Below are 56,599 nucleotides of genomic sequence, written 5' to 3' on the forward strand. Positions count from 1 at the left end.
AGCGCCAGATGTACGGAAGAGCAAAACTCGATCTCCTGCAGGCGCGGTTGATCGGTGCGTCGTAGACCTGCACAGCAGCAAATGTGCGTCAGAGCCAATATTCCACGCCGAAACACAGGCTGTCGTCATCGACCTGTTCTCGCGCCGTGTCGTTGGCTGGTCAATGAGCGCCAACATGACGGCCCAGCTCGTCACAGATGCGCTGATCATGGCCATCTGGCGCAGAGGCAAGCCAGATGCGCTTCTCCACCATTCGGACCAGGGTAGCCAGTACACCAGCGAGCAGTTCCAGCGTCTCATGGCCGATCACGGCATCACATGCTCGATGAGCCGATCCGGCAACGTTTGGGACAATGCCGCGATGGAAAGCTGCTTCTCATCACTCAAAACGGAAAGGACAGCTCGCAAGGTCTATAGGACCAGGGATGATGCTAAGGCAGACGTGTTCGACTACGTTGAACGCTTCTACAATCCGAAGCGACGGCATTCGATACTGGGCTATCTCAGCCCGATGGAATTTGAAATCAAGGTAGGATTAGCCTAACTCGGTGTCCGAAAAACCGGCAGCAGGCCAATGAGACGCGCGGATCTCTCCGATGCTCTTGGTCAACGAACCAACGCACAATCTTGCGAAGAAGGCCCTTGGTCCGATTTCGTCATAACGAAACGGCAGAGCCAAGCCCGATCTGGATGCGTGCAAGTGGTGCCGTCAGCTTCCAGACGATGCGCCCCTCCGTGAAAGTCCATTTCGCTTGACCGGACAGAGCGGACGGCACCAGCCGCGATAGAACGAGAGCGCCAAAGCCTTCCTCCTGTGCGAGTATATCAGCATAAGCAACCGCGGGCTCGGACCAGAGGAGTTCGAAAGTGTCCCCGTTGTCGCCGTGCGTCAGGCCCCACGTCACGGAAATGCCGCCGTTATCGGTCACGCCGAAGCGCATCGCATTCATGATCAGTTCGTGGAAGGCCATACCGAGATTGAGGACGGCATTGGCGTCGAGTATCAACTTCGGGCCGAGGGCCTGGACTGGTTGGAAAACTTCAAATGGCTGGAGTTGATGCGAGACGAGATCAGCAAGGCTGACGCCGGCCCATTCGACCTGCGACAGAAGATCGTGAGAATGAGAGAGCGCCATGACCCGTTCGCGAACCCGCTTCTCGAATTCCTCGATTGAGCGGGAGCGTGTCGCCGTTTGCCTGATAACGGCAAGCACGACAGCATACTGATTTTTGACGCGATGATTGATTTCCCGCATCAAAAGGCGAAGCCGGCGATCGCTTTCGCGTGTCTCCGAGATATCCCGGGCGATGCTCGATGCACCAATGAGTCTACCGGCCCCGCTTTTGATTGGAGAAATAGTGATCGAAATCGGGACAATCTGCCCGTCTCGATGGCGTCGGGTCGTCTGGAACGGCTCGATCCGCTCCCCCAGCTTCAGCCGGCGCAGGATATCCGCCTCCTCATCCCGTTTGTCGTCGGGGATGATAAGATAGATCGGCTGTCCGACCACCTCAGTCTCCGGATAGCCGAACATGCGTTCGGCCGCCTTGTTCCAGCTGACGATCGTGCCTGAAAGATCTTTACTGATGATCGCGTCGAAAGAAGACTCGACGATGGCTGCGAGGCGTTCTGCGCTGTGTTCATCCATGCCCGACTGCTCGGCTTTCACTGTGACGTTGGAGTGATTTAGGCAGGTGCCTGACAGATCAACCTCCCAAACCATCAAAAAGTTTGAGCGAGGCGCGCCTGAGATGCAGACGAGCGCTTCGATCAGCGTCTACTGCTGTCAGGCACCGTCGTAGGTAAAAGACGTCAACAGTGTCGTCACGAAAATGCTGGCCCGTTCCTTGACCAGCATTTCCGTCCATTCGCTGGTGCCGCGAAGCCTCAAGTCGGTCTGGATGCTGTCGACAGCCGCTTCTTCGATCCGCTTGATATGGGCGCTGAAGGCCTCTTCGCCAGCGCCATGGTACATGTCACGAATGACCATGCGCAGGATTTCCTGGATCGCTATCTGCCAGGCGGTATTGATTGCCTGCAGCTCGTTCGTGTCCGGTGCCATCAAAGGCTCCCAAGGAATGAGTAAGTTCGAGCGCGACTTTATATCACGCCCTAATCTGTTCCACGGCCGCATCTCCGAGAAGATGGGCACTTGGATTTTAAGCCTGCCGGGCTTTGCGGGCAGCGTAGCGCCTGTCGCGTTCAGCCTTGCGGGCGGCCTCGTCTTCGATGACGCGCGATATCCGGGCATTTTCCGCCGACCGTCGCGCCTCGATCTCGGCTGTCGCTGCTGCCGCGATGGCTGCCTGCTCTTGGGCAGCAAGAGTGTCAAGGCGGGTACGCTCCTCGACTTTCAGTCGTTCCCGTTCCGCACGGCGCGCTTCTCGGGCTTCAACAAGTGAGATGCGTTCCGCCTGTCTTGCGGCTTGGGATGGCTCTGCCGCGGTCTTTGCTGCGCGGTAGGCTGTGAGAAGAGCTGCCTTTGCGTCCGCAGCAGCGGAGCGTCGGTCGGTGAGTTCGTTGTCTCTGGCGTGTTTCAAATTTTTATCCTGATGTGGGTATTCGGGATGATCAGCTGGCCTTGGATCGTTTGGCGAGCAGCGCCGATGTTGCGGAGATCCGGTCGGCTTGCTCCTTGGCCAGCCGCGCTTCGCGCAGCCTGACAGTTTTGGCATCACGTGCCTGGGCCACGGATTGGAGCTCTTCCGCCGCATTGTTCTTGGCAAAGAACTCAGTCTGGAGATTGCCGAAAGCCGCCTCGGCCTGCCGGCGGGATTTACTGTATGTCTCTGTCATGAATTTCCTCGATGTTGGCCATGAGGCCAAAACGAAAAAGGCCAGGCGTAATGCCTGGCCCCACACTGATAATCGCTCCCGGCAGTGCCAGTACATCCGTGGTCAAAGGGAAGCGGATATCCTTAGGCAGCCTGAAGATTGGTGGCCGACATCTTGCCCGACTTCATGTCGCGCTCGAGTTCAAAGCCGATTTTCTGGCCTTCGATGAGTTCGCGCATTCCGGCGCGCTCAACGGCAGAAATGTGAACGAAGGCGTCAGCGCCGCCGTTGTCAGGCTGGATAAAACCGAAGCCCTTGGTGGAATTGAACCATTTTACTGTGCCAGTGGTCATGATGAACCCTTTCAAAGCATAGAGTGAGGAATTGCGGAGCGGATGCCACGCAGGTAAAAACCGACTATTTTTGAAAGAGAAGTTCGCTTAGAGCACGGTGCCAATCGCGCGGTGAACAAAGCTCGGCAAGCAAAAGATCGATGTCGTATCAATAGGGGAACAAACGCGCCGCGTCAACGATTAGTTTTGAAATACTTTTACTTACATTCTTTAGTTGCATTCATTCTGGCACAACCAAGCATGCTGACAACGGACGAGCTTGTCGGATTGCATGCCGACAAGCGCTGAGACCCGTTCCGAGGCTGCACCACAATACCCGCATTCATCTTTCCTGCACGTTTGGCAAGTCCGACAAATCAAATTGCCCCGGGAACAAAACTTTGCGCATCGAGATTGATCATCACGGCAACCGACAGCGCGGCGACCGTAGCGATCATGAACGCCCCGATGAAGGTAATCGTCGCTTTGATTGCGCTGATCTCCAGATCTCGCGTGAACCAGCGGATCTGCGCCTGTGCGTACCACACCAAGGCGACTGCGACAGCGATAACGCCGGGCAGAATTCCCATTTCCAGTGGCATGCTGAAGAAATCAATGCCGAGCAGAAAGGGGAACGCGAAGGGTGCTGCCACATAGCACTGGCTGAAGAACGGCGGTCGAAGCGTGTCTCGGGTAATTCCGACCTGCTTCCATCGAAGCAACGTGACCGACATCGAAAGCGGGTAGACGCCAAAGATCACCCCTCTTGCGATGAGAAGGTTTGATCCGGACCCGAGCTGCCTGGCAGCCTCGGCGGGATCAAAGACTGATGGAAGCAATCCGGACAGGCCCTGGGAAAGCAGAAGCGTGATCAGCAGGAACAGTGGCGGGCTCAGAGTATCTTCGTACTTGTCTTCCGGCCTGTCGGCGAGTTAGGTATCGGCGTAGCGCATCATGTTGAGTGGCCTTGAGACCGAGCGCCACATGGTTATCGGATAAAACAGCAGCCAGGACACCAGCTCGTTGAGCAGTTCTTCGAGCGACTTCGGCATTTTCATGAAGTCCAATTCATCGCCCCGTGGTTTTCATCCGCGCATTACTTTTACTACCAGTATGGGCGGCCAACGTCACGGCGCCGCAAGCAAGTCCCACCACAAGGTCGTTTTCAGGCTCGGGAGCGCTCGCTGCACCTATACTTCTTCCGCTTCGCCGGCGCCGCTGCGTGCCGGGTTTCCTTCTGCAAACCGATATGCCCCGGTACTGGCTAGGGCATCAGCGAGTTTCGCGGCGTTGTAGGGTTTCGCCAACACGATTGCACCTGCCTCACGACGGACCGCAGACGGGTCCCCGGTGGCGAATATGATCGTCGTTGACGGGTTAAGAGCCCTGGCCTCAGCCGCCAGCTCTAATCCTGATGCGCCCGGGAGATTGAGGTCGGTCATGAGGATATCGACTGGCATCGTCTGCAGCGCCGCCTTGGCTTCCTCCGCGCTTCCCGCTTCCACGACAATCAGTCCGGCATCCTGCAGCATCTCGGCGGTATTGATGCGGATGAGCACATCGTCCTCGACCAGCAATACCGTCACGCGTCCGACTTTTTCCGCAGTCGCCGCCGCTGCGCTCTCGGCGGACATCACCGGCGTGTTCAGCTTTGGCAGTGCTTCTGGTGGGAGGATCGTTGACTTTGGATTTTCGCGCTGAGCTTGATTGGCCAGAACATGCCGGAATTTTCGAGCCAGCGCCTCACGGGTATAGGGCTTCGACAACAGCTCGACCCCTGCATCCAGCCTGCCTCCGTGAACGATCGAGTTCTCGGTGTAGCCAGACGTAAACAGCACGGCGATGTTCGGCAGCCGTTCTTTCGCCTTGCGGGCAAGTTCGGGGCTCTTCAGCGTACCTGGCATCACGACGTCGGTGAACAGGATATCGATCGGAATGCCGCTGTCGATCACCGTCAGCGCGCTCGATGCATCGACCGCCTTCAGCGTGCGATATCCAAGGTCGCTCAGCATCGCAATGACGGTTTCGCGGACTTGCGCGTCATCCTCTACGACGAGAACAGTTTCCGTGCCCCCGACGATCGGCCCATTGTCGACGGTAACCTCGATATCTTCCGCTTCCATTGCGCGCGGCAGATAGAGCTTGATCGTCGTGCCGTGGCCGACTTCCGAGTAAATTTTCACATGGCCGCCCGACTGTTTGACAAAGCCGTAAACCATTGACAGCCCAAGACCGGAGCCCTTGCCTTCCGCCTTCGTGGAAAAGAATGGCTCAAACACCTTATCGATGATCTCCGGCGTCATGCCGGAACCGGTATCGGTCACCGCCATCATCACGTATTGACCGGAGGTGACCTCGTCATGTGTGCGCGCATAGGTATCGTCGAGATGCGCGTTTGACAGCTCGATGGTGAGCTTGCCTCGCCCTTCCATGGCATCGCGTGCGTTGATCGCGAGGTTAAGGAGAGCATTTTCGATCTGTGTAGGATCGATGAAGGTATTCCAAAGTCCTCCTCCAACAACCGTCTCGACCTCGATGGCTTCACCGATCGCGCGGCGGATCATGTCATCCATGTCACGGACGAAACGGCTGATATTGACAACTTTGGGTTCGAGTGCTTGGCGTCGCCCGAAGGCAAGCAGTTGGCTGGCGAGTTTTGAACCTCGCGAGACGCCGGCCATGGCGTTCGCGATTTTAGCCTCGGCGCGTTGGTTCCCGGCGACCTCCTTCGATAGGAGTTGCAGATTGCCGCTGACCACCTGGAGTAGGTTGTTAAAGTCATGCGCGACGCCGCCGGTCAGTTTCCCGACTGTTTCCATCTTTTGAGCTTGCGCCAGCTTCACTTCCGCCTGGCGGCGCTCGGCGATTTCGGAGATCACCCGCGCCTCAAGATTTTCATTCAGCTGCTTGAGCTGCTCTTCGGCCCGCTCCCGGTGACGAACCTGGCGCGCAAGCGCTTCCGCTTGATCGCGCAACGCCGCCTCGGCTGCACGCTGGTGCGTAATGTCAGTATGCACGCCCACCCATTCGACGATATCGCCCTTGGAACTGATGATCGGCAATGCGCGGATAGCGAACTGGCGCCAGGCGCCATCGTGTCGGCGGACGCGGTGCTCATGCAGATACATGGATTTGGCTTCGACAGCCGCGTTCCAGGTCGCGACTGAGGCATCCATGTCATCCGGATGCACGGCTAGCGCCCAACCGAAACCTTGATATTGATCGAACGTCTGACCGGTGAGTGCTGCCCAGCCCGGCTGCTCGCCGACCATTCTGCCATCCGCGCTGTTCGTCCAGAGAACGCCATGCACCGCGTTCATAGCCGTGCGAAAGCGGCTATTGCTCATTTCGAGCTCGGCTTCGCGCACAGCACGATCTTCGATATCTATGCCAAGGATGTAGACGCCCGGGACTGATCCGTCCGCTTCGACATGCGGTACGTAACGAATTTCGAGACGACGCGGCGCGCCGCCCTTCACCGGCATGTCGGCCTCGCCTGTCACGACTTCACCAGCCAATGCGCGATCAATGTCAGGCCGCCGGTTTTCGTATGGCCCCTGACCAATTACTGCGGCGATGTGTTTACCGATCATGTCATCCGCCTTCATCCCGAACCACGCCTCGTAGGCATGATTTGCGAAGCGATAAACATGCTGACGGTCGACATATGATATCAGCATCGGCACAGCATCGGTCACGCGGCGGAGTTGGCCTTCGCTGTCATTGACCCGCTTTTCCATCGCGACGCGGTCGCTGTTGTCGACGACCGTGCACATCACGCCGCCGATTTTACCGTCGGCCTCATAAACAGGCGTGTAGAAGAGATCGAAGATAAATTCCTCGGACCGCCCATCTCGGATGAGCATCATGCTTTGATCGTGATAGGAACGCAGCTCGCCGCGAAGGCCGGCCTCGATCATTTCGCGGTTCCAGTCCCAGATTTCTGACCAGACTTCCGCGACATTGCTGCCGAGAGCATCAGGATGTTTTTCTCCCGCGATCCTGGCGTAGGTGTCGTTGTACACCATTACATGGCCGGGTCCCCACATCAGCACTTTCGCAACCGGCGAATTGACGATGTTGGCAACCGTGGTGCGGAGCTCGACGGACCAGCCGCTCGTTGGCCCAAGCGCAGTCTTCGACCAGTCCTTTTCGCGGATGATCTTTCCGCATGCCCCGCCTCCGATTGGCCATGCTGCTGTAAGTGGTGCCGCAGGTTTGGCACCGTCGCGAAGCAAGCGCAGCCCTGATCGAACGACCTCACTGGCATTGCCGTAGTCACCTGACGACAGGCATTCGGAAATGAACCCCTCAAGCTCCGGGGTCAGCGAGAAATTGCGTGTGAGACGTTTGGCCATGACTGGCTCGTCTCATGGAACTTTGCGTGTGTCAATGTGTGGCACGCTGCACTATTTCAATAGCGCTTTATCTGTTCAAAAACTGCTCGCTCGACCGGCGCCGGTACATCGTTAAAAAGACGTGAGCCATAGGGCGCTGATGAAAGTGACGCTACCGATCGTAACTGTGATGGTCGCCACTGGATTTTCCAGGATAGAGGCATAGCTATGTCAAATGACATAACAGCTCGCGCTATATCTCGGGAGCATCCTCTAAAGAAGCGAGCAGCAAATGCCCACGGAGCCTGTAGTCGTGCTCGTTGTCGAGGACGAGCCCCTTCTTCGGTTGTCGATCTCCGCAGAGTTGGAGGATGAGGGGTTTGTTGTGTTGGAGGCAGGCTCCGCCGACGATGCGATAAGAATCATTGAACAACATCCTGAAGTTTCGCTCGTATTCACAGACGTGGATATGCCGGGCATGATGGACGGCATTCGGCTCGCCGGCTTCGTTCGAGACCGCTGGCCGCCGATAAAGATCATCGTGACATCCGGTCACCGCTTCCCGGGAGCAGAGACGCTTCCAAAAGGCTCGCCCTTTATGCCCAAGCCCTATATATCCGATGAAGTGGTAACGATGATCCGCACGATGTTGGCAGTCTGAACGCATCTGGGTGCCACTGTTTTCAGCCGGTCGGCGCCGAAGACATTGCCAGAAGTGACATCGCTCGATAAGGCCCAACGGAGCGTCAAAGTTCGGGAGCAAGGTTCCCCGTGGACCCGTAGGCCCAGTGAGGACTACCTGCTCTCGTGGAGCCAGCTTTCGGCACGCCACGGACGAGATAGCCTGTCGACGACAAATCGGCGAAACGTCTCCGGACCAAAGCGGTCATTTGACTCGGATGCACCCTCGATTGCCGGATTTGAGACTGTCTCGGCTTACATCGAGAGCACCCAAACGATGGGTTGCTCCCCAGCATTCCGCTCAATAATGAGATCGGCGATCAAGTTCTTTTAACGCCGCTTGCACCTCGTCGATCGAAACCGGACTGGGCGTTCCCGGCAGCTGCCGCAGGGACGGTTGCGAATCCACCGCGTAAAGGTCGGATGCCCAGGCCGCTAGGATTGCCCGGCGATCATCGATCGAAAGGGATGCCGCGCGCACGACATCGATCGGCCGGCAAAGCTGATGGGTTGGAATCAGAACCGCTGGTCCCATGGCCATTGCGTCGTTGGCAGCCCGTTGAAGTTCGCTGTGCATGGCCACCTCCTCACCTGATATGCGGATCCCGATCCCGCCTCAGGCGCGAAGCGGCAATGGCACTCGTTTCCGGCGCTAGCAAATCGTGTTTCTCGGCAAATGCCGCAAACAGCCCACGGGCCGTCTCGGCCTCGATCTCGCCACGCAGCGCCGCGCCGCAGGCTTTCAAGGCGACGGCGTGGGCATGGTCCCTCAACCTCGCTGGCCATTCGCAAAGATGACGATACGCATCCGTTGCGCTTCGTACCTCGGCCGGAAAGCCCAGACCGACAAGGATGGTGACTGGTTCTCTAAACATATCGGGTTTCATCGCTGTCTCCTTCCCAACCCGGAATGCTGACGGGCGCCACGGGAATGGCGCCCCTGACTCACTGGATGAACTTAACGATCAAGCCGCCTTCTGTGCTTCAATCTGAGCCGGAGCGGCCGACGTTAAGGCAGGCGTGCTCTGGATGGAAATCTTCCGCGGCTTCAGGGCTTCCGGGATTTCACGAACAAGCTCGATGGACAGGAGACCCTTGCTCAAATCCGCGCCGTCCACCCGCACATGGTCGGCAAGCTCGAACCGGTGCTCGAACGGGCGTCCGGCGATGCCGCGATGCAGATAGCCCTCAGTATTGGCCTCCTGCTTTTTGCCGGTGACAGTTAGCAGGTTGGACTGGAAGGTGATATCGAGATCATCCCGTTCAAACCCTGCGACCGCAATCGAGATCCGGTAGCTGTCGTCGCCCGTTTTGATGATGTCATAGGGCGGCCAATCGCTGATCGAGCGGGCGCGCTGGGCGTTTTCGAGAAGATTGAAGACGCGATCGAAGCCAACGCTCGAACGGTATAGCGGTGCATAGTCGTAAGATGTTGCCATAGCCATATCCTCCTTGAAGCAACATGGGTACAGAAGCGCCGAAAGACGGTGCTTCCAGCGAGGCCAGCTCTGTCTTCAGCAGCTGGCGGCAAACGATTTGGTTTTCGAGAATTTCGGTTTCAAGATCCGTGGCGCGAAAAAATTCGTCCCCCGTTAGATCAGATGATTTTCAACTTCATCCGCTCGCATCATTGCCGGCGAAATGCATTTCCTTATCCACGCGCTGACAAGTCCGCCTCATCGCCCCTCAATGGACGGATCGACTTATAACCCGATGGGGATAGGCAGCCTTGAACTGAGCCATCATGGCGCTCGCCTGCTGCAGCACACGTTCGGTCTTTTCGGGATTGTCGCGAGCAAGTTCGTCTGCATTGACCCGCATGGCTTCTGCCATGCTGGCGGACATCATTGCGAACTTGCCTTCTCCGTAAACCAGCGCTTCTTTTGAGGCGGTCTCAAGCCACCTGGCAAAATCGACGATGATCTCTTCGCGTTCATCGATGCCAACATTCTTGATGATGCTGATATTCGCTTCCATGCAGGTGTCACTCCATACACAATCGACGCACACCGAGTTCCACGTCTCGGGCGGTCGATGAGCTGGGAAGCGGAAAAATCAAATTCAAGAGCTTAGTGAAGCTTGAACTCGCCCTCGACCCGGCGCCATTCGTTCGGACCGATCAGCCGCTGGTGGCTGTAGCGGACGGAGTGGAGAGGCCCGTCTAGCTTCGCCTGCCAGAAGTCCAGGAACCTGTGCATCTCCGGAAAATCAGGTGCGAGATCGTAGTCCTGCCAGACGTAGGTCTGCAGGACCGATTCAAAATCGGGAATGCGGTAGAGGATATGCGCCGTGGTCAGTCCATAGCCATTGAGCTGACGCTCGAAATCCGACGAGAATTGCATGCTTCATCTCCGTTTCATGACATTGCGAAGGTGACGTAAAATTTTGCAGTGATCAATGGTTTTCTGAATTCGCAGAGCTGTTTATTGTTCCTTTTCAGCACGTTAGCAGCCATATGGATCGAGTGCTAATTTTTCCTATTCACCCTCTTGAAATCGAAAAATCTCGAAAATAAATTTTGCCTGCGAACGCTCGGATGAGGTTCGCACCCGTCCGGATTGGTCACCCGGTCCGGTAGGGGATTTTGCGTCATCTTTTTTGTCCAATGGAGGAAAACATGTCGTTCCGACCGCTTCATGATCGCATTCTTGTTCGCCGGGTCGAATCCGAAGAAAAGACCAAGGGTGGGATCATTATCCCCGACACTGCCAAGGAAAAGCCGCAGGAAGGCGAAGTTGTCGCCGTCGGGCCTGGTGCGCGCAACGAGGCTGGCCAGACCCAGGCGCTCGACGTCAAGGCTGGCGACCGCATTCTGTTCGGCAAATGGTCCGGCACCGAAATCAAGATCAACGGCGAAGACCTGCTGATCATGAAGGAAAGCGACGTCTTGGGCGTTATCGAAGCTCAGGCCGAGCAGAAGCGGGCAGCGTAATCACGCATTACCGCCCATCAGTCAAAAAGCTGCCTATTGAAGGAGTGAACAAATGGCTGCGAAAGAAGTCAAATTCAACACCGATGCACGCGAACGCATGTTGCGTGGTGTCGATATCCTTGCCAACGCCGTGAAGGTCACGCTTGGCCCAAAAGGCCGCAACGTTGTCATCGACAAGTCCTACGGCGCGCCGCGCATTACCAAGGACGGTGTTTCAGTCGCCAAGGAAATCGAACTGGAAGACAAGTTCGAGAACATGGGCGCCCAGATGCTGCGCGAAGTGGCATCGAAGACCAACGATCTTGCCGGCGACGGTACCACCACCGCAACTGTTCTCGCCCAGGCGATCGTCAAGGAAGGGGCCAAGGCGGTTGCTTCCGGCATGAACCCGATGGACTTGAAGCGCGGTATCGATCTTGCCGTCGACGCGGTCGTGAAGGAACTGAAGACCAACGCTCGCAAGATTACAAGCAATGCCGAAATTGCTCAGGTGGGCACAGTGTCTGCCAATGGCGACGAGGAGATCGGCAAGTATCTCGCCGAAGCAATGGAAAAGGTCGGCAACGAAGGCGTAATCACCGTCGAGGAAGCCAAGACCGCCGACACCGAGCTCGAAGTCGTCGAAGGCATGCAGTTCGACCGCGGCTATCTCAGCCCCTACTTTGTAACCAATCAGGACAAGATGCGCGTCGAGTTCGAGGACCCCTATATCCTCATCCACGAGAAGAAACTGTCGAACCTTCAGGCGATGCTTCCGGTTCTGGAAGCCGTGGTCCAGTCGGGTAAGCCGCTTCTGATCATCGCAGAGGATGTCGAAGGCGAAGCGCTCGCAACGCTCGTCGTCAACAAGCTCCGGGGCGGCCTGAAGATTGCTGCCGTCAAGGCGCCGGGCTTCGGCGACCGCCGCAAGGCAATGCTCGAAGACATCGCCATCCTCACGGGTGGAACGGTCATCTCCGACGACGTCGGCATCAAGCTCGAGAACGTGACCCTCAACATGCTCGGTCGTGCCAAGAAGGTGGCGATCGAGAAGGAAAACACCACCATCATCGATGGCATTGGTTCCAAGGGCGAGATTGACGGACGCGTCGCTCAAATACGGGCGCAGATCGAGGAGACGACGTCCGACTACGATCGCGAGAAGCTGCAGGAGCGCCTTGCGAAGCTCGCTGGCGGCGTTGCCGTCATCCGCGTTGGTGGCTCGACGGAAGTCGAGGTCAAGGAAAAGAAGGATCGCGTGGACGATGCCTTGCATGCAACCCGCGCGGCCGTGGAAGAAGGTATCCTGCCGGGCGGCGGCGTGGCCCTGTTGCGTGCCGTGAAGGCACTCGACAATCTCGCAACCGCCAACCAGGACCAGAAGGTCGGCATCGAGATCGTGCGCCGCGCGATCGAGGCACCGGTGCGCCAGATCGCCGAAAATGCTGGCGCCGAAGGCTCCGTCATCGTCGGCAAGCTCCGCGAGGAGACCGACTTCTCTTTCGGCTGGAACGCCCAGACCGGCGAGTATGGCGATCTCTACGCGCAAGGCGTCATCGATCCGGCCAAGGTTGTGCGTACGGCACTCCAGGATGCGGCATCTGTCGCTGGCCTGCTCGTGACCACTGAAGCAATGATCGCTGAAAAGCCCAAGAAGGATGCCGCTCCGGCGATCCCGGCCGGCGCTGGCATGGACTTCTAAGCTGAGATATGGCCCGCCGCCTCTGCGCGGTGGGCCATCTTGGAACTACGAGAATGGCAGTTCCTATTTCGAGAGAAGATGCGCGCCTATGTGCCGCCGTTGTTAAGGAAGTCGCGTCTGCGAAGGGCATCGACCGTGACCCAGCAGCAATTGGGAAGCTGACGACCACCGTAGCAAGGCTCTTCAACAGAGGATTGCGTGAACGGGATAAACTAGTTTCGGCGGCTATGGACGAAGACAAAGCCCTCTGAATACACTTCCAGGCCGGCAGTTTCCCTGCCGGCCTGGTTTATTGGTTTTGAATGCCATTGGGCAGTCTGGAACTTTCCGTCTTCACGCGATGCTTTTCGTCACTCGCCTTTTAGGCCGCCATGCTCGCCAGAACCGCCGATGTCAGATATCGACCGGAGTTTTTGCTCTTAGCCGCCTACGATTTCGAAGTCTCGGTTGGCAGGAACCTGCTCGGACGCGGTACCATCACCAACTGGACCTTTCCCTTGCCTCCATAACGACCGCCGCGTTGACGCCAAACGAAATTACTAGTCCGAGGTTGTTATCGTAACCCGTTCAGAAGTCAGGATCGGGATTTAACATCGGGTAACGCGCCCCAGCGATCATCGCGACTGCAATCGTAAATATCACGGCTTGCCGAGTGCTGAGCGTCCAGCAGACGATGGTGACAGTAGCGAGATAAAGGGTCGCTATGGAATGCTGTTGCTGATAGGTGCCGACGTCAAGCAGCAAGGCAATGCGCGCTTTTCTAGATTTTCTGAGATCCTCGCACTCAGATCTAAGCTCTTGAAAGGATACGAACCTACAGCCCCTCAATTATCTTGACCGCGAAAAGGCGATATTTGCTGTTTTCCAGCGGCTTGCAGACTCCAGTCCTCGTCTGTGGTCATCCGCCATCGCGCGGCCACGCTTGGCTGACTTCCGGCGGCGGAAATTGGTTGAAAATAGCGATACTCTCCCGCCGCATGATATACTTTCGATTGCATATGTCCTTGCTACTGGTAAGACTTACACCTTATCCAAGCTACCATCTTGCTTCGAGAACAAGGCTGAAATGCAGGCAACTCTGATGTCGTTACAGAATGCGGTGAAAGACCTGCCATCAGCAAGAATCATTCTGGCAAGCGATTTCGAGAACGGGCCAAAAATCGACCCTCTCAAGATCATCCAGATTTATGAAGCCAGCGAATGGGAAACGTTCATTGACGAATGGGTCCATTCGCTCAAAACCACGTATGTCAGCGTTATGCGACCGACCGGTGCGGGAGATAAAGGCATCGATATTGCTGGGTTCTGTGACGCCGACCAGCTGCTCGGTGTCTGGGACAATCACCAGTGCAAGCACTACACGTCACCCTTGAGTTTCGGCGTAGTCGCGCCTGAAATCGGGAAGATGCTCTGGTACTCTTTCTCACAAGAATACAAAGCTCCAAGGGCATGTCGGTTCATCGCGCCGAAAGGCGCTTCGACATCGTTGTCGCTCTTGCTCTCGAATGCGGACAAACTGAAAGCGAGGGTGATTGCGGAGTGGGACAAAACCATCTCCGGAAAAATCACCTCGACCGGGCCCGTCACCCTGGAGGGAAAATTCCTCGACTACGTCGGGGATTTCGATTTTCGGATCTTTTCGGCCGAGCAGCCCCGAACGATCATCGAAGCCCATTCTAGAACGCCCTATCACATCGGCCGCTTCGGTGGCGGATTGCCCTCCCGTCCGAGGCCCGACGCTGTCCCTGTCGAGATCGGAGAGACGGAGGCGACCTATACAAGCAAGTTGCTCGATGCCTATGCAGAGCACAAAGGCGAGACAATCGTTGCGGTCTCGCATCTCGATAAATGGGCAAGTTTGAAATCCCATTTTCATCGATCTCGTGAGGCCTTTTATCATGCGGAGTCCCTGCGGGTCTTCGTGCGCGAGAAAGTGGAGCCTGGTACGTTTGAGGGGTTGCAAAACGAGATACTGGACGGGGTGCTGGACACTCACGACGGAGAACACGCGGACGGATATGCGCGCGTCGTCGCCGTAACCGAGAAAGCGCAGTCCTTAGTTCTTGACGCTCATCCTCTGAACAGAAGCGCTTTTCCCACCGACCGCCGGGGAATTTGTCATCAGCTTGCGAACGATGGGAAGCTGACATGGCGCCGTTAAAGCCTACGGTCTCGGCTTTCAACGGGTCGCTCGAAACGGGCGTGAGGGCCGTCTTCGTTCTGCATGCGCATTTCCCCCGGGCGGTAGATCTGAACCGGCTGACCGCCATGGATTATCTTGTCGTGCGAACGAGTGTCCTCGACGGACCAGCGGACCTGCATCCCCCGACGCCGATCATGTCACCCGTCACGCAGGTCCGAAGAAAGTCTGTTCAATCTGCCGTGGCGCTGATGATGTCCCGAGGGCTAGTCGAGCAGGTTATCGATGAAAGCGGGATCCTGTTCCAGGCTGGAGACAATGCGGAGTTTTTTGTCACCGCGCTTCAAACGCCATATCTCCGACAATTGTACGAGCGCGCCGAATGGCTCGCAGGTTACTTCCAGAACTGCGATGATGAAGCTTTTGACGATCTGATGCGCAATCTTCTCACCAACTGGGTCTCTGAATTTCAAGACGAAGCATCCGGACCGACATAATGACATATTCAGGCTTCCAGATCCGTCACCTTTGCTTTCACGGCTCGGGAAAAGAACCGGCGGTCGTTTCGTTTCAGTCCGGCCTTAATGTCGTCTATGGGGCTTCCGACACAGGGAAGTCCTATATTGTCGAAGCGATAGATTTTATGCTCGGCGGCAAGGCCCCTCTTCCCGATATCCCGCAGGCGAACGGCTATGATCGCGTACTGCTCGCGATTGCTTTCGACGACGGATCGGAAACGACGTTGCTTCGAAGCATGGCCGGTGGACAGTTCCAGGCCTTCGAGGGTCTGCATACGTCGATCCCGGATGCTGAGGGGACTCCCCTTGGTGAAATTCACAACGAGCGCGATGAAACGAACCTCTCGTCGTTTCTTCTTTCCAAGATCGGCCTTTCAAACAAGCGGATCAAAAAGAATGCTAAGGATGAAACGCAGGCGCTGAGCTTCCGAAACATTGCGCGGCTGGCGATCGTCAACGAGGAGGAGATCATCCAGAAGCGTTCGCCCCTGTCCGATGGGAACTATACGGCGAATACGGCAAATACGTCCGTCTTCACGATGTTGTTGACCGGCGTTGATGACACAGCGCTCCTGTCACGCAAAAGCACGTCCGCCGAAGACCAGAAGCGACTGGCCCAAATCGATCTTCTCGATCAGCTGATCGCGGATGCTCAAAAACGTATCACGACAATATCCGGCTCACGCGACGAACTGTCTGATCAGGAGGAGCGGCTTACGAGAGCGATGGACAATCGCGCCGAACAGCTCGCCTTCACCGAGGAAAAATTCAAGGCGATCTCCTCCAGAAGGCGGGCCATCATCCAAAAGCTCGAGATTACCAACGATCGATACACGGAAATTGCCACTCTGCTTGACCGCTTCAATCTTCTACGGGAGCACTACATTTCGGACTATGAGCGCCTCTTAGGTATCCGCGAGGCGGGTAGCTTTTTTTCGGTTCTCCAACAGGAGGTCTGCCCCACATGCGGTGCTTCGCCCGACCATCACGATCCCAGTGCGGTCTGCCACGGCGATGTAGCGGTGACCGTCGCAGCAGCCGAGGCGGAGATGCAAAAAATCGAATCGCGGCAATCCGAGCTGACGACTACAATTGCCGCGTTGAACGCGGAGGCGCAATCAATTCGGAAATCGCTTCCCCATATGAGGAATTCACTGAGCGAACTCTCAATTGAGATCGAGACCGTTGTATCACCTGACCTTAGAAGACAACGCGCAACATACAAGGAGCTCGCGGACAAGGGCGCGAACGTACGCGAAGCGCTCGGTCTATTTAGCAATCTGAATGATCTCACAACTCGCAAGGCCAACCTGGAACGGCAGAACGAAGGGGGGACAGGCGATGCCACGTCCAACAATCGCCTGACAAATACCGTGGCGGCCCCGTTCGCGGAACGTGTTGAAAGCGTGCTCCGGCAATGGGGTTTCCCTGCGGTCGAGCATGTGCACTTCGACACAACCGCCAAAGATCTTGTGGTGTCCGGGAAAGCGAGAACGTCCTACGGAAAAGGGCTCAGGGCCATTACGCAGTCGGCGTTCACGATTTCTCTTATGCAATATTGCGCCGACAATGATCTGCCTCACCCCGGGATCGTTGTGCTTGACTCTCCTCTGCTATCTTACCGCGAGCCCGACGGTGCAGAGGATGATCTCAGCGACACTAATCTAAATGGGAACTTTTACAGATACCTTCTCGGCCTCGACAGGGACCGACAAGCCATCATCGTTGAGAACATGGATCCGCCGTCCGATGTCGAACTCGGCAATCGGGTCATTCATTTCTCCGGAATGGCTGACGAAGGCCGCTTCGGCCTTTTTCCTCTCTAGCCGGGCCGCCGCAGGCGCCGGCTCGCCATATGGTCATTGGTGGTACAGCTTATCCTCAAGATGATCATCACGATGCGATAGTTCGTAATGCGGCGAAATCAATCGTGTTCCCGCGCCTTAAGGGATCATAGGAGACCTTTGGCACGCAAGTCGGCCGCGAAGGAGATAAGCGGCATTACGAGAGTTAGCGGCTTGTCCTTCAAAGGTTCGGCACCATAGGAAGCGTACCAGTTGGCGGCTCGCTCGCTTTTGGCATCGATGATCAGTAGAAGTCCCCCGCCCTCACCTGCAAGTCGCAGGCAGCGGAGCGCTGCGGCGGCTAGGAGCCGGCCTCCCAGTCCCTGGCCGGCAACCGTGCGGTCGGTAGCCAGTCGAGCAAGCCTGAAGCCCGGCACATCATGGCGGGCAAGACCGCGTGTCATTGCATCAGGCACAGTCGCATGATCGACTGCCGAAGGCGCGATTGTATAGAACCCAAGAATACGGCCGGGCACTGCGTCGTCGATAGCACAGAAGGTCTTCGAGGCATTCTGTTCATGGCTTTGTCGGGCAAAGCGGAGCAGGAACTCGTTCATCTGGGCGTCGCCGCAATCGAAGACTGCCCGACCGTGAGACTTAGCGATCGGTTCCTCATGCCATGCAGGTAAAGTCATAGGCTGCCAGGCAAACCGGCAATCGCCGCGCGCAGCTTGGCGTTAGGTTTAGGCGGATTTTCCAGAAGCTCAAGAATGCGAAGATGATCGCGCTTCGACACTTTTATCGTCTCGGCTTCCTCGATCACAGCCTCTGCTTCTCGCAGGGCGGATTGCGTCACGAAATCCGTCAGATCGGTATTACGAAGCGCCGCAGCGCGCACAAGTTTAGCCTTGGCCGTGGCAGGCACCCTCAAACTCATACGCTCACTGTTCTCGTTTGCTATGCTGGGCACGTCAGCCTCCATCTTTTGACGGAATATAGGCTAAAGTCTTCTCGTTGTCAATCATGTGCGCCTTCAAGGCGTACAGGTCACTCGCGCGCATTTCTATATGTCCTTCGCTTGCCTCAGGGCGTGAAGAACATTGGGATCACTGGTCAGTTGTTCAGCGATTTGCAGACCATCGCGAACGCCTTCAGGAGAAACCGGGGTCCGATTTCGACAATTGATGCCCAGTACGGACGCAAAGTCTGCAGATAGTCCAAGCCTTGGATGCGACCAATTGATCGCTTCGCCAAGCGTAATCCAGTCCAAATCTAGTCGATCGAAAATCGCCAGATCGACGTAGAAATTTGCACCCGCAATCCCGCCTGCCTTTCCCGACGACTCGGCGACATAGGCCTTGGTGAAGGCAAAGTTCGCCTGGAGTTGTGGGATGATGTCAAAGGTAGGTCGCACTGATGCCGCTTCACGAACGGCCTGCTCCGAGTTGATCCGACCCTCCTCCAATCGGGCGAGTATGGATCGTAACTGGCTAGCCGAGGCATCCATGCCCGCCCGCCTCCCGCGCATGCGAAATCCGCAAGCCAACACCATGCGGGCGCCAGGATGTCCAGCGGCGGTTTCGAAGTCTTTGATTTCGCTGAACAGGCCCCAGGAGCGTACCAGGAAATCGTACGTTACCGAAGGCGATCTCAGCGAAAGATCGCGGTAGGCGACCGCTCCATCGTTCATGACCAGCGTCGGAAAATGGCGCGCACTGTGGCTTGCGACGATTTTATGAAAACCGCGGAGCCGCCGCAACGCCTCCTTTGATTTGGCGTGAAGCGGATTGAAATCCGCAGCTGCAATCATGCCACCATAACCCAGCAGATCAATCCAACATGCGATGGAGACTTGGAACGGATATGACGCACTTTTACCGACGAGCGGTTGCGCGATTGGTCCGGCTACCATGGATTCCATATCGACCTGTTTCCATGTCACTTTTGGCCGCTCTCCTTCAGGACTGATCGATCATCGTGTGCTGTTTCGATGGCCCGAACATGCAGGATTCTGTCATAGCCAGATACATTTTTTTCAGAGCGAGCGCCGTATCGGGGCTGATAAACATGGGACTTCGATATATTTCCTGAAGATACCCGCCGACTCGCTCCAGTTCGGTTCGGACCAGCGCACCGGGGAAGCTGTGGAGTACTGCGTGCCGCGTAGCCACCTTTACCTGCAGTCATGGACCTTTTCGACGGACACAACTAATGTTTTACCCCGTTGGCCTCAGAGGAACCAAACGTGCACGACAAGCGGTATCAGGTCTTCATCAGTTCGACATTTCAGGATCTCCGCGAAGAGCGCCGCGCGGTACAGGATGTAATCATAAGCATGGGGGACTTTCCTGTGCAAATGGAGTCCTTTCCAGCCGCCGACGAAGATCAGTTCGAGTTTATCAAGTCCCTGATCGACAAGTGTGACTACTACGTCCTTATCATCGCGGGACGTTACGGCAGCCCGGCCGAAGACGGCATCAGCTATACCCACAAAGAGTTTCGATATGCCGTGGAGAAAGGTGTCCCTGTTCTGGTGATGCTTCACGGAGAACCGGGAAAGATCCCGGCCGAGAAGCTCGAGCCAGCTGATGCGGGACGGCAATTTCTGAAAGATTTCATCAAGGAGGCTGAGCACAAGCGCCTGCGGAAGACTTGGACGACACTCGGCGATCTTAAGTTGGCTGTTCGTGAGGCCCTAGATCACGCGAAGGCGACCAAGCCGCGTGTAGGCTGGATTCGAGGAGACGCTGTCGCAAGTATCGACACGCTTGAGGAATTGAATGAGGTCCGCAAAGAAAATGAAAAATTCCGTGTTGCGCTGGGAAATCTCAGCGTAGAGATACCGCTTCCCAAGTTACCGAACGCCGATGAGCTAATTACTCTGACGCTACTTCCGTTGACCTCGAGCAATGACAAGAAGCGCGGGAGCTCCGCCAAAATCCAGGGGTCCTGGATATCCTTCTTTCCCTTATTCTTCTCCAATCTCGACGTCTCCACGAACGACTGGAATGGGGAGTATTATTTCAACATCGATCACGACGACTCATGCATAATGATCGCGTCGGCAATCGCGGGAGAGTTGGCGACAGTCGACACGACTGGCTGCTTCAAAATCTCGCGGAGCACACTTGAACGTTTGATCTCCTATTACACAGAGGCCGGACTGATGATCGCCAATGGTAACGAGGGAACCACTCCCTTCACGGAGACGGCACAGCGCCTGGCACGACGTCACCATGTCGTCGGAAGCGCATCGCCGTTCGCGATCATTGAGGGCGAAGTTACCGTCACGACGATCGGATCCACGGGCGGAAACTTTTCGAGAGATCTGGACGACGATATCCCGTTCTAGCGCCGATTCCTACGATCAACCTTGGGCGGACGGCATTCTGTATTCGCAGTGATGCGGCAGGACATAACAGAGAAATTAGGTCGTGGCCGGATCAGCTTCGACGTCGCAGCGAAAGTTGGCCAATATGTAATCAAGGTTTCGGAGGCTGGTCAGGATTTCCGCCTTCCCTCCCTTTCATAGAGGAAAGAGGACTGCCCGAGAAGCCTTGCGAAGCCTCGGTGAACGACCATCTCGGCTGAAATATTGGGATTGAACCCTGCGAGCCTGGGACGCGGATCCGCGGAGGACGCAGCTTTTTCAGCGCTCAGAGTATCCCCCACGCCCGAAACCTCCCCCGCCCGGTCATCTCGCGCAGGCCAAGCTCCGAGACGATCCGCCGCGCCGCCTGCGGCGTGACCTCGAGCGTTTTCGCCACCATCCCGGCTGAAACAAGCGGCTTTGCCATGACGAGCTCCACCAGTTCCGGCAATCTCGATGACGTCCGTCGCCCTTCCAGTTTCCGCTCGAACAATTTTCGCGCGAGCGTCAGCCGATCGTGCTCTTTCAGGCCAATCTCGGCGGCCGCCAAAAGACCGTGGGCAATGGCGAGCAGTCGGGTTTCCCGGTCGCGGTGGCGGCGCCGATTGACGGGAATGGTTTTGAGGCCGAGATTGATGGCGGCGAGATGCGCGCCGGTCGTGACGTCGGCCTGGCGAAGGATCGAGGCCGCAAACAGCCGGCCGAGCCATGGTGCGTGCTGAAGGACCGAAATCTCGTTCCAGGCATCGAGGGCGACGATCGCCTGCAGCACTGTTGGCATATCTTGAGCCTGCCGCAGCACGCCGCGCCATTCGTCGAGCCGGGCATCCTCGTCCCAGTCGAGATCATAGATCATCGGATCTTTGTCTTGGCCACCGGCGCGGCCGGGACGCGTCGCGTTTTCGATCGCCGCCTCCGATCGGGCGAGCACTGCATCGATGGCGGCAAGATCAACACCGGGAACATTTTCGACGTCTTCGACATCCTCCCCCTCCGGATACTTCACCGCGGCCGCCGGCGGAATGACGCCGGCCGCTTCCATCGCCTCGGCGCCGGTCGCAGTGATGTCCGACGTTTGTCGCAGAATTCTGATACCCTCTGGCGATAACGCCCAATCTGGCGACTGCGCAACAATGCGCCGGCGGGTGCGCAGCACGTCGCGGGCAATGGTGAGTTCGTGGGTTGGGGTGCGGATATCGCGGGTGGCATCGTGGAGGACGAGGTCTTCGAGATGGACGAGCTCGCCGTCGATCCACAGCGAGGCGCAGGCGTCGGCGAAATTCTGGCGTTCGAGGAAGCCGGCGCCGACCGGTGAACGGGCGATGCGCTCGTCGAGACGGGTAAGCGCGACACCGGCGTCGAAAGCCGGCGGCATCAGGGCTGTCATGCTGATTCTCGCGAGATCGTAAGCCATTGAAATCATGGTAAATGATTTGCTAAAGGAACTCTAGTACAATATTACTGTTCCTCACATGGTATGATTGTTAGGTGCGGCTATAACCATCGATAAGTAACCCTTATCGATGGTAGATTGATTTCGCGGCGCAAATCAGATGTCGGTCGGCCTGAATGAGCGGAAACGCTTGGTTTTCCGGCCTTTCAGGCAGCTTTCGGCGAGGATCGGCGGAATAGCGGTGGATACAAGAGCCTCGGCGAGGGGCACTCTTCTCTCAGGCCAGCGCGGATTTCTCTGCAATCCCTCCCTCGGTCAGCGCTTCTTACCCCTCCCCTCCCCCGAACGCCCTAGTTTCCGGCATTTCCGCCAAGGATGGCCGCCAGGGTGCGTTTCACGCCGATTGCTGCCGGATGCCCGTTCGACATTGGATTTCGTGTCTGGCGGGGCTGCATTTGCCCGATAAAACACGCTTGCAACTGTTCATTTTCTCACGCATTCATTATCTGTACAGAGCACCGGAAAATTGGGCGAGAAACCATGGCAAAACGGCAAGCCGCCAAACCGTCGCCGGCCACCAGACGTCTTATCGGTTATGCACGCGTCTCCACCGACGATCAGGTCCATGACGCACAGATGGACGAGTTGCGCGCGGCCGGCTGCGAGCGGATATTTCAGGAGCACGGATCCGGCGCATCACGGGCCCGGCCGGTTCTGACCAGACTGCTCGGCGAGCTCGCCGCTGGCGACGTGCTCGTCGTCGTCCGGCTGGATCGCCTCGCTCGTTCGGTCAGTCATCTCTTGCAAGTGATCGAGGATCTTGAAGAGCGCGGCGTCCATTTCCGATCGATCCGCGATCCGATCGACACGTCCACACCGCAGGGCATGTTCTCCCTCCAGGTTCTCGGCGCCGTCGCACAGCTTGAACGGGCGCTGATCGCCGAACGGACCAAGGCAGGTATCAAGGCCGCGAAAGCACGTGGCAAGTTGCCGGGCAACCCCGGACTGCGAGAGCGGCGGCCAGAGGCAATCAAGGCGGTGTCGAAGGCACGAGAAAAACTCTATCTCGACGAGCTGATCTCGTCCGCGCAGACCTGGCTGCCGATGGTGCGACAGCTCCGCCCGCAACATAGCTGGGACAACGTTGTACGGGTTCTCAATCGCCGCGGCCATGACTGGACGGTGGAACGCCTGCGCCGCGCGGTTCATCGGATGGTTCGCGAAAAGCTCGCGGACCCCGAATTGTTGGCCCGCTCTCCCCGTCGGCCGGTCGACGATCACCAGATGAAGCTCGTTGCGGCAATCGCTATCGCGGATCCGAGCTTGTCACTGCGCGACATTGCCGGACAGTTGGATCAGATGGGAGAGCGTCCGGTTCGCGGCGGCCGGAAATGGCAGCCCTCGTCAGTAAAAGCGCTCATGGACGAGGCATTTCGCTTCGGGCTTCTTCGGGACTGACGGATCCTTGATGGTGCTACGTCACCGCGTTGGGCTCCGCAACGCCGCACGAACGCGTCATTGTAGGCGCAGCATCACCCTGCAGTCCTGGATGCCACGCTCCGGTAGAAGATGTAACCTGCGACGACAAAGATGAGCACCGCAAACAGTCGGTTGAGTATGTTCTTGTAGGCGCTCAGACGCGTTGCCAGTGTCAAGCCGAGGAGGCCGCCTGCGATGCCGCCACCGATGAACTCTGCGGCAAGCCACCAGTCCACCAGTCCGGACGCGGCATAGTTCAGCGCGGTTGCCAATCCGAAGGCGCCGACGGATAGGAGCGAAGTGCCGATCGCGTTGATCATCGGCATGCCGGTCGCCAGCATCAGAGCCGGCACGATCAGGAAGCCTCCGCCGATCCCGAAGAAGCCTGACGCCGCTCCGGCGGCCAGCGCTACGGCGGCTGTGATAAAGCACATCCTAAGGTCGACCGGCCGGTTTTCGGCCGACGTCGGCTTCCTGGGCTTGAGCATCAGGACGCCGACGACGACCATCAGAATTCCAAACAGGAAGATCAGCCGGTCTCCGTCCATCGCCTTACCGAGGCTTGAGCCCGCCAGCGCGCCAAGGACGCCGAGCGCCGAAAAAACCGCGGCGCAGCGCCACCACACGTGCCCCTTCATGGCGTGGCTCGCGAAGTTGGCGAAGGCGTTGACGGAGACTGCAAGCGCGCCGGTTCCGATGGCCACGTGCGGCTGCGCGACGCCGACGACGTAAAGAAGGAGCGGGGTCGCCAGGATCGAGCCGCCGCCACCGAGAAGGCCGAGCATGAAGCCGACGATCCCGCCGGAACCGACGGCCAGTAGAATGGAGTCACTCATGTCCTTCTGCTCCAAACCCGGTCGTAGAATGTCATGCCGATTAGCATGGCGACCACGAACAGCAGCGTCTGTGGAATACCGACCGACATAGAGGCGACGGCCGGGCCGGGACAGAAGCCGCCGATCCCCCAGCCGAGACCGAACAGGGCCGAGCCGATGACCAGCGGCACGTCAATCTTCCGGTTCGTGGGCACGTGGAAGGTGTCGTCGAAGACGGGACGGCGCAATCGCTTCATCACTTTTACTCCGATGAAGGCCACGGCGACGGCGCCGCCTAGGACGAAGGCAAGGCTTGGATCCCAGTTTCCGAAGACGTCGAGGAAGCCCTGGACGCGAACCGGATTGAGCATGCCCGAAAGCGACAGTCCGAAACCAAAGACGATGCCAGAGGCGAGGGCGGCGCCGAACTGAAAGATGTTTCTGTTCATAATCCGATACCTCGTAGAACGGTGACTGCGATAATCCCGGTCGATAGGAAGGTGGCGACAGCAACCATCGATCGCGGAGAAAGGCGGGCAAGCCCCAGCACGCCGTGGCCGCTAGTGCAGCCGGATCCCATGCGCGAGCCAAAGCCGACCAGCAGTCCGGCGACGATTATCAGCGGCCAGCCCGCTGTAATCTCGACGGTCGGCCATCCACCGGCGAGCAGCAGGTAGACGAGCGGCCCGAGCACGAGGCCAAGCACGAACGCAAGATTGGTGATCAGGCCGATACCTTGGGCAAGGCGGCCGACGATGCCGCTGATGCCGGCGATCCGGCCGTTCAGAAGCAGGAGCATGACCGCGGAGGCGCCGATCAGCATGCCGCCGCTCAGCGACTGGAGATAGATGGTCATGTCGCTTCCTTTACACAGAAGATGTCATAGAGGGCGGAGACCAGTTGCGCGGCCTTCTCCTCGGTCAGTCGGTAGTAGATCTGCTTTCCGTCCCGCCGGGTGTCGACAATGCCGGAGTTTCGCAGCACGGTCAGATGCTGCGAAAGATGCGGCTGATGGATGTCGAGCTTTTCCTCAAGCACGCCGACCGAGAACTCGCCCTCGACCAGCGTGCACACGATCAACAGCCGGGCCTGGTGAGACAACGTCTTCAGGAGATCGGCAACCTCGCCGGCCCGGCCGGCCATCTGGGCGGGAGAGAGCTGCACCTTCATCACGTTCTCTGAGTTGGTGCTCATTCCCATGCGGCTCCCTGCAATGCGTCGAGCGGAAACTTGAGGTAGCGCATGCCATTCGCTTCCGGTTCAGGCAGACGACCGCCCTGGATGTTCACCTGCAGGGCATGCAGGATAAGCTTCGGCATGGGCAGCGTCTTGTCGCGCTTCGTCCGGAGCGCCACGAACTGCTCTTCGGTCACGCCGGCAAGATGCGGGTTGGACTTCTTCTGCTCGGCCACCGTACTCTCCCAGCGCGGAGCGCGACCTTCCGGCTGGTAGTCGTGTCCGGTGAAGATGCGGGTCTCGTCCGGAAGAGCAAGGATGTCCTGGATCGACTTCCAAAGGATGCGGGCGTCGCCACCGGGGAAGTCGGCGCGCGCCGTGCCGCTGTCAGGCATGAACAGGGTGTCGTGGACGAAAGCTGCGTCTCCGACCACATAGGTGATCGAAGCGAGCGTATGGCCTGGCGAGAACATCACCTTGGCGTCGATGGTTCCGATCTTGAACATCTCTCCATGCGCGAACAGCCGATCCCATTGCGCGCCGTCGGTGGCGAGCTCGGGCCAGTTGTAGATGCCCTTCCAGAGCTTCTGAACATCGACAACACGTTCGCCTATTGCGGTTCTGGCACCGGTCTTCTCCTTGAGATACTGGGCTGCGGAGAAATGATCGGCGTGAGGATGGGTGTCGAGGATCCACTCGACCGTCAGGTCATTCTCCTTGACGTAGTCGAGGATCGCGTCGGCATTGATGGTGCCAGTGGCTCCCGCCTTCTCATCGAAATCGAGAACGGGATCGATGATGGCGCAGCTGCCGGTTGCGGGATCGGACACCACATACTGGACGCTCCAGGTGCGCTTGTCGAAGAAGCCCTTCACATGCGGTCGGCTTGCCGCGTTCTGCTTGAGCCAAGCCGCAGCGGAACTGACGTCAAAGCCGTGGGCACGTCCGAATGCAGCGACCTCTTCGGCAGCCATCCGCCCGTCCAGAACCTCACCGATCAAGTACAGGCTGAGAGATCTCGTGCCCGACTTGCAGTGCGCGAAAACCGGTCCTTCGGAGGCATCAAGCGCCTTCTGGAACGCGCGCACGTCCGCTTCGGTGACAGTGCCGAGCGTGACCGGAACGAAGGAGTAGGAGAGGCCGCAATGTTCGGCTGCTTGGCGTTCGGCCTCCGATCCCGGCTGTGTCGCGTCCTCAGCGTCCGGGCGGTTGTTGATGAGCATAGCAAATCCCCTGTCCCTCAGGGACCTGATGTCGTCGACGCTCGGCTGCGGCGAGACCGACAGCTTCTCAGAAATCTTAATGATAGACATGGCTGGCTCCGAAGTCAGATGAAACATTATACATTCTAATATAACGTATATTGTGAATGTTTCAAGCGCGCCCTGTGATCCCGCCGTTGCAGCGGGCTCAGGACCAAAAAAGGCCCCTCGCCTCCCCGCGTCCATCGTCGCGATCAACAATACGGCGTGGCGTAGCTAGCCGCCATGACTGGATGAAGGAACGCCTGCGCTATGCGGTGCATCGGATGGTCCGCGAGAAGCGGGCCGACCCCAAGCTTTTGGCGCGCTCGCTCCGTCGCGCCCCGTAAGATCACCTGATTAAGCTCGTTGCGGCGATTGCCATTGCTGATCCCGGCCCGCCGCTGCGCGATATTGCCGCCCAGCTTGATCAGATGGGAGAGCGGCCGGCGCGCGGTGGGCGCAAATGGCAGCCTTCCTCTGTTCGCCACCTGCTGGACGAAGCACATCGATTTGGCCTCATTCGTCATTGAGGGCGCGGAGCATCAGCCTGCCGATTGCCCGGTTTCTTGCGCGCCCCGCTTTGGACGGCAGAGATTTCCAGCCTTCGCTTTCAACAATGCCGCGAGCGAGCTGCCGGTATTCGGTTTCCGCACGGAGATTTAGGACAGACGCGGCCAGCCTTTGAGGAGGCGCCTGATGATACGCTCGGACCGGCCCGCGCTCGAATTGGCGGAAGGCTTCACGGAGAGAGGCAGAGAGTAGAGGATCCGTGGCGGTCTCCTCAAAGAGGAGGTCGGCTATGGCCGTAATGGTCACGGCCCGCCATGCTGGTGGAAGGCTGGCGAGCGCCGCCGCCCCTGCTGTAACTGACGGTCGCTGGCCATATGGCAGCGGTAAGCCCAGCGCGGTGATAAAGGGCATCCCTTCCGGCTGAGGCGACCAGAGGAATCGGCTTGCCGTCTCGATACGCTCAAACCGCGGTCCGCCCTTGCCGATGGCCTCGCCGATAAGCGAGGCGACCTGCAGCAAGTCTGTTTGATCGCGGCGCTGGAACCTCCTCGCCGAGATAACAGCATCGCATTCACGGCAAAACAGTCTGGCGAGGCCGGCAGGCGTAGACCGAAACTGAAACAGCCCGCTGCGGAAACATCCGCCGCAGTTGATCTCGAGCCCAGTCTTGTGCCGGGGGCAGACCACGGCCTCGACACATGCCCAGGACCGTCGGCAATAGTGGTCCCTCCCCTCCTCGGCATCCTCGTCAAGGCATGTCGGACAAACGCCTCGGTGCGCGGGTTCGCTGACAAATGACGCCCTGCTGCGCCGGGTATTCTGCAGAGACAGTCGCTCTACATCTGCTTGCTTCAGGCGACAGGCTAACGCCCATAAACGGGCCGCCGATGGTTCGGTCGGGATGTCATCGCTGAGGAGATGCGGCTTGGAGACGTCCCAAGCACCACGTATCCAGTTCTCGATCTGCCGGGGCGAGCTGGAGTAATGGCTCGCTACACGCCAACGCCAACAGCTGAGAAGTTCATCCTCATAGGGCCGTGGGGCGATCGCCAGCAGCCGCACCGGTCTCACGGGATTGCACGGCGCTGCAGGCGCGTTTCACTGCGCCGCGCCATCGCGACCAAAGGTAGGACAAGGTTGTCGGCGTCGAAGCTCTCCAAGATAATCCTCTCGTTCCCATTCCGGACCGCTTCGACCGCAACAGTCTCGATGAGGCGAAAAATTCGCACCGTAACGCCGTCGGTCATATCGAGCACCTTGCGGCGCACTGCTGCGGTCCCGAGCTGTGATGGCTCACGCAGAGGCAGTATGCTCCCGAGACTTGCGAGCAATTGGGCAAGCTGCTGCGTATTGGACCAGCGCTTCAGGTGAAGGGCTTCAAACCTTTCGGCAAGCTGCGGATCCGTCAACAGCGCCTGTCGGGCAAGATCGGTCCCGGCGCAGATCAACGGGACTTTCAGATCATTCGCCAGAAAGCGAATGACGTTGAGGAAGACTCGTTGCTGCCGATATGTCCCCGTCAACATGGCATGGATCTCATCGATGATCAGCATCCGTACACCCATCCTCCGCATCAGGGTTCGGCACGTAGTCTTCAGTCGGTAAGTTGCGTCTCCACTTGGGCCCGGTGCACTCAGTGCATTGAGGAGCTCACCGTAGACATCGCGTTCGACGGGTTCGGCTGGCATCTGCATTGCCACGACCGGCATGTTCGTCACCCCGGTTCCACGATCGAAGACGGGCTGATGATTGCGAAGAAACTTTCTGATGATTTTTGTCTTTCCCATGCCGGTATCGCCGTAGAGAAGCAGACAGGGCATTCGGTCCCGCGGCGGATAGGAGAGCAGATCCTCAAGCCGCGTCAGCGCAGCTTTTGCATCGGCTGTCTCCAACCAGCGATCGGCACGGATCCAGGCGACCCGTTCTTCGATCCCCATCTCGGCATACTGGCGATAGGCTGGTAGGATATGGGGGTCCTCCGTCACGACCATTCCTCCACCGACAACGGTGCCAGATCGGAGAAATTGTCCTCGTCGGCATCATCTATTGTCTCCACATGCTGCCGGTCGGTCGCCGCCAGCGCTCGCGACCGTCTCTCGGCTCCCCGGCGGATGCTCCGTGTTTGGCGGCCTGCCACCTCGACAATTTGTCGCTGGGCTTCGATGGTCTCGAAGATTAGATGCTCATCGACCGATTGCAGACCACGAGCCCTCAAAGCGGCGACGGCCTGCCGGTGCTCGCCGAGCGTGATCCGCGGCCGGCTGAGGTCTGCAAACCGAACCGGCCAGCTTTCGCCGTTTGGCCCGTCGACGAACACGCAGGAAATGTCGCGAGGATCGTAACGGACCCGCATCTTGTCCGGAACACCGGTCAACGGGCTCAGGACATCATCCCAATATCTGAGGCCGAACAGGTGCAGTCCGTCGCGACGTATGATGCGTTCCTCGAACGGCAGGAAATCCAGAACGAAACGGTGTTCGTCATAGGGAAGCCGCAGAGGCTCCCGACGCGAGAGGACGGCATCTTCCCAGGCCAACCGAGGCGGAATTTTTAGCGCCCGGTGGATATCAGCGTGATGGCGGCCGATGATCTCAAGGGTGAGCCACCGCTCCAGCTCGTCAAAAGTCATGACTGCATGCTTTTGGGGATTGTAATCGCCACAAGAGCCAATATCGCTCGACGTTGAACCGGGCAGAAAGTGAACGGCGCCCATCATGGTGCCGATAAGCCGCTCGATGTGACCGCCGTAATGTGGGCGAGCAACTGGTCGATGGATGAGATTGATGCCGTGCTCGGCCGCTCCCCACGCCAGCGCTTTTCCCCGAAACTCCCGAGCATTATCGAGATGGATGGCGGTGGGCAGACCGTGGACGGGCCAGTCGCCAGCCGCGTTTCGCTCCGCGAGCCACGATGTCTTCGGCAAAACCATGTGCCGGATGGCCAAGGCGACCGACGTTGACGATGGATGTTCAAGGCTCAGGTAGAAGCCGGCCACCATGCGGCTGGCGACATCGATCGCCAACGTCAGCCAGGGACGCTGCAATGGTTGGCGGTTTACAGCGTCGACAACGAAGAGATCGACCAAGGTATGATCGATCTGAACGACCTCCATCGCGGCTCCGGCTGAGTACTCATCGGTAACGGGTTTGTATTGCTGACGGGCGACGCTGGCCCCCTCTCGGGCCTTGGCCAGCTTCTTCTGGTCGGAGCGATCGATGCGAACCTTCACGGCTTTCCAGGAAGGTGCAGGTATGTCTCGCTGACGGCAAATGACGCGGACATGATCATGAACGGCGGTGATCGTCGGCCGCTCACGACGGCAATAGGTTTCCTGGATGGCGCAGGTGACGGCATCTTCCTGTTCCGATGACAAGAGCCGCCTCCCCTTCTCTGGCCCGGGCGTTTCATCCAGCAATGAGGAGGTGACCGGTTTTCGCCGGAATTGGGCGAGCAGCTGATAGAACCTTGTTGGCTTGAGGCCCAACTCCCTGCACGCGGCAAGTCTGTCCGGAGCGGTCAACTTCTTTTCGAAAGCGATGGGCCGGATGACGGCTTCGCGATTAACCGCCTTTTGCCAAGCGGCCTCTCTGACAAGCATCCTGTCGGGTGTCTGCGCCATTGGAACCTCCTAGCCGAGCTATCAGCTCGGCCACGATCAATCGCTGCACCTAGCAGAATGCCCCGCAACGATGACAGTCAGAAGACACATCGAGTTTGCCATGCACCACTTCTGCGATGAGAAACGGCAGATCACGGCATGGCACTGGCCAGCCACCACGCAGCACGTGATTTTTGCGCCTCATCGAGAGATTGGCGACGTGGCTGCTGTGCCAATGTGCGGATTGGGCGGCTCATCACCAAGTACATGGCCGTACAGCAAACAGACAGGAAACCGCCGCTATCCATCGGTCGTCGCCCGACCGGGTGTAACCAAAGGATCGAAACATGCTGAAACTCATCGCCACAGTCGCAGTCATCGCAGCAACGCCGGCACTGGCCTTCGCTAGCCCGAGCTGCACCAAGGAACCCAAGTCCAAGTGGATGACCGAAGACGCCATGAAGGCCAAGATCGACGCGCTCGGCTACAAGGTCAAGACGTTCGAGGTCACGGGCAACTGCTACGAAATCTACGGCAAGGACAAGGATGGCAAGCGCGCCGAGGTCTATTTCAACCCTGTCTCCGGCGACATTGTCCAGAAGGGTGATTGATCGATGACCGCCATCCGTTCAAGACCGGGGGGCGGCTCGCCCTCCAACAGTGGCCAGCAGGACATAAAGGTCTGGGACCCGGTGGTCAGGATTTTTCACTGGACCATCGTGACTGCCTGCATGCTCAACCTCTTCATCCTTGAAGAAGGAAAATACTGGCATCGCATGACGGGCTATGTTGTCGCGGCCGCCATTGCCGTGCGGATGATCTGGGGCTTCGTCGGCACCCGACATGCAAGGTTCTCCGACTTCTTCCCGACCCCCCGCAGGTTGAAAAATCAGCTTCGGGCTATCGTCAGCAGAAACGAGAAGCGCTATCTCGGCCACAATCCCTTGGCCTCGGTCATGATGCTCCTCCTGATGGCGCTTCTGGCGACGACCGCTCTGACTGGATGGATGACGACGCTCGATGCTTTCTGGGGAGAGAAGTGGCTTGAGCAATTGCACGGCACGATTGCCAACAGCATTATGGTGCTCGCCTTCATCCACGCCGGCGCAGCCATCGTGGAGAGCTGGAGGCATCGGGAAAACCTGGTGTGGTCTATGGTAACAGGTCGAAAGAAGGCATGAGAATTCTGCTGATCGAGGATAGCGCCCGGCTTCGCGAACTCGTTTGCGAGCTCGTGCGCAAGGAGGGTTGGAAGATCGACGCCTTCGGAACCGCCGAAGAAGGACGCTTCGCTCTTCGGGAGAATGGGTATGACCTTCTTCTCCTCGATCTCGGCCTGCCTGACGAAGATGGCATTCCCGTCCTTAAATCCTTGAGGTCTGCCGGCATACAAACGCCGGTCCTCGTGCTGACGGCCAGGGCTGCGATCGACGAGCGAATATCCGGTCTCGATGCGGGCGCGGACGATTACCTGACGAAACCGTTTCACAATGGGGAGCTCACCGCCCGCATACGGGCCCTGATCCGTCGATCGCCCAGCACCGCGATGCCCGTCCTGGAATTCGCCGCGCTGACGCTCGATGTCGCGTCGCGACAAGTCTTCTGCGCGGGCAACGAGATCGCGCTCACTCCGTCGGAGAAAGGACTGCTCGAACTCCTGATGCGTAATGGCGGGAAGGTCGTTTCCAAGTCCAAGATAGAGCACGCCTTCTCCGAGTTCGGCGACGAGAGGAGCAGCAACGCCGTCGAGCTGGCGGCATCCCGTCTGCGCAAGAAACTCGAAAGCCACCCGACGCGCGCGTCGATCGAAACGATACGGGGCGTTGGCTACCTGATGCGCGAGGTTCGGGATTGAGCCGCCTGCGTCCGACACTTGGAGCCATTCTGGCACGTCGCATCGCCTTCTTCGCGGTGCTGGCCATGCTCCTGCAACTCGCCAACGTCTTTGCGGACTACTACTGGAATGTCGGCGAGCTCTCACGGCTTTTCGTGGAACAAGAGACCGAGCGCCTCGCATCCGGAATCACGATCGACAACGGCTTGGTCAACTACAGTTTGCCTGACAGCGTGAAGGATCGCTATCGAAACGAGAGCACGGGCTATGTCGCCCGGATACGCGACGCTGACGGAACGCTGGTCTTCGAATCCTGTGACAGGGCATGTCAGGATCATTTCCTCCCGCGCGACGTTAACCCGCCGGACTTCTGGCTGCGATCGATCAAACCGGGCAAACCGCTTTCGCTCGTCGGTGGACGGGCGTTCATGATTGGCGAACGGCGCTTCCTGGTCGACATCGCGACGATCGACGATACCGCCGACGTCATGTCCGATGTCCTCTGGAACGAAGTGCTGGAGCACATGATCGTGCCGATGAGCATTCTGCTGCTATTGGTGTTCGGCGGAACCTTGTTTGCAATACGACAGGCCCTGCGGCCGGTGCGCGCGGCCGCCGACGCCGCCGACCGCATCGATCCCCTGGATTCGCGGTCGCATCTGGACCCCTCGGATATGCCGCGAGAGATTGCCCATCTCGCCACTGCGGTCAATCAGGCGTTCGAACGCGTGGGCGAACTGATGACCTCACAGAAGGTGCTGACGTCGGGGATTGCCCACGAAATCCGGACGCCGCTCGCTGCGCTGAAGCTCGAACTCGGCCAGATCGATCATCCACGCGCGAGGAAAGCGGAGGCTGACCTCGATGATCTCGTGCGTTTCGTCGCGCAGATCACGGCACTCGCACGACTGGACAGCGTCGACCACGGCATGTTCGAGGATATCGACCTGGTCGCGTTGTCATCGTCCGTGGTCGAACAGCTGGCTCCGTGGGTGTACGATAACGAACACACGCTGGAACTCTTACCAGATGTCACAAGCAGTCATGTGAGGGGAGCGCCATCTCTCTTGAGAGATGCTCTGCGCAATCTGATCGAGAATGCGGTTCGGCACACCCCGGATCACTCGGTGATCTCCTTGAAGGTCGGTGAAAGAAGCATCACGATCGAGGATCGTTATCCACCGTCAACGACGCGGGCTCCCGGTATAACGCGCTCGCACGACGGGCTTGGCATAGGGCTGAGGATTGTTGGCCGCATCGCCGAACTTCATGGAGCTTCTCTGATCAGGTCGGAAGCGTCTTCGGGCCAAACCTTCGAGATCAGATTTTCGTAGCGGCACACGACAGTATGTCAAAATTAGAATGCTTCTAAAATAACGCGAACATTCGCGGTTCTCCCTCGTCGCAAGGAAGGCTGGTAGCAATGACCCACAGTGAACGACATTCGATAGATCGCATTGGCTGGTTGCGCGCCGCCGTCTTGGGCGCAAACGACGGGATCATCTCCACCGCCAGCCTTATGGTCGGGATCGCCTCCGCTTCGCCGACAGCAAATGAGGTTATCGTCGCCGGATTCGCCGGGCTTGCAGCCGGCGCGATGGCCATGGCAGCTGGTGAATATGTCTCCGTCAGCTCACAGTCGGATACCGAGGCCGCAGACCTCGCGCGCGAGAAACGTGAACTCGAAGACGCCCCCGAACTCGAACTTCAGGAGCTGGCAAGCATCTACCAAGCCCGTGGTGTGTCGCCGGAATTGTCGCTTGAGGTGGCGCGGCAGTTGACCGCCCATGACGCGCTGGGCGCACATGCCCGCGATGAACTCGGTATCACCGACACATCCACCGCCCGTCCGGTACAAGCTGCGTTGACGTCAGCCGCAACATTCGCGACCGGCGCGGCCATTCCACTGCTCACCGCCATTCTGGCACCTGGCGGTTCAATACATCTGGCCATTCCGGCAGTGTCGCTTGTCGCCTTGGCTCTACTTGGTGCTCTCAGCGCACGCGCCGGGGGTGCCAACGTTCCGAAGCCGGCATTCCGAGTGGCTTTCTGGGGAGCGCTTGCGATGGTGACCACGGGCATCGTCGGCGCGCTGATCGGCAAGGCAATCTAAAAAACAACGTGATCGCCATACGCATCTTCAGCAAGGATGTCTGTTCAGACAATAGGCGTCCTTGTGTGGCGTCTTACGCCGTATGGTTAACGGTTGAATGATGAACATGTCCACACATCGCGCATTCCGGCGAATCCGGAAGATTCCAATGATCCTGGCAGGGAATAAGCTGTAACATTCCAACGGAATTGATTCTGCTCAATCAAGCGGATCGACACTCGGTGTGCCCGATCAGGAGCCAAAATGCCGCCATCGCAGAAATCCGCCGTCCAACGCCGATCGGAAGAACTCGACAACATTGCCGCCGTCCTGCCGCTAGAACGGCGCGACGAGCTCGCGGAGTTGTTGACCGACCAGGATGTCGAGACGCTGCGCCATCTCGTCAACCAAGGCATGGGCGACAACACACTCAGAGCGCTGACCTCCGATCTCGCTTACCTCGAGGCCTGGGGACTGGCGGCCACCGGAAAATCACTGCCCTGGCCGGCGCCCGAGGCGCTGCTGCTCAAATTCGTCGCGCAACATTTGTGGGATCCGGAAAAGCGGGCAGTCGATCTCGATCATGGCATGCCGCCCGACGTCGCCGACAATCTGCGCCGGCAGGGTTTCTTGAAATCGACCGGCCCGCATGCGCCGGCAACCGTGCGCCGTCGCCTGGCCAACTGGTCGACACTGACGAAATGGCGCGGCCTCGAAGGCGCCTTCGCCTCCCCTGCCCTCAAATCCGCCATTCGCCTTGCCGTGCGCGCGGTCCCGCGGACCCGAAAGCGGAAGAGCGCCAAGGCCGTCACAGGCGACGTTCTGGCAAAGCTGCTGGCGACGTGCTCAACGGACAGCCTGCGTGATGTCCGCGACCGAGCAATTCTCATGGTCGCCTTTGCCTCCGGCGGCCGCCGACGCAGTGAAGTTGCCGCTTTACGCGTCGAGCAGTTGACAGTCGAGCCGCCTGTCGAGGCGCCCGAGGGCCCTCCCCTCCCCTCACTCGCCATCCATCTCGGCCGAACCAAAAACACGACGGGCGAGCAGGATGACGTCGTCTACCTCACAGGTCGGCCTGTCGAGGCGTTGAAGGCCTGGCTGGCGGCGGTGAAGATCGACAAGGGCAGCGTCTTCAGGGGAATCGGGCGCTGGGGTACTGTTTCGCGACGGGCGATCGATCCGCAGTCGGTCAATGCGATCATCAAGCAGCGGGTGGAACTGGCTGGATTAGAGCGTGGGGAGTTTTCCGCACACGGATTGCGGTCTGGATATTTGACCGAAGCCGCCAATCGGGGCATTTCTCTTCCGGAGGCGATGGAGCAATCTCGTCATCGTTCGGTGCAGCAGGCGTCGAGTTATTACAACAGCGCTACCCGACGGACCGGGCGCGCGGCCCGATTGTTCTCGTAGTCATTTGTTTTGTCGGTATTGCTATCCGCGGCGCCTTTGAAGTCGAATAAGGTTGTGGGCTGGACACGCCACCGCACTGAGTCGCTCGGTTCTCCACCCGAAAGCAAGCTCCGACGCAGGAAAACGAGGCATGCGCCTGTATTCTCAACTGCTTTTTGCGAGGACTTTCGGATGTGCGCCTAAATACGTCAAACGCTTGTTTCGCTTGGAATTTGCGGGTGAAGAGAGCCGATTTTCCTTTAAGACCAGCAGGTTCGTTAAGAATTCGTTTACCATAAATAGCTTGCCCGCACGCCAGAATCGGGGCTTATTGCAACAGCGGTGTAAATCGGTTTTGGCCGCCCCAAAGCGCTGTTGTGAAATATCGGGCTGAAAAATGAAGCGAACGGCTGAGAAAAAATTGGCGGCACAGGAGACGTTGGTCGAACTCATCGAACGGCACTCCTCTGCGCTTGCAGCGCAGCTTCAAGCTCATCACCTGAGCACTTTCCCACCGGTTGCCGAGAAAGGGATTCGGCATTTCCAGCCATCAGAAGCTGCCAAGCTCGTGGGTGTCAAGGAGGTCTACCTTCGTCAGGTATCGAACGATATCGAAGATCTTGAGGTGAGCACGACGGCGGGCGGCCGCCGTTCGTATTCGGTCGAAGACATCGACAAGATCCGCAGGCATCTCGATCGTGTCGGCCGCGCTGACAGGCGGTATCTTCCGCACCGACGCGATGGCGAAGCGCTACAAGTTATATCAGTCATGAACTTCAAGGGTGGCTCCGGCAAAACCACAACGGCGGCGCACCTGGCGCAGTATCTGGGATTGCGGGGGTACCGGGTTCTTGCTCTCGATCTGGATCCGCAGGCGAGCCTGTCGGCGCTCTTCGGCAACCAGCCCGAACTGGATGTCGGTTCCAACGAAACCATGTACGGCGCGATCCGATATGATGACGAGCGCCGGCCCGTCCAGGAGATCATCCGTTCGACATACATTCCCGATCTCCACCTGATCCCGGGAAATCTGGAGCTTATGGAATTTGAGCACGATACCCCGCGCGCGCTGATGAAGCGCCAAGTAGGCGATGTGATGTTCTTCGACCGGGTTCGCCAGGTTTTGGACGAGGTTGAAAGCAACTACGATGTGGTTGTCATCGACTGCCCGCCGCAGCTTGGCTATCTCACGCTGTCCGCCCTCACCGCGGCGACGTCGGTGATAGTGACGGTTCATCCCCAGATGCTGGACGTTATGTCGATGAACCAGTTCCTGGCGATGGTGGCTGAGCTCCTTCGGGAGGTGGCCACAGCGGGGGGAAACGTCGACTTTTCGTGGATGCGCTACCTGATTACGCGCTTTGAGCCTGCCGATGGGCCGCAGAACCAGATGGTGGGCTATTTGCGGTCGATCTTTGGTTCCCACGTCTTAAATTTCCCAATGCTCAAGACGACGGCCGTTTCTGATGCCGGACTGACCAACCAGACCCTTTACGAGGTCGAGAGAGGTCAGTTTACGCGCAGCACATACGACCGTGCCCTCGAGGCGATGAACAACGTCAATGAGGAAATCGAAACCCTGATCAAGAAATCCTGGGGGAGAGCCGCATGAGCCGGAAGAACCTTCTAAACCTCGTACAGGTCGATGCTGCGCGTCCGGCAAAGACACAGGGCCGCCCGCTGCTTTCAACGTCTGTGCAGTCTGACGAATCCTCGGCGGACAACAAGCTTGTCAAGCAGGTCGGGTCCACGATCCGTGAGGAGAAGGCCCGTCAGGCCCGTGCAGATGAGATCGAGCGGCGACTTGCAGAGGGCCAGACTGTGATCGAGATCGACCCCGGCGAGGTCGAGCCTTCCTTTGTGCAAGACCGCATGCCCGGCGATATCGACGGGCTGATTAGTTCGATTAAGGAGCAAGGCCAGCAGGTGCCTATTCTTGTCCGCCCGCACCCGGACCAGGCCGGCCGCTATCAAGTGGCGTTTGGTCACCGTCGGCTTCGCGCCGTTCAGGCGCTTAAACGCCCGGTCAAGGCAATCGTTCGCGATTTGACGGATGAGCAACTCGTTGTGGCGCAGGGACAGGAGAACAACGAGCGCGAGGATCTCACTTATATCGAGAAAGCCCTCTTTGCCGACAATTTGCAGCAGCGCTTTTCCAGGGACGTCATCATGTCGGCCCTGTCTGTCTATAAGAGCGATCTATCTTACATGCTGTCTGTCGTGGTCAGGATCCCCCGGGATCTAATCAATGCAATCGGTGCCGCCCCGGGTGTGGGGCGCCGAAGCTGGGTTGAGCTCGCAGACCTGCTTGCCAAGGACGGATCGCTCGATTCGGCCAAGCTGTTTCTCGAATCGGCGGAAACTAAGGCCCTCCCCTCTGAGGCACGCTTCAAGGCTGTTGTCGCGCACTTGAAACCGCGGCCAGCTCGAGCGGCTGTTGACGTGTGGACCGCCGACGACGGAAAGCGCCTTGCGAGAGTGCTGAACACGGACGGGAAACTGGAAATCGCCATCGACAGGAAAGAAGCGCCTGAGTTTGCCGCGCTCGTCCTGGAGAAGCTTGAAAAACTGTATCGCGAGCACCGCTCAGCGAAATAGCACGCTGGATCAACAAGCCACGGAGTCAAAACCGCAAAAGAAAAGAGCCCCCTCAACGTCGCCGTCGTGGAAGCCCTTATCTGTTCTGTAGCAAGACAGAGAATCGCATTTCCATGAATCTTCGTCAAGAGTCTCGGCGCCATTTTGGTGAGCTCATTTTTTTTGCCTTCTGAAAGGTGAAAGACGATGCATACGGGAAATGTGACGACGCCGTTTGGGCGGCGGTCGATGACGCTTGCCCTCGTGAAGCGGCAACTGGCTGCGAACGAGATCAAGCCTGGTAAGTCTGTCGAAAAGTGGAAAGTGTTCCGAGATGTTGCTGAGGCCCGGGAAACGCTTGGCCTTCAGGATCGCAGCGTCGCCATCCTGGATGCGCTTCTAACGTTCCTTCCGACCAATGAACTGCGCCAGGACGGACAGATGATTGTCTTTCCTTCGAATGCTCAGCTGACACTGCGCGCCCACGGCATTGCTGGGGCCACGCTTCGGCGCCATCTCGCAATCCTCGTCGACGCCGGTCTGATTGTGCGAAAAGACAGCGCCAACGGAAAGAGATTTGCGCGGAAGGATCGTGACGGCGATATCGAAACGGCCTTCGGCTTCGACCTGTCTCCGCTTCTGGCGCGGGCTGATGAACTTGCTTTGATGGCGCAGGAGGTCGTGGCTGCCCGTGTTGCGTTCAGAAGGGCAAAGGAGACACTAACAATATGCCGAAGGGACGTTCGTAAACTGATCAGCGCGGCTATCGAGGAAGGCGCGGAGGGCGATTGGCAAGCAATCGAGGACATTTATCTCAATCTAATAGCTCGCCTCCCCCGCACACCGTCGCAGGCAGACGTCGGTAACGTGCTCAGCGAAATGCAGTTGCTTTATGCTGAAGTGCTTAGGCGTCTGAATATTCACGAGGAAATCGAAATTAATAGCACCAATGATGCTCATAATGAGCGCCACATACAGAATTCAAAACCCGAATCCATCCGTGAACTTGAACCTCGCTCTGAAAAAGAGCAGGGGGCGAGGTCTGGTGGAGTTGATTTGCCCTCGCGTCTGGCGACCACATCCTTTCCGTTGAGCGTTGTGCTAAAGGCGTGCCCGCAGATTTGCGACTATGGACAAGGCGGTGTGGTGGGAGGCTGGCGTGATCTGATGTTGGCTGCCGTTGTTGTCAGATCGATGTTGGGTGTGAGCCCATCGGCTTATCAAGATGCTTGCGATGTGATGGGGCCGGAAAATGCGGCAATCGCGATCGCCTGTATTCTCGAGAGGGCGAACTTTATCACCTCGCCTGGTGGCTACTTGCGCGATTTGACCGGGCGCTGGGAACGAGGAGAGTTTTCGCTCGGCCCGATGGTCATGGCGCAGCTGAAGGTGAACAGTGGGGCAGCAGTTAGACGCGCCTAGCTGCTGCCCGGAGTTTTAGTCGCGCCTCTTTTATCTCGCGTCAATTTTAAGCCGTTTGATGCGTGTTCCCGCCGTTCCGGGAGTGGCCTCGCCAAATTCGTCTCGGGGTGATTGTCCCTCAAGGGTGCAGGGCATTCGGTGTCGAGCCGGATCCGGGCGGTGATATAGAAATGCGGAATTGGTCGGTGTTTCAAGATGGGCGTAGACACGAGGTGTCGAGGTTGTTCGGTGGGAGTCTAACAAGGCGTATGCAGACATCTGAGCCTTGAACATATTGGTGCATGCGCGACGATCATTGGAACTCCCGATCGCCGCCAGAATAGGGGTTCGACGCCACCGATCGGAGAGGCACCTGGGCAGCGTAAAGAGGTGAGGGCAGGCCCACTTCTGCGGTGTGAAGTTAGGCGCGCCTAACTTGCCTGTGTCAGTGGCGCGCGCAACATGGATTCGACCTCTGCTCGCCGGTCATCCTTTAACATGGCTCGATCATTGCCAGCTAGGGCACCAAGACAGGGTGCGAGATTTGGGGCAGGCTAACGGGCGACCTTGAAGCGTACACATGATGGGTGGCTACGAGTTAGGCGCGCCTAACTTCAAACGTGTCGACGCGCGCAGCGGTGCGAAAAATCTAGTGGGGTGCCGGACCGGGAGTTCTTTTTCGTGAAAGCAGGGCGGCGCGGAGTATTCCATTTTTGCTTGGTATTATAGCCGCGACATTGTCATCAACGATAGCAGGCGAGGGTGGTCCTTTGTCCCGCTTCAAGGTCATAAAGCGCTCCTGCGCCAGCATTCGGTCAGCTGCAGAGACCGGCTCAACCACTCACCTTCTAAATCATAACGCATGGCGTTTGGCTGGGCGCTCGCGAAATAGTACCGCTTTGAATGGACATACGCAGCGACTGCGCGTCTCAGGACAGTCGTTCCAACGCGGGGATTCAAGCGGCTTTTGAGATCTTCGAACAAGCCGCTGTCGTTTGGCATTTAACTGTAAGAATGCGCCCGTTCCGGCAGCTCATGGCACTTAATCTGAGATTCGCCAGTTGGTTTTTCGGCGCTTGACGCTCTCCGATTCCGAAATAGCGTTCTGTAATATTTCGCATTTTCCGATGAAGCTTGGCCATCGGTGGTCATCTTTTTCCAGGTGGTGAATCTCACACTAAGTGCCAAATCGAACCGGCGAATCTCAGATTAAGTGCCTGATCTCAATTTAAGTGCCGCGCTATCTTGTTGAATTATTGGATGCGGAGTCTTGCGATTAAATGCAAAACGACATTACCAAAGCGAGGCCGTCGCGTTCGCGGGTTCAGCTTTCCTCGACCAGCTTGTGTTTTTTCCAGGTTCTCGGGTTCCATTCGACCAGCATATGATGGCCTAAGGCTGGCCCGCCCGTTTCAAGGTGCAGAGCACGCATCTCGACCGATCCATCGAAGCAGAAGCCGGTGCGGACGGCGTTCGGTCCGGTTTCAGTGAGGTTCTGCTTACCGAGACTGCGAACCTCGAGGGTGGCAGAACAGCTGACGACAACACGCGAGCCGGTCTTGCGACCAATTTCAACGGCGCGACGGTATTCCCACCGACCGAATACGAGGCCCACATCCAGGACCGGCGTCAAGATCCAGTCGGGTTGTGCATGCAGCGCAGCGTCTCCGCCCGGCGTCTGTTGCTCAAGATCTTCGCAAATCAGCACCATCACCCGCCCAAGTCCGAGGATGTCGCAAAGCACCAATTCGCTTCCGGTGGCGCAATCTTCCATGTGCGAGTCATCGTCGTGACCGTCTGCGCGGGGTAGGGCGCACTGCTTCATACGGGGCGCGGCCATGTTGAACGCATTCAGCTTGCGTTGACGAAACAGGACTTCGCCGGCACCCGTCATGACAACGGCCTCATTGAACGGCCTGTCGAGCCCTTTTGACCTCTCTTCGGAAGGGCCGCTTCCCGTCAGTACCAACGAGTGACCTAAGCGGGCCGCCCGGCGCAACGTTTCGGCAAGGCCCATAACCGCTGAGCTGGTGGCGACGAGTTCAGGCAAGACAACGAGGCCCGCTCCCTTATCCAACAGAGCCGAGACTTCGTTTTCGATCCTGACGTCCGTAATCGACGAACGCGGCACCGTGTCCAGAAACGCTTTATGGCGTCGGTCCGACACCGAAAATTCGAAGTCGTCACGATCCTCGGCAATTGGCGCAAGGCCCACTTTTTGAGCCGCGTCGTGCGAAACATAGATTTGACTTGGCGGCGGCGCCATCGGCCGCAATTTGAAACTTTTCTGCAGGTCAGGAACGAAGCTCAGAAAGGAAAACTGATGAGCGAGCGCAACCCCACTTTGTTCTAATCCCTTTGTCCGCTCCTTGCCCGGCATCAACAGGCCTTTGGGAAGGACGAAGCCTTTGCCAGACAACTCGGCATAGGCGCCTGTCATCGTCCGCTCCGCCCGCATCGCCGCCAACATCTGTCCACCTGCCGATGAGCGGCCAGGGAGCCGCGTCTTGATAGAGGGATGGATGCGCATCGCTACCTGGTCGAGGGCGCACATCACCACAAAGGCACGTTCATGGGGCGTGTCGACCTCACAGCTGAACGCCACCAACCGGCGGCCAAGATAGTCGGTTACCATGGCTGGAACGTCTGCAGTTGACGCTCCCTCCAAGAGCTCGACGAGCCGCCCGAATTCAGCTGCGTGCCGTCCGGACCATGGGGCAAGCGTCGCCTCAGCCTCATAGGGTTCGACGATTTGCCACAATTCCGCGAATAGTTGTCCCGGTTTCATGACGTCAGATCGGCTTGCGGATGAAGGTTTGCAGCAGGGGGACAAGTTGCGAGAAGTCCGTTCCGTCATGTCGCATCTTGTCGGTCAGCGCTCGCATGGCCGGAACGAAGGTTGAGGCGCCTTGTTCATCACTCCTGGTCAGCGTTGACAACAGTTCATTGAAATACAGATCGCCATGCTCCGAGCTTGCGATCGCCCGTTGAAAAAGACCGAGCGCTTGCTCCGTCAGCGGTGCGCCGCTGCGGATATTCGACAGCAGTGTCTCCATTGCCTCGTGTTCCCGGCCGGCATCGAGAAGGATCTCTGCTTCTTGGAGCGCCACTCTCGGGAGCGACTGGAAATCGGCTGAGGTGCTTTTAATACGGAAAAGCGCTTCGTCGAATTGGCCGCGACGCCGATACAATTCCGACTGGCACAGGAACAGCTCATCCTGGACGCGGTCCCGTCCGCCATCTGCCGGCAGAAGTCGGTCGGCGTGCAGTAATACCTGACCTGAAACTTTTTCAAAACGCTCATCCCCGATCTCCATCGCGACCTTGAGGCGCGTGATAAGGATCTCTATGATCTCGCCGAGATCCCTGTCGCGGGCGGTGGAGGTTTGCGAAAGAAGTTTGACCGCTGCGACGATCGCGCGCTCGGCGCCACTTCCGTCACCTCTTTCGAGAAGCTTGCTGGCCAGCAGACGCTGGGTTCTCGCCGGTTCGATCTCGTTGCCAACGGGTAGAGCGCGTCTCCCAATTGCGCGATAGATCTCGGCTATCTCCTTGTACGTCTCGATGACCTCGTCGGCGCGGCCCAAAGTGTCGAGAATTGCGGCCTGACGGTCGAGCAGTCGCGCGTGACGCCATTTTGCGATCGGCGATTTTTCTGCCCGCCACAGGCGCTCAGCATTGCGGCTCAAGCCGAGGGCTTTCTCGAACTCGCCATTGCGCTGCAGCAAGCCGGCGATATCGTCAAGGATCAGTGCATATCGCGTCGCATACGTGGTTGGTTCCTCGTTGTAGGCGCGGCGGGCAAGTTGTTCCGCTGTTTCGGCGAAGGTTGCTCCGGTTCGGAACGAAAGCCGGTTGTCGCGCCGCAGGACGAAACTCAATGCGGCTTCGGCAAGCGACATCAGCCATTCGGGCCTTTCACCATCGTCTGCGACCGCATTGTCCAACCAGAACTGGACCTGGCTCCAGGCGTCCAAAGTCGGTTGGTCGCTGATGGCTCGCAGGTCAAACAGCCGGGGATCGTCGAATGCGGCGCGGCGCCAGTATGATGATAGAACGTCTGCATCGACTGGCCGAATGCCTATTTTAGTAGAGCCGGTAATCCGGCGGGCCAGGTCGTGCATGGCATCTAGGAGAGACCCTCTTTCATCTGGGTACTCTTCAAAGACAGCAAGCTTCTCTTCGAAAGCGCACCACGGATAATTGCGCACTTCCGCCCGCCGGAGACTTTGCTCGACCTTGCGCGGTCCGCCCTCGATAAGGTCGATGAACCGCTGCGCGGTGTGACGTCGCGCCGCCTCGACAGTCGAACGTTCCTCGACCCGGCTGGGTACAAACTCCATTTTAAGCGCCGGTTTCTTCTGACTTTTGCGCGCCTCCTTGATCGAACGCGCGATCGCAGCCGTCCCCTCGATACTTTGACGGTTGTAGACAAGGCAAAGGACGAGAGCGTCGGGGAGCTGTGAGGTGCAAATACCGGCGGTATCGGCAACACCCGTTCGACTGTCGATTAGAACATGGGTGTAGCGGTTTCGAGCCCACTTCAGAATGGCATTGATAAACGGCTCACCGTCGAAACGTTGATAGAAACCGTTCCAGTCGAGACCGCCAACCTTGTGGCTATAATGCTCGTCCTGGCGACCGGCGCCGATAAAGTCCAGACAACCTGATCCCTTCAATGGCAGATCAAGAGGCTGGACGATGTCGCTGCAGTCGCCGAGCTTGAATCTGTCCTTGCGATCCGGCTGCGCGTTGAGTTGCTCGAGATAGTCCCAAACGCGGTCGATCAGGCCATTGCTTTCGCCCTGATCCGGGTCGCTTAGGAACGGATGAAAATAGCGGTGCAACCCTGGTGCTTCCAGATCCCAATCGATCGCAAGCACTCTTTCATCGTTCGAAGCCAGTGCCCAGGCGACGTTTGCCAGCGTCATGCTGCGCCCACTTCCGCCCTTGTAAGAGTAGAAGGTCGTAACCTGTGACTTTGCCATGGCTAACCTGTCGCACTTATTCTGGGAACCTCAGCCGTGCGCACATCGGGCGGGGTGGGCCGGTTGTCGAGGCTGAATCCGAGATTGACAATCTTGCTCTGGGCCAATGGCGCGCGGCGCGCAGCCTCGACACCTTCATCGACAACCAGCCGGCCGACAGGCGTCAGAGCGTTGTAAAGGTTCCGTCCGTGTCGATGGCTGGTGACCATCTCCATCGCCCGCAGTTCGTCCAGCAGACGCGAAATATATCCTTTGTCCTGGCCAAGTGCTGCGGCGATCTCGGTGTTGCGTAGAGATTTTACGGCCAGCATATCAAGAATGCGCGCGAACGGCTGCTGCTTTGCCTTCTTGATCGCGTCCTCGTCAGCTGTGGCTGACGCTGCATACCCCATGATATCCAAGGCCGCTGCCAGCCGCCCGGCAGCGTAATCCGGGGACAAACGATCAGCCCGGATCTTGCTTCGCAACGTGCTGAGCGCTCCTGTTGCTGCTTCGACACCTTGGCGTAACACCGGAGCCGCCGCAGTGGGCAGGACGTCAGCGACAGTCTCCATTGAGGCATTGAGAGCCAAGTCAACTCTCTCGGCAACTGTTTTGAAATCGTCTTTTGCGATTAGATCTCTTACGATATCGAAGCTATTCCACAAGGGGTTACGCATGATGAGCTTCTCCTGTTATGTTACAGATAGGGGTAGTCAACGATTTTGTCAACGGTGACTGCCGCGGGTGTTTCATGCTGGTGTAAAAGGCCGTGGACCAGGCGACGTTGACTCTTTCCCGCGCCTGGCCGAAAACGCATGCAACGATGCGAGGATCAACGATGATCGAAGACGACGTTCTGACACAACCGGATAGCGCCGAGACCAAAGCTGAAGTCGAGAAGACGAAAGTGACCGGACGCGGCAAACGGTCGAGCCCCAACAAGGCTGCGGCGGGCAAGGTTGCCAGCAGCGTTCAGAAGAGCGACAAGCCGAAGGCACGAGGCTTGAGTGACACGGACAAGCTTGAGAAGATCAGGCAGATCGAGGTAGCCGTCGCCGGCGGGGCAACCCTGAAAGATGCCGTGGGTGCGGCCTCGATCTCCGACCAAACCTATTATACATGGAAGAAAGCCGTCGCCGCACCAACGTCTGGGACGTCGTCCAGCCCAGTTGCTGTTGACGACGAGTTTGCCGAATTCATTCAGCTCGAGGAAGAGAATCGCCGACTGCGCAAACTGCTTGGCGAAAAACTCCGCACCGAAAACGCCGAACTGCGCAAGCGGCTCGGGATCACCTGATCAACTTGGTTTTGACGATGACGCTGCGCGGGACAGGATTTACTGGCCGCCGCTGTCGATGAAATTGACGAATTATGAAAATACCACAACGGCCCTTCGTGGTCGAATACAAGGCGAACAGGCGGCAAACCCAGACGCGACCTTCTTCCATTTGGGGCAGCCTTGATCTGCAGGCTGTGGCCCGACAGGTCGAGGCCGACGGGATTTTGCCTGATACCGGACATTCGGTTGCGAGGCCGACAGTCAACGACCCAAAACCGGCTGAAACCCCCGTCCCGTCGCCGGATCTCCTTGCCATACCCGAACATAATCCCCAGGGACCTGCTGCTGGCATCCTACCCGAGGGAATTGGCGCGGCGAAGCAGGAGCTTTCATCAGAGGCTGCGGCAACCGAGAAGTCCGTGCCGCCGACGCCGCGGCATGTGCGCACTCCCGCTGCGTCGAGGCGGACCGTCGTTGCCTCGGTGCAGACTGAGCCTGCATCGATCCCGGCGATGACCCCCGTCAACGATCGCCGGGCGGGCCTACCACCAGACAACCACATGGATGACCTCAACGCACTCGACGCAGAAAACCGCCGCCTGAAACGTCTCCTGATGGCCAAGCTCCGTGACGAAAATCGGGCACTTCAGACGATGTTGTGCCGGTTCGATACCGAATGAAGAAGGCGCTGGGCGAAAGCGGTTTTTTTGCCATTTGAGTGAGGTTGGTCGGCGCATCTCAGGCAAGCTCCCCGACGTCTCCTGTTGCGAAGCGTCGCATTCATCCGTGCATGGACTGTTCTTGCGGGCGCGGCAGCGATCTGGTTAGAAGGTGATCCATAGGATCGTCGCCTTTGCCTCGAAGACGAAGGCGGATGGTCGCATCGCCCGGGGTTTTTTCCGACCATGTTCGATCTTTTGCTGCTTTTCGTGGCTGGCTTCCTCGCCGGCAGTATGAACGCGCTGGCCGGTGGCGGTTCGTTCGTGTCGTTGCCCGCCCTGATCTCCGTTGGCGTCCCGTCCGTGATCGCAAACGCGACCAGCACCTTCGCTCTCTTTCCGGGAGGCTTGGCAAGCTCCTGGGTCTATCGTGAGGGCGTAAGAGATGTATGCGGTGTCGGGGTCAAGCCGATTGCAGTTGCCACCATCACAGGCGGTGTCACCGGCAGTATCCTTTTGCTTTTAACGCCCACGACGACATTCGACGTCATGCTGCCATGGCTCTTGCTCATCGCCACGTCCATGCTCATTCTCGGACCCAAGCTCGGCATTCGGCTGCAACGGGCAAAACGCTCGCAGACCGCGCTTGTCTTGCCGATCCAATTACTGCTTGGCATCTATGGCGGCTATTTCGGCGGAGCGGTGGGACTGATGATGCTCGCCGCGTGGAGCCTGCTTGGCGGCGGTGATATCAAAAGTCTCAATCCGACCCGCATGGTCATGGTGACCGCCGCAAATGCGGTGGCTGTGATCGTCTTTGTGCTGGCCGGCGCAATCGCCTGGCAACAATGCCTGCCGATGATTGCGGGTGCCTTTGCGGGTGGCTGGAGCGGAGCCCATCTCGGGCGCAGGCTGCCGGCGCCGATTGTCCGGGCTATCACCGTCGTGGTTGCCCTCCTGACCACCGTCATTTTCTTTGCAAGAGCCTACCTCTAGTCGACCAAGGGCTGGCTGCAGACGCTGTTGAAAAATAATCGAGGGACTCCGTTATCGACGCGTCGCGTTCCGGCGTCCGGTAAGCCGGGAATACGATCGATTTCCAGCAGGCCATTGAGACCGAGTGACTGGTATTGAAATGGCGTTTGGCACTTCTGTGGTTGCCGCCCGCGGCAGCCTTCACCCGAAAGGCTTCCATCCACGCAATATTGCCGGATCTTGGCCGAACGAGAAGCTTCGCCGGTGGAAGGGACGGTGGGGCATGGAGAAGGGGGTAGAGGGAGAGGAGGGAGGTGAAAGCTGTGACGGATTGAGAGGGTTGGAGAGAGGCTCCGCCCGGTCCGTCATGGAGAAATTGACATGGCTCAGGCTATGGAGAAAATCACCCTCAGTGCAGCTCGGGATATTCCCTTCAACAAGCTGGTGCTCAGCCAGCAGAACGTCCGCAAGATCAAGGTGGGCGTCTCGATCGAGGATCTGGCGGAAGACATCGCTCATCGCGGGCTGCTCACCAGCCTCAACGTCCGTCCCGAACTCGACGGCGACGGCAACGAGACCGGAATCTATCGTATTCCTGCCGGCGGTCGTCGCTATCGCGCCCTTGAACGCCTTGTCGTGCAGAAGCGTCTGGCAAAGACTGCGGGTGTCCCGTGCATCGTCAGTAAGGGCGAAACGCTCGAGGTAGAGGACTCGCTCGCCGAAAACGTCCAACGCGTCAGCCTACATCCGCTCGATCAGTTCCGCGCCTTTCAGACCCTGCGCGAGCAGGGCCTCGGGGAGGAGGAGATTGCGTCGCGCTTCTTCGTCTCGGTAGCCACCGTCAAGCAGCGCCTACGGCTGGCTTCCGTCTCGACGCGGCTTCTCGATCTCTATGCCGATGACGAGATGACGCTGGAGCAAATCATGGCTTTCTCAATTGCGAACGATCACGTTCGCCAGGAGCAGGTCTGGGACACGATCTCGCGCTCGCATAGCCGCGAGCCGTATTACATTCGCAGGCTGCTGACCGAAACCGCAATCCGTGCCAGCGACCGCCGCGCCGTCTACGTCGGCACTGAATCTTACGAGGCCGCCGGCGGTGTGACCATGCGCGATCTGTTCGACCAAGATCAGGGCGGTTGGCTGCAGGATCCGGCGCTCCTGGAGCAGCTCGTAATGGATAAGCTCAAGGCTGACGCCGAGGCGATCCGGGTGAACGAAGGCTGGAAATGGGTCGAAGCCGCCTTCGATTTTCCCTACGGCCACACGTCCGGTCTGCGCCGCTTCTACGGCGAGCAGGCCGAAATGACGGAAGACGAACTGGCCCGCTTTGACGCAACCCGTGCGGAATACGACAAGCTGGACGCAGAGTATGCGGAGGCGGACGAGTACTCGGAAGCGACCGAACAGAAACTAGAGGAGCTTGGTGCCGAGCTCGACCGGCTCAACGACCGCCCTTACGTGTTCGACCCGCAGGAGGTCGCCCGCGGCGGTGTCTTCGTTTCGCTCGGCGCCGGTGGTGAGCTCAAGATCGAGCGCGGTTTCGTTCGGCCGGTAGACGAACCACAGGCCGTGGGAAGTTCAACCGAAGATGTCGGCGGCGATATCACAGATCATGGTAGCGACCCGTCGTCTCCCAGCGGCGACGGCGTTCAGGCGGACGACGAGGACGAAACGCTCAAGCCGCTTCCCGACCGCTTGGTTCTCGATCTGACAGCGGCGCGCACGGTTGCTTTGCGCAATGCGCTGGCGAACAATCCGGTCATCGCCTTCATCGCGGTTCTGCACGCGTTCGTCCTGAAGATCTTCTACGTCTACGGCTCGGATTCATGCGTGGAGGTAACGCTGCAAAGCGCCCGCTTCAGCCAGACTCCCGGCCTCGGCAATACGGTATGGGCGAAGGAGATTGAGCAGCGGCATGAAGGCTGGGGCCAGGATCTTCCCAAGGATCCGAATGATCTCTGGGAGTTCCTGATCAAGCTCGACGAGGTCAGCCGGCAGGCTCTGTTTGGCCATTGCGCTTCGCTGTCGGTCAACGCGGTCATCGAACCCTGGAACAAGCGGACCCGGGCGATCGCCCATGCTGACCAGCTGGCCCGCTCGATTGGTTTCGACATGGTGGGGGCCGGCTGGACACCGACAGCCGACAACTATCTCGGTCGCGTCACCAAGGCCCGCATCCTGCAGGCGGTCCGAGAAGCCAAGGGTGACCAGGCGGCGGAGCTGATCGGCCATCTCAAGAAGACCGATATGGCCCGCGAGGCCGAACGACTGATGACAGGTTGCGGCTGGTTACCGGAACCGCTTCGCATGACGATCGGGGAAGGCACGATCGAAAGCGACGCTGTCGCAGATAGTGCCGTCCAGCCCGAGGTGGTTGAGCCTGTATTCGAAGCTTCAGACCTGCCGGCCTTCCTGCTCGATGAGCCAGGAACATCGAACGATAACGCCGGCGATACGGAGAATGAGATTGACGGCGGGCACCTCGCCGCCGCCGAATAGATTCATAAGCATCGCATCCGCTGACCCGATCGCCTTTGCGGTCGGGTCTTCTTTGCAACCAGCCCGGCCCCCGTGCCGGGTTTTTCCGTTTCAGGAGGCACCAATGCCCGACTTCACGATTGAGACCACCTACCACCTGCCGGTCTTCCGGCATCGCACTTACGCGGCTGACACACTGGACGCGGCGTGCCGTGCTGCTATCGAGGATGACAGTTGGGATATCGCCGAGAAGGATTTCGATTCCTCGGGACCAATTCATATCACCGGCATCTGGAACGGCGCACATGCGGCCTATGCGGGTCCGCCCATCCAGGTCCCGCAGCAATTCGAAGAGCCTGTCCAGCGCCGGGCGCGTCATTTCGAGATCCTGCTCGGACTATTGAAGATCCTGTTCGATGACGTCCGTGCGGCCCGGCCACCGTCGCTCGATTGGCTCGCGCGATCTGCCTGGGCGATTGCCAGAGGAGAAGCCATTCTCGCCGGAGACCCGGATCCTGAAGAGCCGGTCGACCCGCCAAAGCCGTCCCACGTCCTGGTCAGGCTTCAAGAGGATGGTGTGCGCGACGCAATCACGGCGGTGCTCGAAGTCGATCCGAGTTTCAAAGCTGTAGGGCGGGAGGCCGTGACCGACGACGAGGTCCACGCCGCATGCCTGTCCATCGCCACCACGATGGATTTTTCCGACGTGGTGGGAAGCGCCGAATTCCAGGCCGCGCTCTCGGCGATCCGCTCGGCGCATCGTCGACTGACCTCCGATTAATCCTTCTTCTTCCCCAGACATCCCTCAACCTCGCCCGGCCACCGCGCCTGGGTTTCGTCTTATGGAGACAATCCAAATGAACTCCCTTGCTTCCACTAACCAGCCCGCTTCCTCCGGCTTCAAGGTCGATATCTCCCGCGGTGAACGCATCGGACGTGTCTCGTCGGAATGGTTCTCGCGCCCCGACGACGAGCGGTTCCTGTCGCTGACCGAACTCCACGATACCGTTCGATCCCGCGCCGACCGCGCGCATGCACGAACCCTCGAAAGCGCCGCGATCCGCGTCGAGGCGACACGCGACAACGCCGAACGGCTCGAACTCCTCGTCCCTGGTCAGCGCCAGCCGATTGCACCGACCCATTGGAGTTACGGTCAGCTCTGCAGCCTCGTGGGCGCACCCGCCACCTATATGCGCCAGTTACCGGCGCCACTCGCTGCCATCAACCTGCAGCATGGCCTGCTCAATCACCGCGCCGAATTGGTCAAGACGTTAGAATTGGACGATGGTCGGGTTGAACTGCGGGCCGTCACCGGACCGGAATATGGCCGCATCTGGGACCACGAACTGGTCTCGGCAGTGATGAAGATTGCGGGCAATGGGACCGGCGACACGATGTGGAAAGTGCCGGGGGTGCTCGATTGGGCGACCATGACCCACAATCCCTTCGTCGATATCACCAAGGACACCACGACGCTTTATGCCAGCGACCGGGACGTTTTCCTGTTCCTGGTCGACGACACCCATCCGATCGAGGCCGGCCGGTTGCCGAATGGCGAGCCAGATCTCTACTTTCGCGGCTTCTATGCCTGGAATTCCGAGGTCGGCTCGAAAACGCTCGGCATCGCCTCCTTCTATCTGCGAGCGGTCTGCGCCAATCGAAACCTCTGGGGCACGGAGAATTTCGAGGAGATCACCATCCGCCACTCGAAATTTGCCGCCCAGCGGTTCGCGCATGAGGCAGCGCCCGCGCTGACCAGCTTTGCCAATTCGTCGCCTGCGCCATTCATTGCCGGCATCAAAGCGGCACGGGAGCGGATCGTCGCGCGAAAGGATGACGATCGCGAAACCTTCCTGCGCCGGCGTGGATTTTCGAAAGGCGAGACCGGCAAGGTGATCGACATGGTGCTGTCGGAGGAGGGGCGGCCGCCGGAATCGATCTTCGATTTCGTCCAGGGCATTACGGCGCTCGCCCGCACCAAGACCAATCAGGACACGCGCCTGGAGCTCGAAGGCAAAGCAAAGAAGCTGCTCGAAAGCGCCGCCTGACATGTTCATGCGCGCCTGGCTCAGACCCGGCCGCGTCTGCGAACCCGATCGTCGTCATCCCAGAGCCCGGTCAAGTGCCGGGCCTCATTTTGTCTGGAGCACCCCAATGGCTATCCCCAATCATGCCCGTACAAACTTCGACACGCTGCTGCGCGCCGCGTCCGATGGCAATCTTGCTCTCATGGAATGCCTTGATGCCGCGACACGCGAGCCGCGTTACGTGCTCTGCGCCGTCGGCCGCAGTGACGGCGAATACGTCTTCACGCCATTCGGCCATCTCGCCGACGGCAATCCCTACGACGCCTATCTGCCGCCGGACCCAAAAGATCCCGCTGGCTTCATCGTAGGTCCGACCACCTAGACGCTGACGATCGCCGGCATCCTTCAATCTGCGATCATTTCCCACACCCTCACGCCGCAAGTTCTCCTCCTCCCGAAATTCGGAAGAGAGCACTTGGTCAGACCCATTCCCCTCTCATTCGGAGCCTCGACCGATGAATATCATCTCGCATCCTCACACCGTTTCCACCTCTCCGCGTCTTGAGACCAAAACCCGCGCTGACGCACTTATAGGTGCTGCCGGTCGAATCACGTCGCTTCTGGAGCAAGGTAAAGTCGTCACCACAGGCGACCTGCGACAGATCATGATCGAGGCCCTCCGCGGCAGCGACGCCGAGGGCCTCTGGCTCTGGAAAGACGCCTACGAGGCGACCGAGGTCGCTCAGGTCCTGTTTCTCCGCAAGTTCGGCGCGGCGATCATCGCGCGCGTCCATGCGCCGCAGTCGGCGCTTACGATGCTGACGAAGGTGGCAAGGCTCGTGCCGACCCATAGCCGACGCTCCGAGGAGAGCCAGGCGCTGCAGCAACTCTCGACGCCGATGCCACTCGCGTATGTGGCGTCCCGCGCCGCGGGCATCATGGCCGACGATATCGTTCTCGAGCCGTCTGCCGGAACCGGCCTGCTGGCGATCTTCGCCGAGCTCGCAGACGCGCGTCTGGCGCTCAACGAGTATGCGGTCGTGCGCCGCTCATTGCTCGAACAGCTCTTCGCCGGTGTCTCGGTCTCGCAGCACGATGCCGCCCATATCGACGACTATCTCGATGATGCTGTCCGGCCGACCGTCGTGTTGATGAATCCGCCATTCTCTGCGGTTATTCATGTCGAAGGCCGCGTCGCTGACGCCGCCTGGCGGCATCTGACCTCAGCCTTCGCGCGTCTTGCGCCCGGTGGCCGGCTTGTTGCGATCACCGGTTCAAGCCTCACCCCCGACAATCCTGCGTGGCGCGACGACTTCGTCCGGCTGCAGGGGCATGGCACGGTCCTGTTCACCGCGGCGATCGACGGCAGCATCTATGCCCGCCATGGCACGACGACCGAAACGCGCCTTACCGTCATCGACAAAGTTCCGGCAGACGACCCGAAGAGGCTTGTCGCCTCGAAGGGCGTCGCCTCCGATCTGGAAACGTTGCTTGCCTGGATTGAAGGGCTTTCACCGCGCTTGCCGTCGATGGAGACGAACGTCGCTAGCACCCTTCGAACGGTTGCAGTTCGAAAGGGCGCAGGAACTATGCGTTCGCCGGCCGTCACGGCTCCCCTGCATCGCCCAGCCGCCGCCGGTCAGGTTTCTCACATTCCGACGGTCCGCTCGTTGCCTGTCGATGACGAGATTATCGAGCTCAACTACGAATTGCGGGATGCTGTGGCGAAGGACGAGGCGGGCGCAGCCGATGGCATCTACGAGCCCTATCGGCTGCAGGCGATCCACATCCGCGGCACCCAGCCTCACCCCGACAGGCTGGTCGAATCCGTGGCCATGGCCTCGGTCGCGCCCCCGAAGCCAAGCTATCGCCCGCAACTGCCGAAGCGGATCGTCTCCAGCGGCGATCTTTCCGATGCCCAGCTCGAGAGCGTCATCTATGCCGGCGAAGCTCATTCCGGCTATCTCGCCGGCCATTGGATCGTCGACGCCTCCTTCGACAATCTGAAGGCCGTCGCACCCGACACGGAGCATGCCGTTCGTTTTCGCCGGGGATGGTTTCTCGGTGATGGCACGGGCGCGGGAAAAGGCCGCCAGGTCGCGGGCATCATTCTCGACAACTGGCTGAAGGGCCGCCGTCGCCACGTCTGGATTTCCAAGTCAGACAAGCTGATCGAGGACGCGCAGCGCGACTGGAGCGCGCTCGGGCAGGAAAAGCTCTTGGTGACGCCGCTGTCCCGCTTCCGGCAGGGCAAGCCGGTCAAGCTGGAGGAAGGCATCCTGTTCACGACTTTTGCGACGTTGCGCACCGATGAACGCGAGGGCCGGCGATCGCGCGTGCAGCAGATCGTCGACTGGCTCGGCGCCGACTTCGATGGTGTTATCGTCTTCGACGAAGGCCATGCCATGGCCAATGCCGCCGGCGGCAAGACCGAGCGCGGCGACAAGGCGGCATCGCAACAGGGCAGGGCGGGTCTTCGCCTGCAGCGCGCCCTGCCGAGCGCCCGCGTCGTCTATGTCTCGGCGACCGGCGCATCGGAAGTCGAATCGCTCGCCTATGCCGAACGGCTCGGTCTCTGGGGCAGCAGCGACTTCCCCTTCCCGACGCGCTCCGAGTTCATTGCCGCGATTGAAGACGGGGGAGTCGCCGCCATGGAGGTGCTGGCCCGTGACCTCAAGGCGATGGGTCTCTATGCGTCGCGTTCACTCTCCTTCGAGGGTGTCGAATACGAAATCCTCGAACACGAGCTCACCGAGGAACAGGTGCGCATCTACGATTCCTATGCTGAGGCGTTCCAGGTGATCCACAACCATCTGGACGCTGCCATGGAGGCCTCGGGCATCACTGGTGCGACCAGCGCGGCCGGCAAATCCGTCACGCTGAACAAAAATGCCAAGGCTGCTGCGCGTTCAGCCTTCGAAAGCTCCAAGCAGCGCTTCTTCAATCATCTCCTGACCTCGATGAAGACGCCGGCTCTTCTCAGAACGACTGCAGCAGACCTGGAGGACGGACATGCGGCCATCGTCCAGCTCGTTTCAACCGGGGCAGCGCTGACCGAGCGCCGGCTGGCACAGATCCCGACCGAGGAATGGGGCGATCTGCAGGTCGACGTGACGCCGCGGGAATATGTCATCGACTACCTGATGCACTCCTTCCCCGTGCAGCTCTTCGAGGAATTTTCCGACGCTGACGGCAATCTCAGCTCCCGGCCCGTGCACGACGCCGACGGCAACCCTGTGATCTGCCGCGAGGCAGAACGGCGCCGGGACGAGCTCGTCGAAACGTTGGGCAGCCTGCCGGCGATCCCGACCGCTCTTGATCAGATCGTCCAGCACTTCGGAACGAGCCAGGTCGCCGAGATCACCGGTCGCTCCCGCCGCATCGTCCGCCGCGAGGACAGCAGCTCTATTGGCCGCTATGCCGTGCAGAACCGGCCGGGCAGCGCCAATCTCGACGAGGCTCGCGCCTTCATGGATGACGAGAAAGGCATTCTTGTCTTCAGCGACGCCGGCGGGACCGGTAGATCCTACCATGCGGATCTTGCCGCCAAGAACAAGCGCCTGCGTCTTCACAATCTTCTCGAAGCGGGATGGCGCGCCGACGTGGCGATCCAGGGTCTCGGGCGCAGCCATCGCACCAATCAGAAACAGCCGCCGCGCTTCCGGATGATCGCCACCAACGTCAAGGCAGAGCGGCGCTTTCTGTCGACCATTGCCCGGCGTCTCGACACGCTTGGCGCCATCACCCGGGGCCAGCGCCAAACCGGCGGGCAGGGGATGTTCCGCAGCGAAGACAATCTCGAATCCCAATATGCCCGCGACGCGCTGCGGCAGTTCTATGGGTTGCTGCAGGCCGGCAGGATTGAAGGCTGCTCGCTTGACAGGTTCGAGAGCATCACCGGCCTGTCGCTGACGTCGGAAGAGGGCGGGCTGAAGAATGAGTTGCCGCCCATCCAGACATTCCTCAATCGCATGCTGGCGCTGACCATCGCGATGCAGAACGTGCTGTTCGAGGCCTTCGAGCAGTTGCTAGCCGCGTGCATCGAAGGGGCGATCGCCGCCGGGATCTACGACAAGGGCCTGGAGACGATCGCCGCCGACAGCATGACGGTCACTGAGCGCCGGCTGATCTATACACATCCGGTCACCG

General features: G+C 58.8%; 56 protein-coding genes and 2 pseudogenes (1 of these 58 cut by a window edge). 27 read left to right on the plus strand and 31 right to left on the minus strand.

Annotated features, from left to right (window positions below):
- On the plus strand, positions 1-544 hold a 544-nt coding region (locus A6U86_RS12775; protein WP_244509904.1), incomplete at its 5' end, for an IS3 family transposase.
- A gap of 112 nt (positions 545-656) precedes the next feature.
- On the opposite strand, the gene A6U86_RS12780 is transcribed toward A6U86_RS12775, so the two are convergent.
- From A6U86_RS12780 to A6U86_RS12810, 8 genes are all read right to left on the minus strand, one after another.
- The gene (locus A6U86_RS12780; protein ID WP_068391599.1) at positions 657-1,649 is read right to left on the minus strand and encodes a sensor histidine kinase; all 993 of its coding nucleotides are present in this window, start codon (positions 1,647-1,649) and stop codon (positions 657-659) included.
- Positions 1,650-1,787: 138 nt separating this feature from the next.
- Positions 1,788-2,063: a hypothetical protein gene (locus A6U86_RS12785; RefSeq protein WP_068391535.1), complete on the minus strand. Its 276-nt coding sequence runs from the start codon at positions 2,061-2,063 to the stop codon at positions 1,788-1,790.
- Between the two features lie 97 nt (positions 2,064-2,160).
- Positions 2,161-2,541 carry a DUF6481 family protein gene (locus A6U86_RS34725; protein WP_077472900.1) on the minus strand — a complete coding sequence of 127 codons (381 nt, stop codon included), beginning with the start codon at positions 2,539-2,541 and terminating at the stop codon, positions 2,161-2,163.
- Positions 2,542-2,572: 31 nt separating this feature from the next.
- Entirely contained in the window at positions 2,573-2,797 is a 225-nt protein-coding gene (locus A6U86_RS12795; protein ID WP_068391540.1) for a hypothetical protein, read from the minus strand.
- Between the two features lie 122 nt (positions 2,798-2,919).
- Complete coding sequence (locus A6U86_RS12800) at positions 2,920-3,129, minus strand: cold-shock protein (protein ID WP_068391543.1); 210 nt, start codon at positions 3,127-3,129, stop codon at positions 2,920-2,922.
- A gap of 356 nt (positions 3,130-3,485) precedes the next feature.
- Positions 3,486-3,869: a hypothetical protein gene (locus A6U86_RS35830; RefSeq protein ID WP_244509905.1), complete on the minus strand. Its 384-nt coding sequence runs from the start codon at positions 3,867-3,869 to the stop codon at positions 3,486-3,488.
- Between the two features lie 171 nt (positions 3,870-4,040).
- Entirely contained in the window at positions 4,041-4,166 is a 126-nt protein-coding gene (locus tag A6U86_RS36015) for a hypothetical protein (RefSeq protein WP_275507236.1), read from the minus strand.
- A gap of 132 nt (positions 4,167-4,298) precedes the next feature.
- Positions 4,299-7,466 (minus strand): type II toxin-antitoxin system ParD family antitoxin, encoded by a 3,168-nt coding sequence (locus A6U86_RS12810; RefSeq protein ID WP_068391546.1) that lies wholly within the window; start codon positions 7,464-7,466, stop codon positions 4,299-4,301.
- Between the two features lie 271 nt (positions 7,467-7,737).
- Between A6U86_RS12810 and A6U86_RS12815 the strand changes: the two genes are divergently transcribed.
- Positions 7,738-8,106 (plus strand): response regulator, encoded by a 369-nt coding sequence (locus A6U86_RS12815; RefSeq protein WP_068391549.1) that lies wholly within the window; start codon positions 7,738-7,740, stop codon positions 8,104-8,106.
- 321 nt (positions 8,107-8,427) lie between these two features.
- On the opposite strand, the gene A6U86_RS12820 is transcribed toward A6U86_RS12815, so the two are convergent.
- The 5 genes from A6U86_RS12820 to A6U86_RS12840 all read right to left on the minus strand — a co-directional run bounded on the left by A6U86_RS12820 (position 8,428) and on the right by A6U86_RS12840 (position 10,468).
- Entirely contained in the window at positions 8,428-8,703 is a 276-nt protein-coding gene (locus A6U86_RS12820) for a hypothetical protein (protein ID WP_068391552.1), read from the minus strand.
- A gap of 10 nt (positions 8,704-8,713) precedes the next feature.
- On the minus strand, positions 8,714-9,013 hold the full coding sequence (locus A6U86_RS12825) for a DUF982 domain-containing protein (protein WP_068391555.1): 300 nt from the start codon (positions 9,011-9,013) through the stop codon (positions 8,714-8,716).
- A gap of 78 nt (positions 9,014-9,091) precedes the next feature.
- Positions 9,092-9,565, minus strand: a complete 474-nt coding sequence (locus tag A6U86_RS12830; protein WP_068391558.1) for an Hsp20 family protein — start codon at positions 9,563-9,565, stop codon at positions 9,092-9,094.
- 247 nt (positions 9,566-9,812) lie between these two features.
- Positions 9,813-10,103: a hypothetical protein gene (locus A6U86_RS12835; RefSeq protein WP_068391561.1), complete on the minus strand. Its 291-nt coding sequence runs from the start codon at positions 10,101-10,103 to the stop codon at positions 9,813-9,815.
- A 92-nt stretch (positions 10,104-10,195) separates the two neighbouring features.
- Positions 10,196-10,468 (minus strand): usg protein, encoded by a 273-nt coding sequence (locus A6U86_RS12840; protein WP_068391563.1) that lies wholly within the window; start codon positions 10,466-10,468, stop codon positions 10,196-10,198.
- Between the two features lie 275 nt (positions 10,469-10,743).
- Here A6U86_RS12840 and groES point away from each other — a divergent pair, with 275 nt between their 5' ends.
- The 5 genes from groES to A6U86_RS12875 all read left to right on the plus strand — a co-directional run bounded on the left by groES (position 10,744) and on the right by A6U86_RS12875 (position 17,223).
- Positions 10,744-11,058 carry a co-chaperone GroES gene (gene groES / locus A6U86_RS12845; protein ID WP_068391602.1) on the plus strand — a complete coding sequence of 105 codons (315 nt, stop codon included), beginning with the start codon at positions 10,744-10,746 and terminating at the stop codon, positions 11,056-11,058.
- Between the two features lie 52 nt (positions 11,059-11,110).
- Positions 11,111-12,739, plus strand: a complete 1,629-nt coding sequence (groL, locus tag A6U86_RS12850; protein WP_068391566.1) for a chaperonin GroEL — start codon at positions 11,111-11,113, stop codon at positions 12,737-12,739.
- A 1,081-nt stretch (positions 12,740-13,820) separates the two neighbouring features.
- Positions 13,821-14,900 (plus strand): ABC-three component system protein, encoded by a 1,080-nt coding sequence (locus A6U86_RS12865; RefSeq protein WP_244509907.1) that lies wholly within the window; start codon positions 13,821-13,823, stop codon positions 14,898-14,900.
- Positions 14,888-15,376, plus strand: coding sequence for an ABC-three component system middle component 2 (locus A6U86_RS12870; protein ID WP_068391577.1), 489 nt, complete (start codon positions 14,888-14,890; stop codon positions 15,374-15,376). The genes A6U86_RS12865 and A6U86_RS12870 overlap by 13 nt, the downstream gene beginning before the upstream one ends.
- Positions 15,376-17,223: an AAA family ATPase gene (locus A6U86_RS12875; RefSeq protein WP_047636071.1), complete on the plus strand. Its 1,848-nt coding sequence runs from the start codon at positions 15,376-15,378 to the stop codon at positions 17,221-17,223. The genes A6U86_RS12870 and A6U86_RS12875 overlap by 1 nt, the downstream gene beginning before the upstream one ends.
- Positions 17,224-17,348: 125 nt before the next feature.
- Here the strand turns inward: A6U86_RS12875 and A6U86_RS12880 are convergent, their stop codons facing one another.
- The 3 genes from A6U86_RS12880 to A6U86_RS12890 form a co-directional block, all read right to left on the minus strand.
- A complete protein-coding gene (locus tag A6U86_RS12880; protein ID WP_047636070.1) occupies positions 17,349-17,876 on the minus strand; it encodes a hypothetical protein in 528 nt (175 codons plus the stop codon).
- On the minus strand, positions 17,873-18,151 hold the full coding sequence (locus A6U86_RS12885; protein ID WP_015633362.1) for a DUF1778 domain-containing protein: 279 nt from the start codon (positions 18,149-18,151) through the stop codon (positions 17,873-17,875). Before A6U86_RS12885 ends, A6U86_RS12880 begins: the two co-directional genes overlap by 4 nt.
- A 93-nt stretch (positions 18,152-18,244) precedes the next feature.
- Positions 18,245-19,123 (minus strand): hypothetical protein, encoded by an 879-nt coding sequence (locus tag A6U86_RS12890; protein ID WP_244509909.1) that lies wholly within the window; start codon positions 19,121-19,123, stop codon positions 18,245-18,247.
- A 303-nt stretch (positions 19,124-19,426) separates the two neighbouring features.
- Between A6U86_RS12890 and A6U86_RS12895 the strand changes: the two genes are divergently transcribed.
- Positions 19,427-20,533 (plus strand): DUF4062 domain-containing protein, encoded by a 1,107-nt coding sequence (locus tag A6U86_RS12895; RefSeq protein ID WP_052227964.1) that lies wholly within the window; start codon positions 19,427-19,429, stop codon positions 20,531-20,533.
- Positions 20,534-20,837: 304 nt separating this feature from the next.
- Here A6U86_RS12895 and A6U86_RS12900 read toward each other — a convergent pair whose 3' ends face one another.
- Positions 20,838-21,974, minus strand: a complete 1,137-nt coding sequence (locus A6U86_RS12900; protein WP_052227963.1) for an RHE_PE00001 family protein — start codon at positions 21,972-21,974, stop codon at positions 20,838-20,840.
- 510 nt (positions 21,975-22,484) lie between these two features.
- Here A6U86_RS12900 and A6U86_RS12905 point away from each other — a divergent pair.
- Positions 22,485-23,402 (plus strand): recombinase family protein, encoded by a 918-nt coding sequence (locus A6U86_RS12905; protein ID WP_047636069.1) that lies wholly within the window; start codon positions 22,485-22,487, stop codon positions 23,400-23,402.
- A 74-nt stretch (positions 23,403-23,476) separates the two neighbouring features.
- Here the strand turns inward: A6U86_RS12905 and A6U86_RS12910 are convergent, their stop codons facing one another.
- Genes A6U86_RS12910 through blh form a run of 5 tightly spaced genes read right to left on the minus strand, consistent with a single transcriptional unit; the run spans position 23,477 to position 26,727 of the window.
- Positions 23,477-24,259, minus strand: coding sequence for a sulfite exporter TauE/SafE family protein (locus tag A6U86_RS12910; protein ID WP_183079491.1), 783 nt, complete (start codon positions 24,257-24,259; stop codon positions 23,477-23,479).
- Positions 24,256-24,687, minus strand: a complete 432-nt coding sequence (locus A6U86_RS12915; RefSeq protein ID WP_047636067.1) for a YeeE/YedE family protein — start codon at positions 24,685-24,687, stop codon at positions 24,256-24,258. Before A6U86_RS12915 ends, A6U86_RS12910 begins: the two co-directional genes overlap by 4 nt.
- Positions 24,684-25,094, minus strand: a complete 411-nt coding sequence (locus A6U86_RS12920) for a YeeE/YedE family protein (RefSeq protein WP_047636066.1) — start codon at positions 25,092-25,094, stop codon at positions 24,684-24,686. The genes A6U86_RS12915 and A6U86_RS12920 overlap by 4 nt, the downstream gene beginning before the upstream one ends.
- Positions 25,091-25,438 carry a sulfite-sensing transcriptional repressor BigR gene (bigR, locus tag A6U86_RS12925; protein ID WP_112636353.1) on the minus strand — a complete coding sequence of 116 codons (348 nt, stop codon included), beginning with the start codon at positions 25,436-25,438 and terminating at the stop codon, positions 25,091-25,093. The genes A6U86_RS12920 and bigR overlap by 4 nt, the downstream gene beginning before the upstream one ends.
- Positions 25,429-26,727, minus strand: coding sequence for a bifunctional sulfur transferase/dioxygenase Blh (gene blh / locus A6U86_RS12930; protein ID WP_047636078.1), 1,299 nt, complete (start codon positions 26,725-26,727; stop codon positions 25,429-25,431). The genes bigR and blh overlap by 10 nt, the downstream gene beginning before the upstream one ends.
- 173 nt (positions 26,728-26,900) lie before the next feature.
- Between blh and A6U86_RS35835 the strand changes: the two are divergent.
- Positions 26,901-27,188, plus strand: a pseudogene (locus A6U86_RS35835) (recombinase family protein); the annotation flags it as partial.
- Here A6U86_RS35835 and A6U86_RS35840 read toward each other — a convergent pair.
- The 4 genes and pseudogenes from A6U86_RS35840 to A6U86_RS12950 form a co-directional block, all read right to left on the minus strand.
- Positions 27,175-27,687 carry a hypothetical protein gene (locus A6U86_RS35840; protein WP_236774530.1) on the minus strand — a complete coding sequence of 171 codons (513 nt, stop codon included), beginning with the start codon at positions 27,685-27,687 and terminating at the stop codon, positions 27,175-27,177. The pseudogene A6U86_RS35835 and the gene A6U86_RS35840 sit on opposite strands and share 14 nt — an antisense overlap.
- 150 nt (positions 27,688-27,837) lie before the next feature.
- A pseudogene (locus A6U86_RS36150) lies at positions 27,838-28,239 on the minus strand (TniQ family protein); the annotation flags it as partial.
- The gene (locus A6U86_RS12945; protein WP_244509911.1) at positions 28,236-29,153 is read right to left on the minus strand and encodes a TniB family NTP-binding protein; all 918 of its coding nucleotides are present in this window, start codon (positions 29,151-29,153) and stop codon (positions 28,236-28,238) included. The pseudogene A6U86_RS36150 and the gene A6U86_RS12945, both read right to left, overlap by 4 nt.
- Positions 29,150-30,787, minus strand: coding sequence for a Mu transposase C-terminal domain-containing protein (locus A6U86_RS12950; RefSeq protein ID WP_047636061.1), 1,638 nt, complete (start codon positions 30,785-30,787; stop codon positions 29,150-29,152). The genes A6U86_RS12945 and A6U86_RS12950 overlap by 4 nt, the downstream gene beginning before the upstream one ends.
- 326 nt (positions 30,788-31,113) lie before the next feature.
- On the opposite strand from A6U86_RS12950, the gene A6U86_RS12955 reads away from it, so the two are divergent.
- The 6 genes from A6U86_RS12955 to A6U86_RS12980 all read left to right on the plus strand — a co-directional run bounded on the left by A6U86_RS12955 (position 31,114) and on the right by A6U86_RS12980 (position 36,102).
- Positions 31,114-31,377, plus strand: a complete 264-nt coding sequence (locus A6U86_RS12955; RefSeq protein WP_047636060.1) for a PepSY domain-containing protein — start codon at positions 31,114-31,116, stop codon at positions 31,375-31,377.
- 3 nt (positions 31,378-31,380) lie between these two features.
- Complete coding sequence (locus A6U86_RS12960) at positions 31,381-31,947, plus strand: cytochrome b/b6 domain-containing protein (RefSeq protein ID WP_047636059.1); 567 nt, start codon at positions 31,381-31,383, stop codon at positions 31,945-31,947.
- Positions 31,944-32,621 carry a response regulator transcription factor gene (locus A6U86_RS12965; protein WP_047636058.1) on the plus strand — a complete coding sequence of 226 codons (678 nt, stop codon included), beginning with the start codon at positions 31,944-31,946 and terminating at the stop codon, positions 32,619-32,621. The genes A6U86_RS12960 and A6U86_RS12965 overlap by 4 nt, the downstream gene beginning before the upstream one ends.
- Complete coding sequence (locus A6U86_RS12970) at positions 32,618-33,934, plus strand: ATP-binding protein (protein ID WP_047636057.1); 1,317 nt, start codon at positions 32,618-32,620, stop codon at positions 33,932-33,934. The genes A6U86_RS12965 and A6U86_RS12970 overlap by 4 nt, the downstream gene beginning before the upstream one ends.
- An 89-nt stretch (positions 33,935-34,023) precedes the next feature.
- Positions 34,024-34,713 (plus strand): VIT family protein, encoded by a 690-nt coding sequence (locus A6U86_RS12975; RefSeq protein WP_047636056.1) that lies wholly within the window; start codon positions 34,024-34,026, stop codon positions 34,711-34,713.
- Between the two features lie 243 nt (positions 34,714-34,956).
- Positions 34,957-36,102 (plus strand): site-specific integrase, encoded by a 1,146-nt coding sequence (locus A6U86_RS12980; protein ID WP_068391581.1) that lies wholly within the window; start codon positions 34,957-34,959, stop codon positions 36,100-36,102.
- A gap of 144 nt (positions 36,103-36,246) precedes the next feature.
- Here the strand turns inward: A6U86_RS12980 and A6U86_RS35610 are convergent, their stop codons facing one another.
- Positions 36,247-36,534, minus strand: coding sequence for a hypothetical protein (locus tag A6U86_RS35610; protein WP_168600371.1), 288 nt, complete (start codon positions 36,532-36,534; stop codon positions 36,247-36,249).
- Between A6U86_RS35610 and repA the strand changes: the two genes are divergently transcribed.
- The 3 genes from repA (at position 36,479) to repC (ending at position 40,080) form a co-directional block, all read left to right on the plus strand.
- The gene (gene repA, locus A6U86_RS12985) at positions 36,479-37,693 is read left to right on the plus strand and encodes a plasmid partitioning protein RepA (protein ID WP_047636054.1); all 1,215 of its coding nucleotides are present in this window, start codon (positions 36,479-36,481) and stop codon (positions 37,691-37,693) included. The two genes, A6U86_RS35610 and repA, sit on opposite strands and share 56 nt — an antisense overlap.
- Complete coding sequence (repB, locus tag A6U86_RS12990) at positions 37,690-38,679, plus strand: plasmid partitioning protein RepB (RefSeq protein WP_047636053.1); 990 nt, start codon at positions 37,690-37,692, stop codon at positions 38,677-38,679. The genes repA and repB overlap by 4 nt, the downstream gene beginning before the upstream one ends.
- Before the next feature lie 186 nt (positions 38,680-38,865).
- Positions 38,866-40,080 (plus strand): plasmid replication protein RepC, encoded by a 1,215-nt coding sequence (gene repC, locus A6U86_RS12995; RefSeq protein WP_047636052.1) that lies wholly within the window; start codon positions 38,866-38,868, stop codon positions 40,078-40,080.
- A 765-nt stretch (positions 40,081-40,845) separates the two neighbouring features.
- On the opposite strand, the gene A6U86_RS36155 is transcribed toward repC, so the two are convergent.
- The 4 genes from A6U86_RS36155 to A6U86_RS13010 all read right to left on the minus strand — a co-directional run bounded on the left by A6U86_RS36155 (position 40,846) and on the right by A6U86_RS13010 (position 45,706).
- Entirely contained in the window at positions 40,846-41,061 is a 216-nt protein-coding gene (locus tag A6U86_RS36155) for a ProQ/FINO family protein (protein WP_077472857.1), read from the minus strand.
- Between the two features lie 322 nt (positions 41,062-41,383).
- A complete protein-coding gene (locus tag A6U86_RS13000) occupies positions 41,384-42,694 on the minus strand; it encodes a hypothetical protein (RefSeq protein WP_077472856.1) in 1,311 nt (436 codons plus the stop codon).
- Positions 42,695-42,851: 157 nt separating this feature from the next.
- Complete coding sequence (locus A6U86_RS13005) at positions 42,852-45,047, minus strand: KGGVGR-motif variant AAA ATPase (RefSeq protein ID WP_068391584.1); 2,196 nt, start codon at positions 45,045-45,047, stop codon at positions 42,852-42,854.
- A 2-nt stretch (positions 45,048-45,049) separates the two neighbouring features.
- Positions 45,050-45,706 (minus strand): helix-turn-helix domain-containing protein, encoded by a 657-nt coding sequence (locus A6U86_RS13010; RefSeq protein WP_047636049.1) that lies wholly within the window; start codon positions 45,704-45,706, stop codon positions 45,050-45,052.
- A gap of 161 nt (positions 45,707-45,867) precedes the next feature.
- On the opposite strand from A6U86_RS13010, the gene A6U86_RS13015 reads away from it, so the two are divergent.
- From A6U86_RS13015 to A6U86_RS13050, 8 genes are all read left to right on the plus strand, one after another.
- Entirely contained in the window at positions 45,868-46,326 is a 459-nt protein-coding gene (locus tag A6U86_RS13015) for a transposase (RefSeq protein ID WP_047636048.1), read from the plus strand.
- A 74-nt stretch (positions 46,327-46,400) separates the two neighbouring features.
- Positions 46,401-46,988, plus strand: a complete 588-nt coding sequence (locus A6U86_RS13020; protein ID WP_047636047.1) for a hypothetical protein — start codon at positions 46,401-46,403, stop codon at positions 46,986-46,988.
- 225 nt (positions 46,989-47,213) lie between these two features.
- Entirely contained in the window at positions 47,214-47,963 is a 750-nt protein-coding gene (locus tag A6U86_RS13025) for a sulfite exporter TauE/SafE family protein (RefSeq protein WP_047636046.1), read from the plus strand.
- Positions 47,964-48,323: 360 nt separating this feature from the next.
- Positions 48,324-50,444 carry a ParB/RepB/Spo0J family partition protein gene (locus A6U86_RS13030; protein WP_047636045.1) on the plus strand — a complete coding sequence of 707 codons (2,121 nt, stop codon included), beginning with the start codon at positions 48,324-48,326 and terminating at the stop codon, positions 50,442-50,444.
- 103 nt (positions 50,445-50,547) lie between these two features.
- On the plus strand, positions 50,548-51,204 hold the full coding sequence (locus A6U86_RS13035) for a hypothetical protein (RefSeq protein WP_047636044.1): 657 nt from the start codon (positions 50,548-50,550) through the stop codon (positions 51,202-51,204).
- A 76-nt stretch (positions 51,205-51,280) separates the two neighbouring features.
- A complete protein-coding gene (locus tag A6U86_RS13040) occupies positions 51,281-52,471 on the plus strand; it encodes a hypothetical protein (protein WP_047636043.1) in 1,191 nt (396 codons plus the stop codon).
- Positions 52,472-52,577: 106 nt separating this feature from the next.
- The gene (locus tag A6U86_RS13045; RefSeq protein WP_047636042.1) at positions 52,578-52,832 is read left to right on the plus strand and encodes a DUF6117 family protein; all 255 of its coding nucleotides are present in this window, start codon (positions 52,578-52,580) and stop codon (positions 52,830-52,832) included.
- A 133-nt stretch (positions 52,833-52,965) separates the two neighbouring features.
- On the plus strand, positions 52,966-56,599 hold the 5' portion of the coding sequence (locus tag A6U86_RS13050; RefSeq protein WP_047636041.1) for a bifunctional class I SAM-dependent methyltransferase/DEAD/DEAH box helicase. Its footprint extends 785 nt past the window's final position; only the first 3,634 of its 4,419 coding nucleotides appear in the window; its start codon is at positions 52,966-52,968; its stop codon lies off the right edge, out of view.

Origin of the sequence: Rhizobium sp. AC27/96 (genome assembly GCF_001692325.1) — a bacterium.
GTDB lineage: Bacteria > Pseudomonadota > Alphaproteobacteria > Rhizobiales > Rhizobiaceae > Rhizobium.

Bases quoted from the DNA above. Each gene is read 5' to 3' on its own strand.
- A6U86_RS12780 (WP_068391599.1), bottom strand. From the start codon at position 1,649: ATGGATGAACACAGCGCAGAACGCCTCGCAGCCATCGTCGAGTCTTCT.
- A6U86_RS12785 (WP_068391535.1), bottom strand. From the start codon at position 2,063: ATGGCACCGGACACGAACGAGCTGCAGGCAATCAATACCGCCTGGCAG.
- A6U86_RS12795 (WP_068391540.1), bottom strand. From the start codon at position 2,797: ATGACAGAGACATACAGTAAATCCCGCCGGCAGGCCGAGGCGGCTTTC.
- A6U86_RS12800 (WP_068391543.1), bottom strand. From the start codon at position 3,129: ATGACCACTGGCACAGTAAAATGGTTCAATTCCACCAAGGGCTTCGGT.
- A6U86_RS36015 (WP_275507236.1), bottom strand. From the start codon at position 4,166: ATGAAAATGCCGAAGTCGCTCGAAGAACTGCTCAACGAGCTGGTGTCC.
- A6U86_RS12810 (WP_068391546.1), bottom strand. From the start codon at position 7,466: ATGGCCAAACGTCTCACACGCAATTTCTCGCTGACCCCGGAGCTTGAG.
- A6U86_RS12815 (WP_068391549.1), top strand. From the start codon at position 7,738: ATGCCCACGGAGCCTGTAGTCGTGCTCGTTGTCGAGGACGAGCCCCTT.
- A6U86_RS12820 (WP_068391552.1), bottom strand. From the start codon at position 8,703: ATGCACAGCGAACTTCAACGGGCTGCCAACGACGCAATGGCCATGGGA.
- A6U86_RS12825 (WP_068391555.1), bottom strand. From the start codon at position 9,013: ATGAAACCCGATATGTTTAGAGAACCAGTCACCATCCTTGTCGGTCTG.
- A6U86_RS12830 (WP_068391558.1), bottom strand. From the start codon at position 9,565: ATGGCAACATCTTACGACTATGCACCGCTATACCGTTCGAGCGTTGGC.
- A6U86_RS12835 (WP_068391561.1), bottom strand. From the start codon at position 10,103: ATGGAAGCGAATATCAGCATCATCAAGAATGTTGGCATCGATGAACGC.
- A6U86_RS12840 (WP_068391563.1), bottom strand. From the start codon at position 10,468: ATGCAATTCTCGTCGGATTTCGAGCGTCAGCTCAATGGCTATGGACTG.
- groES (WP_068391602.1), top strand. From the start codon at position 10,744: ATGTCGTTCCGACCGCTTCATGATCGCATTCTTGTTCGCCGGGTCGAA.
- groL (WP_068391566.1), top strand. From the start codon at position 11,111: ATGGCTGCGAAAGAAGTCAAATTCAACACCGATGCACGCGAACGCATG.
- A6U86_RS12865 (WP_244509907.1), top strand. From the start codon at position 13,821: ATGTCGTTACAGAATGCGGTGAAAGACCTGCCATCAGCAAGAATCATT.
- A6U86_RS12870 (WP_068391577.1), top strand. From the start codon at position 14,888: ATGGCGCCGTTAAAGCCTACGGTCTCGGCTTTCAACGGGTCGCTCGAA.
- A6U86_RS12875 (WP_047636071.1), top strand. From the start codon at position 15,376: ATGACATATTCAGGCTTCCAGATCCGTCACCTTTGCTTTCACGGCTCG.
- A6U86_RS12880 (WP_047636070.1), bottom strand. From the start codon at position 17,876: ATGACTTTACCTGCATGGCATGAGGAACCGATCGCTAAGTCTCACGGT.
- A6U86_RS12900 (WP_052227963.1), bottom strand. From the start codon at position 21,974: ATGATTTCAATGGCTTACGATCTCGCGAGAATCAGCATGACAGCCCTG.
- A6U86_RS12905 (WP_047636069.1), top strand. From the start codon at position 22,485: ATGGCAAAACGGCAAGCCGCCAAACCGTCGCCGGCCACCAGACGTCTT.
- A6U86_RS12910 (WP_183079491.1), bottom strand. From the start codon at position 24,259: ATGAGTGACTCCATTCTACTGGCCGTCGGTTCCGGCGGGATCGTCGGC.
- A6U86_RS12915 (WP_047636067.1), bottom strand. From the start codon at position 24,687: ATGAACAGAAACATCTTTCAGTTCGGCGCCGCCCTCGCCTCTGGCATC.
- A6U86_RS12920 (WP_047636066.1), bottom strand. From the start codon at position 25,094: ATGACCATCTATCTCCAGTCGCTGAGCGGCGGCATGCTGATCGGCGCC.
- bigR (WP_112636353.1), bottom strand. From the start codon at position 25,438: ATGGGAATGAGCACCAACTCAGAGAACGTGATGAAGGTGCAGCTCTCT.
- blh (WP_047636078.1), bottom strand. From the start codon at position 26,727: ATGTCTATCATTAAGATTTCTGAGAAGCTGTCGGTCTCGCCGCAGCCG.
- A6U86_RS12950 (WP_047636061.1), bottom strand. From the start codon at position 30,787: ATGGCGCAGACACCCGACAGGATGCTTGTCAGAGAGGCCGCTTGGCAA.
- A6U86_RS12955 (WP_047636060.1), top strand. From the start codon at position 31,114: ATGCTGAAACTCATCGCCACAGTCGCAGTCATCGCAGCAACGCCGGCA.
- A6U86_RS12960 (WP_047636059.1), top strand. From the start codon at position 31,381: ATGACCGCCATCCGTTCAAGACCGGGGGGCGGCTCGCCCTCCAACAGT.
- A6U86_RS12965 (WP_047636058.1), top strand. From the start codon at position 31,944: ATGAGAATTCTGCTGATCGAGGATAGCGCCCGGCTTCGCGAACTCGTT.
- A6U86_RS12975 (WP_047636056.1), top strand. From the start codon at position 34,024: ATGACCCACAGTGAACGACATTCGATAGATCGCATTGGCTGGTTGCGC.
- A6U86_RS12980 (WP_068391581.1), top strand. From the start codon at position 34,957: ATGCCGCCATCGCAGAAATCCGCCGTCCAACGCCGATCGGAAGAACTC.
- repA (WP_047636054.1), top strand. From the start codon at position 36,479: ATGAAGCGAACGGCTGAGAAAAAATTGGCGGCACAGGAGACGTTGGTC.
- A6U86_RS35610 (WP_168600371.1), bottom strand. From the start codon at position 36,534: ATGAGTTCGACCAACGTCTCCTGTGCCGCCAATTTTTTCTCAGCCGTT.
- repB (WP_047636053.1), top strand. From the start codon at position 37,690: ATGAGCCGGAAGAACCTTCTAAACCTCGTACAGGTCGATGCTGCGCGT.
- repC (WP_047636052.1), top strand. From the start codon at position 38,866: ATGCATACGGGAAATGTGACGACGCCGTTTGGGCGGCGGTCGATGACG.
- A6U86_RS36155 (WP_077472857.1), bottom strand. From the start codon at position 41,061: ATGCCAAACGACAGCGGCTTGTTCGAAGATCTCAAAAGCCGCTTGAAT.
- A6U86_RS13000 (WP_077472856.1), bottom strand. From the start codon at position 42,694: ATGGTAACCGACTATCTTGGCCGCCGGTTGGTGGCGTTCAGCTGTGAG.
- A6U86_RS13005 (WP_068391584.1), bottom strand. From the start codon at position 45,047: ATGGCAAAGTCACAGGTTACGACCTTCTACTCTTACAAGGGCGGAAGT.
- A6U86_RS13010 (WP_047636049.1), bottom strand. From the start codon at position 45,706: ATGCGTAACCCCTTGTGGAATAGCTTCGATATCGTAAGAGATCTAATC.
- A6U86_RS13015 (WP_047636048.1), top strand. From the start codon at position 45,868: ATGATCGAAGACGACGTTCTGACACAACCGGATAGCGCCGAGACCAAA.
- A6U86_RS13020 (WP_047636047.1), top strand. From the start codon at position 46,401: ATGAAAATACCACAACGGCCCTTCGTGGTCGAATACAAGGCGAACAGG.
- A6U86_RS13025 (WP_047636046.1), top strand. From the start codon at position 47,214: ATGTTCGATCTTTTGCTGCTTTTCGTGGCTGGCTTCCTCGCCGGCAGT.
- A6U86_RS13030 (WP_047636045.1), top strand. From the start codon at position 48,324: ATGGCTCAGGCTATGGAGAAAATCACCCTCAGTGCAGCTCGGGATATT.
- A6U86_RS13035 (WP_047636044.1), top strand. From the start codon at position 50,548: ATGCCCGACTTCACGATTGAGACCACCTACCACCTGCCGGTCTTCCGG.
- A6U86_RS13040 (WP_047636043.1), top strand. From the start codon at position 51,281: ATGAACTCCCTTGCTTCCACTAACCAGCCCGCTTCCTCCGGCTTCAAG.
- A6U86_RS13045 (WP_047636042.1), top strand. From the start codon at position 52,578: ATGGCTATCCCCAATCATGCCCGTACAAACTTCGACACGCTGCTGCGC.